The 56,061-nt window shown below is 47.4% G+C and carries 57 protein-coding genes, 10 tRNA genes, 1 riboswitch and 1 other annotated feature (1 of these 69 only partly in view); of the genes, 39 read left to right on the top strand and 28 right to left on the bottom strand.

Annotated elements, in window-relative coordinates; genetic code table 11:
- Nucleotides 1-975, bottom strand: partial view of a GGDEF domain-containing protein gene (locus KNP98_RS06945; protein WP_214802229.1) — the 5' portion only. Its footprint begins 702 nt before the window's first position; only the first 975 of its 1,677 coding nucleotides appear in the window; the start codon lies at nt 973-975; the stop codon falls past the left edge of the window.
- A gap of 129 nt (nt 976-1,104) precedes the next feature.
- Nucleotides 1,105-1,325, top strand: a binding site (T-box leader).
- 56 nt (nt 1,326-1,381) lie between these two features.
- On the opposite strand from KNP98_RS06945, the gene argS reads away from it, so the two are divergent.
- Both argS and KNP98_RS06935 read left to right on the top strand, forming a co-directional pair.
- On the top strand, nt 1,382-3,064 hold the full coding sequence (argS, locus tag KNP98_RS06940; RefSeq protein WP_088838135.1) for an arginine--tRNA ligase: 1,683 nt from the start codon (nt 1,382-1,384) through the stop codon (nt 3,062-3,064).
- 29 nt (nt 3,065-3,093) lie between these two features.
- Nucleotides 3,094-3,699: a hypothetical protein gene (locus tag KNP98_RS06935; RefSeq protein WP_088838133.1), complete on the top strand. Its 606-nt coding sequence runs from the start codon at nt 3,094-3,096 to the stop codon at nt 3,697-3,699.
- A 64-nt stretch (nt 3,700-3,763) separates the two neighbouring features.
- On the opposite strand, the gene KNP98_RS06930 is transcribed toward KNP98_RS06935, so the two are convergent.
- The 3 genes from KNP98_RS06930 to KNP98_RS06920 form a co-directional block, all read right to left on the bottom strand.
- A complete protein-coding gene (locus KNP98_RS06930) occupies nt 3,764-4,357 on the bottom strand; it encodes a metallophosphoesterase family protein (protein WP_214802226.1) in 594 nt (197 codons plus the stop codon).
- Nucleotides 4,358-4,410: 53 nt separating this feature from the next.
- Nucleotides 4,411-4,821 (bottom strand): carboxymuconolactone decarboxylase family protein, encoded by a 411-nt coding sequence (locus tag KNP98_RS06925; RefSeq protein ID WP_214802223.1) that lies wholly within the window; start codon nt 4,819-4,821, stop codon nt 4,411-4,413.
- A gap of 86 nt (nt 4,822-4,907) precedes the next feature.
- On the bottom strand, nt 4,908-5,792 hold the full coding sequence (locus KNP98_RS06920; protein WP_214810992.1) for a LysR family transcriptional regulator: 885 nt from the start codon (nt 5,790-5,792) through the stop codon (nt 4,908-4,910).
- Nucleotides 5,793-5,907: 115 nt separating this feature from the next.
- Here KNP98_RS06920 and KNP98_RS06915 point away from each other — a divergent pair, with 115 nt between their 5' ends.
- Nucleotides 5,908-6,690 carry a 3-hydroxybutyrate dehydrogenase gene (locus KNP98_RS06915; protein ID WP_214810991.1) on the top strand — a complete coding sequence of 261 codons (783 nt, stop codon included), beginning with the start codon at nt 5,908-5,910 and terminating at the stop codon, nt 6,688-6,690.
- Nucleotides 6,691-6,738: 48 nt separating this feature from the next.
- On the opposite strand, the gene KNP98_RS06910 is transcribed toward KNP98_RS06915, so the two are convergent.
- Nucleotides 6,739-7,233: a YajQ family cyclic di-GMP-binding protein gene (locus KNP98_RS06910; protein ID WP_214810989.1), complete on the bottom strand. Its 495-nt coding sequence runs from the start codon at nt 7,231-7,233 to the stop codon at nt 6,739-6,741.
- Between the two features lie 106 nt (nt 7,234-7,339).
- Here KNP98_RS06910 and pulA point away from each other — a divergent pair, with 106 nt between their 5' ends.
- Nucleotides 7,340-9,349: a type I pullulanase gene (pulA, locus tag KNP98_RS06905; RefSeq protein ID WP_214771696.1), complete on the top strand. Its 2,010-nt coding sequence runs from the start codon at nt 7,340-7,342 to the stop codon at nt 9,347-9,349.
- 137 nt (nt 9,350-9,486) lie between these two features.
- On the top strand, nt 9,487-9,969 hold the full coding sequence (locus KNP98_RS06900) for a hypothetical protein (RefSeq protein WP_029331967.1): 483 nt from the start codon (nt 9,487-9,489) through the stop codon (nt 9,967-9,969).
- Between the two features lie 63 nt (nt 9,970-10,032).
- On the opposite strand, the gene KNP98_RS06895 is transcribed toward KNP98_RS06900, so the two are convergent.
- Nucleotides 10,033-10,206, bottom strand: coding sequence for a YycC family protein (locus KNP98_RS06895; protein WP_088838124.1), 174 nt, complete (start codon nt 10,204-10,206; stop codon nt 10,033-10,035).
- Nucleotides 10,207-10,314: 108 nt separating this feature from the next.
- Between KNP98_RS06895 and KNP98_RS06890 the strand changes: the two genes are divergently transcribed.
- The 3 genes from KNP98_RS06890 (at nt 10,315) to KNP98_RS06880 (ending at nt 14,509) form a co-directional block, all read left to right on the top strand.
- Nucleotides 10,315-11,115, top strand: coding sequence for a hypothetical protein (locus KNP98_RS06890; protein WP_088838122.1), 801 nt, complete (start codon nt 10,315-10,317; stop codon nt 11,113-11,115).
- Nucleotides 11,116-11,183: 68 nt separating this feature from the next.
- On the top strand, nt 11,184-13,292 hold the full coding sequence (locus tag KNP98_RS06885; protein ID WP_214810987.1) for an MMPL family transporter: 2,109 nt from the start codon (nt 11,184-11,186) through the stop codon (nt 13,290-13,292).
- Between the two features lie 101 nt (nt 13,293-13,393).
- Nucleotides 13,394-14,509, top strand: coding sequence for an NADH-dependent flavin oxidoreductase (locus tag KNP98_RS06880; RefSeq protein WP_214810984.1), 1,116 nt, complete (start codon nt 13,394-13,396; stop codon nt 14,507-14,509).
- Between the two features lie 160 nt (nt 14,510-14,669).
- Here KNP98_RS06880 and KNP98_RS06875 read toward each other — a convergent pair whose 3' ends face one another.
- The 6 genes from KNP98_RS06875 to KNP98_RS06850 form a co-directional block, all read right to left on the bottom strand.
- Nucleotides 14,670-15,245, bottom strand: coding sequence for a 3'-5' exonuclease (locus KNP98_RS06875; RefSeq protein ID WP_214766410.1), 576 nt, complete (start codon nt 15,243-15,245; stop codon nt 14,670-14,672).
- Between the two features lie 128 nt (nt 15,246-15,373).
- Complete coding sequence (locus tag KNP98_RS06870) at nt 15,374-16,762, bottom strand: MATE family efflux transporter (RefSeq protein WP_214810982.1); 1,389 nt, start codon at nt 16,760-16,762, stop codon at nt 15,374-15,376.
- A 180-nt stretch (nt 16,763-16,942) separates the two neighbouring features.
- On the bottom strand, nt 16,943-18,028 hold the full coding sequence (locus KNP98_RS06865; RefSeq protein ID WP_088838115.1) for a site-2 protease family protein: 1,086 nt from the start codon (nt 18,026-18,028) through the stop codon (nt 16,943-16,945).
- Between the two features lie 99 nt (nt 18,029-18,127).
- Nucleotides 18,128-18,679 carry a maltose acetyltransferase domain-containing protein gene (locus tag KNP98_RS06860; protein WP_483298137.1) on the bottom strand — a complete coding sequence of 184 codons (552 nt, stop codon included), beginning with the start codon at nt 18,677-18,679 and terminating at the stop codon, nt 18,128-18,130.
- A gap of 123 nt (nt 18,680-18,802) precedes the next feature.
- Nucleotides 18,803-19,687 carry an SDR family oxidoreductase gene (locus KNP98_RS06855; RefSeq protein ID WP_088838112.1) on the bottom strand — a complete coding sequence of 295 codons (885 nt, stop codon included), beginning with the start codon at nt 19,685-19,687 and terminating at the stop codon, nt 18,803-18,805.
- A 227-nt stretch (nt 19,688-19,914) separates the two neighbouring features.
- Nucleotides 19,915-21,267, bottom strand: coding sequence for an FAD-dependent oxidoreductase (locus KNP98_RS06850; protein ID WP_214810977.1), 1,353 nt, complete (start codon nt 21,265-21,267; stop codon nt 19,915-19,917).
- Between the two features lie 421 nt (nt 21,268-21,688).
- On the opposite strand from KNP98_RS06850, the gene KNP98_RS06845 reads away from it, so the two are divergent.
- Nucleotides 21,689-22,306 carry a YitT family protein gene (locus tag KNP98_RS06845; RefSeq protein ID WP_088838108.1) on the top strand — a complete coding sequence of 206 codons (618 nt, stop codon included), beginning with the start codon at nt 21,689-21,691 and terminating at the stop codon, nt 22,304-22,306.
- A gap of 72 nt (nt 22,307-22,378) precedes the next feature.
- On the top strand, nt 22,379-22,939 hold the full coding sequence (locus KNP98_RS06840) for a GNAT family N-acetyltransferase (RefSeq protein WP_214810975.1): 561 nt from the start codon (nt 22,379-22,381) through the stop codon (nt 22,937-22,939).
- A 439-nt stretch (nt 22,940-23,378) separates the two neighbouring features.
- Here the strand turns inward: KNP98_RS06840 and KNP98_RS06835 are convergent, their stop codons facing one another.
- The 9 genes from KNP98_RS06835 to KNP98_RS06795 form a co-directional block, all read right to left on the bottom strand.
- Nucleotides 23,379-24,770 carry a hypothetical protein gene (locus KNP98_RS06835; RefSeq protein ID WP_214802211.1) on the bottom strand — a complete coding sequence of 464 codons (1,392 nt, stop codon included), beginning with the start codon at nt 24,768-24,770 and terminating at the stop codon, nt 23,379-23,381.
- A complete protein-coding gene (locus tag KNP98_RS06830) occupies nt 24,767-25,684 on the bottom strand; it encodes an FTR1 family iron permease (RefSeq protein WP_214802207.1) in 918 nt (305 codons plus the stop codon). Before KNP98_RS06830 ends, KNP98_RS06835 begins: the two co-directional genes overlap by 4 nt.
- A gap of 16 nt (nt 25,685-25,700) precedes the next feature.
- On the bottom strand, nt 25,701-26,441 hold the full coding sequence (locus KNP98_RS06825) for a hypothetical protein (protein WP_088838098.1): 741 nt from the start codon (nt 26,439-26,441) through the stop codon (nt 25,701-25,703).
- Nucleotides 26,438-27,169, bottom strand: a complete 732-nt coding sequence (locus KNP98_RS06820) for a glycosyltransferase family 2 protein (RefSeq protein WP_088838097.1) — start codon at nt 27,167-27,169, stop codon at nt 26,438-26,440. The genes KNP98_RS06825 and KNP98_RS06820 overlap by 4 nt, the downstream gene beginning before the upstream one ends.
- Nucleotides 27,166-28,599 (bottom strand): alkaline phosphatase family protein, encoded by a 1,434-nt coding sequence (locus KNP98_RS06815; protein ID WP_214810973.1) that lies wholly within the window; start codon nt 28,597-28,599, stop codon nt 27,166-27,168. The genes KNP98_RS06820 and KNP98_RS06815 overlap by 4 nt, the downstream gene beginning before the upstream one ends.
- Complete coding sequence (locus tag KNP98_RS06810; protein WP_088838094.1) at nt 28,596-29,459, bottom strand: lysylphosphatidylglycerol synthase domain-containing protein; 864 nt, start codon at nt 29,457-29,459, stop codon at nt 28,596-28,598. The genes KNP98_RS06815 and KNP98_RS06810 overlap by 4 nt, the downstream gene beginning before the upstream one ends.
- Nucleotides 29,438-30,358, bottom strand: a complete 921-nt coding sequence (locus tag KNP98_RS06805) for an NAD-dependent epimerase/dehydratase family protein (RefSeq protein WP_214766422.1) — start codon at nt 30,356-30,358, stop codon at nt 29,438-29,440. The genes KNP98_RS06810 and KNP98_RS06805 overlap by 22 nt, the downstream gene beginning before the upstream one ends.
- A gap of 24 nt (nt 30,359-30,382) precedes the next feature.
- Nucleotides 30,383-31,567, bottom strand: coding sequence for a hypothetical protein (locus KNP98_RS06800; protein ID WP_214810970.1), 1,185 nt, complete (start codon nt 31,565-31,567; stop codon nt 30,383-30,385).
- Between the two features lie 154 nt (nt 31,568-31,721).
- Entirely contained in the window at nt 31,722-32,255 is a 534-nt protein-coding gene (locus KNP98_RS06795; protein WP_088838088.1) for a type III secretion system chaperone family protein, read from the bottom strand.
- A gap of 205 nt (nt 32,256-32,460) precedes the next feature.
- Between KNP98_RS06795 and KNP98_RS06790 the strand changes: the two genes are divergently transcribed.
- The 3 genes from KNP98_RS06790 to KNP98_RS06780 all read left to right on the top strand — a co-directional run bounded on the left by KNP98_RS06790 (nt 32,461) and on the right by KNP98_RS06780 (nt 37,577).
- Nucleotides 32,461-34,917 (top strand): CoA-disulfide reductase, encoded by a 2,457-nt coding sequence (locus KNP98_RS06790; protein WP_214810967.1) that lies wholly within the window; start codon nt 32,461-32,463, stop codon nt 34,915-34,917.
- A gap of 584 nt (nt 34,918-35,501) precedes the next feature.
- Nucleotides 35,502-36,947, top strand: coding sequence for an alanine/glycine:cation symporter family protein (locus KNP98_RS06785; protein ID WP_088838085.1), 1,446 nt, complete (start codon nt 35,502-35,504; stop codon nt 36,945-36,947).
- Nucleotides 36,948-37,115: 168 nt separating this feature from the next.
- A complete protein-coding gene (locus KNP98_RS06780; protein WP_088838083.1) occupies nt 37,116-37,577 on the top strand; it encodes a hypothetical protein in 462 nt (153 codons plus the stop codon).
- A gap of 57 nt (nt 37,578-37,634) precedes the next feature.
- Here the strand turns inward: KNP98_RS06780 and KNP98_RS06775 are convergent, their stop codons facing one another.
- Nucleotides 37,635-38,447 carry an aldo/keto reductase gene (locus KNP98_RS06775; protein ID WP_088838082.1) on the bottom strand — a complete coding sequence of 271 codons (813 nt, stop codon included), beginning with the start codon at nt 38,445-38,447 and terminating at the stop codon, nt 37,635-37,637.
- 158 nt (nt 38,448-38,605) lie between these two features.
- On the opposite strand from KNP98_RS06775, the gene KNP98_RS06770 reads away from it, so the two are divergent.
- A complete protein-coding gene (locus tag KNP98_RS06770) occupies nt 38,606-38,806 on the top strand; it encodes a hypothetical protein (protein WP_088838080.1) in 201 nt (66 codons plus the stop codon).
- 42 nt (nt 38,807-38,848) lie between these two features.
- Here KNP98_RS06770 and KNP98_RS06765 read toward each other — a convergent pair whose 3' ends face one another.
- Nucleotides 38,849-40,156, bottom strand: a complete 1,308-nt coding sequence (locus tag KNP98_RS06765) for a Na+/H+ antiporter NhaC family protein (protein WP_214771674.1) — start codon at nt 40,154-40,156, stop codon at nt 38,849-38,851.
- A gap of 80 nt (nt 40,157-40,236) precedes the next feature.
- Nucleotides 40,237-40,340: riboswitch (SAM riboswitch) on the bottom strand.
- Nucleotides 40,341-40,419: 79 nt separating this feature from the next.
- Entirely contained in the window at nt 40,420-41,388 is a 969-nt protein-coding gene (locus KNP98_RS06760) for a metal ABC transporter solute-binding protein, Zn/Mn family (RefSeq protein ID WP_088838076.1), read from the bottom strand.
- A 169-nt stretch (nt 41,389-41,557) separates the two neighbouring features.
- On the opposite strand from KNP98_RS06760, the gene KNP98_RS06755 reads away from it, so the two are divergent.
- Together KNP98_RS06755 and KNP98_RS06750 are read left to right on the top strand one after the other, a co-directional pair.
- A complete protein-coding gene (locus KNP98_RS06755; protein ID WP_214810965.1) occupies nt 41,558-42,517 on the top strand; it encodes an alpha/beta hydrolase fold domain-containing protein in 960 nt (319 codons plus the stop codon).
- Nucleotides 42,518-42,563: 46 nt separating this feature from the next.
- Nucleotides 42,564-43,139, top strand: coding sequence for a histidine phosphatase family protein (locus KNP98_RS06750; protein ID WP_088838073.1), 576 nt, complete (start codon nt 42,564-42,566; stop codon nt 43,137-43,139).
- Nucleotides 43,140-43,142: 3 nt separating this feature from the next.
- Here the strand turns inward: KNP98_RS06750 and KNP98_RS06745 are convergent, their stop codons facing one another.
- Complete coding sequence (locus tag KNP98_RS06745; RefSeq protein ID WP_088838072.1) at nt 43,143-43,634, bottom strand: YwpF family protein; 492 nt, start codon at nt 43,632-43,634, stop codon at nt 43,143-43,145.
- Between the two features lie 143 nt (nt 43,635-43,777).
- Here KNP98_RS06745 and KNP98_RS06740 point away from each other — a divergent pair, with 143 nt between their 5' ends.
- The gene (locus KNP98_RS06740) at nt 43,778-44,107 is read left to right on the top strand and encodes a hypothetical protein (RefSeq protein WP_088838070.1); all 330 of its coding nucleotides are present in this window, start codon (nt 43,778-43,780) and stop codon (nt 44,105-44,107) included.
- A gap of 100 nt (nt 44,108-44,207) precedes the next feature.
- Here the strand turns inward: KNP98_RS06740 and KNP98_RS06735 are convergent, their stop codons facing one another.
- Together KNP98_RS06735 and KNP98_RS06730 are read right to left on the bottom strand one after the other, a co-directional pair.
- On the bottom strand, nt 44,208-45,659 hold the full coding sequence (locus tag KNP98_RS06735) for a nicotinate phosphoribosyltransferase (RefSeq protein WP_088838068.1): 1,452 nt from the start codon (nt 45,657-45,659) through the stop codon (nt 44,208-44,210).
- A 16-nt stretch (nt 45,660-45,675) separates the two neighbouring features.
- Nucleotides 45,676-46,209, bottom strand: a complete 534-nt coding sequence (locus tag KNP98_RS06730; protein WP_029331926.1) for a cysteine hydrolase family protein — start codon at nt 46,207-46,209, stop codon at nt 45,676-45,678.
- Nucleotides 46,210-46,373: 164 nt separating this feature from the next.
- Here KNP98_RS06730 and KNP98_RS06725 point away from each other — a divergent pair, with 164 nt between their 5' ends.
- From KNP98_RS06725 to KNP98_RS06715, 3 genes are read left to right on the top strand one after another with little or no spacing between them, the layout of a single operon-like run.
- Nucleotides 46,374-46,649 (top strand): 4a-hydroxytetrahydrobiopterin dehydratase, encoded by a 276-nt coding sequence (locus tag KNP98_RS06725; protein ID WP_029331924.1) that lies wholly within the window; start codon nt 46,374-46,376, stop codon nt 46,647-46,649.
- Nucleotides 46,639-47,136 (top strand): hypothetical protein, encoded by a 498-nt coding sequence (locus KNP98_RS06720; protein ID WP_214766433.1) that lies wholly within the window; start codon nt 46,639-46,641, stop codon nt 47,134-47,136. Before KNP98_RS06725 ends, KNP98_RS06720 begins: the two co-directional genes overlap by 11 nt.
- A gap of 23 nt (nt 47,137-47,159) precedes the next feature.
- Nucleotides 47,160-47,423: a hypothetical protein gene (locus KNP98_RS06715; RefSeq protein ID WP_088838065.1), complete on the top strand. Its 264-nt coding sequence runs from the start codon at nt 47,160-47,162 to the stop codon at nt 47,421-47,423.
- A 68-nt stretch (nt 47,424-47,491) separates the two neighbouring features.
- On the opposite strand, the gene KNP98_RS06710 is transcribed toward KNP98_RS06715, so the two are convergent.
- Nucleotides 47,492-48,238, bottom strand: coding sequence for a rhomboid family intramembrane serine protease (locus tag KNP98_RS06710; protein ID WP_159172340.1), 747 nt, complete (start codon nt 48,236-48,238; stop codon nt 47,492-47,494).
- 68 nt (nt 48,239-48,306) lie between these two features.
- Here KNP98_RS06710 and acpS point away from each other — a divergent pair, with 68 nt between their 5' ends.
- The 19 genes from acpS to KNP98_RS06615 all read left to right on the top strand — a co-directional run bounded on the left by acpS (nt 48,307) and on the right by KNP98_RS06615 (nt 55,925).
- Nucleotides 48,307-48,687, top strand: coding sequence for a holo-ACP synthase (gene acpS / locus KNP98_RS06705; protein WP_088838061.1), 381 nt, complete (start codon nt 48,307-48,309; stop codon nt 48,685-48,687).
- Entirely contained in the window at nt 48,665-49,741 is a 1,077-nt protein-coding gene (alr, locus tag KNP98_RS06700; RefSeq protein WP_214810963.1) for an alanine racemase, read from the top strand. Before acpS ends, alr begins: the two co-directional genes overlap by 23 nt.
- Before the next feature lie 139 nt (nt 49,742-49,880).
- Nucleotides 49,881-50,105: a hypothetical protein gene (locus tag KNP98_RS06695; protein ID WP_012371670.1), complete on the top strand. Its 225-nt coding sequence runs from the start codon at nt 49,881-49,883 to the stop codon at nt 50,103-50,105.
- A 3-nt stretch (nt 50,106-50,108) separates the two neighbouring features.
- The gene (locus tag KNP98_RS06690; RefSeq protein WP_029331914.1) at nt 50,109-50,459 is read left to right on the top strand and encodes a type II toxin-antitoxin system PemK/MazF family toxin; all 351 of its coding nucleotides are present in this window, start codon (nt 50,109-50,111) and stop codon (nt 50,457-50,459) included.
- 199 nt (nt 50,460-50,658) lie between these two features.
- On the top strand, nt 50,659-50,985 hold the full coding sequence (locus tag KNP98_RS06685; protein ID WP_088838058.1) for an STAS domain-containing protein: 327 nt from the start codon (nt 50,659-50,661) through the stop codon (nt 50,983-50,985).
- Entirely contained in the window at nt 50,982-51,464 is a 483-nt protein-coding gene (gene rsbW, locus KNP98_RS06680; protein ID WP_029331912.1) for an anti-sigma B factor RsbW, read from the top strand. Before KNP98_RS06685 ends, rsbW begins: the two co-directional genes overlap by 4 nt.
- The gene (gene sigB, locus KNP98_RS06675) at nt 51,430-52,227 is read left to right on the top strand and encodes an RNA polymerase sigma factor SigB (RefSeq protein WP_012371666.1); all 798 of its coding nucleotides are present in this window, start codon (nt 51,430-51,432) and stop codon (nt 52,225-52,227) included. The genes rsbW and sigB overlap by 35 nt, the downstream gene beginning before the upstream one ends.
- A 63-nt stretch (nt 52,228-52,290) precedes the next feature.
- Entirely contained in the window at nt 52,291-54,411 is a 2,121-nt protein-coding gene (locus KNP98_RS06670; protein WP_214810961.1) for a Tex family protein, read from the top strand.
- Nucleotides 54,408-54,848, top strand: a complete 441-nt coding sequence (locus KNP98_RS06665; RefSeq protein ID WP_088838056.1) for a SprT family protein — start codon at nt 54,408-54,410, stop codon at nt 54,846-54,848. The genes KNP98_RS06670 and KNP98_RS06665 overlap by 4 nt, the downstream gene beginning before the upstream one ends.
- 149 nt (nt 54,849-54,997) lie before the next feature.
- Nucleotides 54,998-55,072, top strand: a tRNA-Asn gene (locus KNP98_RS06660).
- 9 nt (nt 55,073-55,081) lie between these two features.
- A tRNA-Ser gene (locus KNP98_RS06655) sits at nt 55,082-55,173 on the top strand.
- Nucleotides 55,174-55,222: 49 nt separating this feature from the next.
- Nucleotides 55,223-55,297, top strand: a tRNA-Glu gene (locus KNP98_RS06650).
- Nucleotides 55,298-55,301: 4 nt separating this feature from the next.
- Nucleotides 55,302-55,377 (top strand) — tRNA-Val (locus KNP98_RS06645).
- Between the two features lie 33 nt (nt 55,378-55,410).
- A tRNA-Asp gene (locus tag KNP98_RS06640) sits at nt 55,411-55,486 on the top strand.
- Between the two features lie 4 nt (nt 55,487-55,490).
- Nucleotides 55,491-55,562, top strand: a tRNA-Gln gene (locus KNP98_RS06635).
- 7 nt (nt 55,563-55,569) lie between these two features.
- Nucleotides 55,570-55,645: transfer RNA gene (locus KNP98_RS06630), tRNA-Lys, on the top strand.
- 17 nt (nt 55,646-55,662) lie between these two features.
- Nucleotides 55,663-55,748: transfer RNA gene (locus KNP98_RS06625), tRNA-Leu, on the top strand.
- 4 nt (nt 55,749-55,752) lie between these two features.
- Nucleotides 55,753-55,829 (top strand) — tRNA-Arg (locus KNP98_RS06620).
- Nucleotides 55,830-55,848: 19 nt separating this feature from the next.
- Nucleotides 55,849-55,925 (top strand) — tRNA-Ile (locus tag KNP98_RS06615).
- Nucleotides 55,926-56,061 lie beyond the last annotated feature (136 nt).

The raw sequence follows: 56,061 nt of genomic DNA, 5'->3' as shown, positions 1-56,061 counted from the left end.
GACATCATTTCCCCAGTCGAACCGAAGGCCATAGAGAATCGGAGTCCGCAGATCATTCGCTGATAACGTATGAAATAAAGGTAAGACATCAACTGTCTTTTTTGTCCGAATGTCATAGATGATTTGTTTTCGTTGCTGCTGAATAGAAAGCCAGCCGTCGGAGAAATCAATCAGATGAGGTAAATCAATCAGTAAGGATTCAATCGCTTCCCGTTCAAAGCGTGAAACGAGCAACCGTTCCTTCGCATCGTCGAACCGTTTAGCGTTGTGTGTAGCTTGTAAGGATGCGCCACGCTGTTGTAGGAGTTGCTTGAATAAGAATAAAATTAAAGTCGAGACAGTCGCAGCAACTAACGGGTTTTCATCATAAAACCAAATCCCGAGAAGCGCGCTTAAAATACTAATTCCGTAAACGAGTGTCTGAAGTCGGATGAGGCGGGTCCAGTCATACTTTAAGTTTAAGAAACGATTGACGAATCGGCATTGAAGATAGGAAATAAGAAAGACACCCACCAGATAACCGACAAACGGGATAAGTGATTCGGTATAAGTAAAGCCCGGGCCGGTCGGACCTCCAAGTAGCAAGTAAGCGGAGGCGGGAACTGAGATATAGACGATGTCGAATAAGACGTTGACGGGGTACAGGTAGATGAATCGTTTTATCCGAATTTCTTTTTTATGCGAAAATAATTGGAAAATCAGGACACCGAGTTGACTCAAAATGACGGCAATCAATAAACCGTAATTAAGAAAAATGAATAAAATAATACCTTCTTGAAATGTATAATAAATCCCACCACGGCGGATGTTATCGAATTGGAAGAGGAGGACTAAAATGAGAAGATAACTTGCATTTCCAAGCGATATCGCTGGGTTCATATGGACGGGAAAGGCAAGCGATGCAAGAAACAGCAAAACAACAGTAAGTGCTAAAGTGATCCAGCTCATACGTGCTACTTTTCGATAGTAAACCATAGCGGAATAGACCCCTCTCTGTGGCGATCCTTCTGTATCTATACCCGATTTGTGGAAATTATGATAAGTGATTTACAAAAAAATAAGGTTGAGAGAAATCGAGTCATTGCGTATAATGTGAAAGATATCAAATCGTCGATGACGAAGAAAGTAACGGTTTTATCTTGTCAGCCAGCGAATCAGGAAACGGTGGAAGCCTGAATGGACAAAGAAATCGTGAAACGCACTTCAGAGACGCTATCCGAATCGTAACGATCAGGCGTAGCCGGGGGAACCCCGTTATCCCCAATTAAGGTGGGTGTCGAAAACGACACCAAGAAGAGTGGTACCGCGGTCATTCCGTCTCTTTGCGAGTTGCGCAAAGGGCGTTTTTTATTGGAAAAAATAAACTGTTGGAGGTAATACAATGAGCTACAAACAACAATATGCTGAAGTTTTACAAGGAGTCATCGGAGACGCATTGACACTTGAACAAATTGAGCAACTGATTGAACAACCGAAACATGAAGACCACGGAGATCTCGCATTCCCTTGCTTCTTGTTGGCGAAAGCATTCCGCAAAGCACCCAACATGATTGCAGTAGATGTCGCTGAAAAAATCGATAATCCACTCTTTGCGAACGTTCAACCAGTCGGACCATATGTCAACGTCTTCTTGAACCGTGAGGTCGTCTCGCAAGAAATCGTCAATCGTGTCTTAAACGAAAAAGCGGACTACGGATCAAGTGAGTCGAATGGGAAGACGATTGTCACTGACTTCTCTTCACCAAACATCGCGAAGCCGTTCTCGATGGGACATTTGCGTTCGACGGTCATTGGAAATGCATTAAACCAAATTTCACGTAAAAAAGGATATGAGGTCGTTGGGATCAACCACTTAGGCGACTGGGGCACGCAGTTTGGTAAATTGATGGTGGCTTACAACATGTGGGGTAAAGAAGAAGATGTCCGGGCTGAGCCAATCAAAGAACTATTGAAACTCTATGTCCGGTTCCATGAAGAAGCAGAAAGTAAGCCGGAACTTGAAGATGAAGGTCGGGCCTGGTTCAAAAAACTCGAGCAAGGTGACGAACAGGCAACCGTTCTTTGGAAATGGTTCCGTGAAGTTTCACTCGTCGAATTCAGCCGTGTTTACGACATGCTTGGTGTACAGTTCGACAGCCTGAACGGAGAAGCCTTCTATAATGACAAAATGCAGCATGTCATTGACTTATTAGAAGAAAAAGAACTGCTCGTCGAGTCTGAAGGCGCGATGGTCGTTGATCTTGAAGCAGAAGGTATGCCACCTGCGCTAATCAAGAAAAAAGATGGCGCGACGCTTTACGCGACACGCGACTTGGCAGCTGCGGTCTATCGTCTCGAGACGTACCGTTTCGAACAAGCATTTTATGTTGTCGGCGGAGAACAAGCGCTCCATTTCAAACAGTTGTTTGCGGTTTTGAAAAAGCTTGGTTTTGATAATGTTGACGGCATGCACCATGTACCATTCGGTCTGATCATGAAAGATGGCAAAAAGATGTCGACGCGTAAAGGGCGGATCGTCTTGCTTGAGGAAGTCCTTCAAGATGCAATCAACGTCGCAAAACAAAATATCGCCGAGAAAAATCCGAACCTTGCGAATGCCGACCAAACAGCACAACAAGTCGGCGTCGGCGCAGTCATCTTCCATGACCTTAAAAACGAACGCATGAACAATATCGAGTTCGATCTCGAGCAGATGTTGAAATTCGAAGGGGAGACGGGTCCATACGTTCAGTACACAAATGCCCGTGCCAACTCGTTACTCCGTAAAGGCGGCTATGATGGTGCAGCCTTCGACGGAAGTGCTGACGATTATGCCTGGGGGGTCGTCTCGATGCTTAACCAATTCTCGGCAGTCATTGACCGGGCGTTCGTGCGTCGTGAACCATCCATCATCAGCCGTTATGTCCTTGATCTCGCACAAAGCTTTAACAAATATTATGGTCAAGTACGTGTCCTTGAAGAGGATGCGGCAAAACAATCTCGCCTTGCACTCGTGAAATCGGTTACGATTGTATTGACGGAAGGTCTACGCCTCCTCGGTGTCGGCGCTCCAGAAGAAATGTAATAAAATTAAATTAAAGATGGGGTTAGCATATGAATAAAGAAACAAACGAACGGTTGCAGCAGGCAGCAGAACGAATCAAGAACGAAGACATGAAAGAAGCGATTGCGTTCATCGCTGATTTTCACGGGAGAGTGGCAACGTGGTTGCCTGGAGAGTCTGTCGACTTCATCTTTGATGTCGTGACCGCACCAGGTGCCGATTTAATCGCACCCGTTAGTGGAGATGCACTCGAAACGAAAGTGAACTTCGAATTTTTCATGGGTAAAAAACAAACGCGTAAAAAATTAGGTGAACTTTTAGCGCTTTGGAAAGCACCACGTTCGAAGGAAACACTCAGTGAAATCGATGCGATTGGTCTTAAAAAATGGTTGGCCCGGAATGAATTCCGGTCGGAAGACAAGCCATGGGACTATCTCAACCGTCTCCACGTCTTATTGTTCCTCGATTCGATGACAACCGTCATCGATGATCATCAATTGACGACGTTATACGAACAACTTGTCGGCAAAACACCGGTCCCGACAAGCTTCGTCCGTCGTCAAGGAGAAGTACGTCGTGTCGTCGATAAATTCGTCGAGAAACATGAATTAACGCAGGTCGATTTAGTGAAAGCTTCACTCGTCCGTTACCTGTAATCAGAAAAGACCCTCGGATGAAAGCATGGAGATGACTCCAGCTTTTAACCCGAGGGTCTTTTTATCATGCTTGGCGGTAGACGATGGATTCTTCCTGTGTGTCGTAGAGCAACCATTCTCGCTCGACGAGAACAGGACCGACATTGACAGCATATCGTTCTTTTTTGATGGAAATCGGAACGTCCAGTTGCGTCGACAACCGGCGTCCGTCGCGAAACAAACCACGTTGATGACTATGACCGAAAAACAATAGTCGTTGTTCGAATTGGGAGGTGTTCGGTACTAACGTATAACTCCACTCGAACTGATCACCGTGTAAAAACAGGACATCGTCACCCACTTGCTTTGTCCGGGGGACCGACCGGAGTCGGTCAAGCAGTCCGGATACGCCGGTTGGGACGATTGAAAAAATTCGTTCTTCTTGATTGCCGAGTAACGTCTCGAAATCAAGTAACTGGAGATACTCTGAATTGAGCGTTACGACATGGGCAATCGATTCATACGTGTAACGACGCGCTCTTTTTTTCCCGACATGACACTCGTGCAAATCACCGAGTGAAAAAATCGTTGCCGCGGGAGCGCGTTTACGAATGTCTTGTAGCACAGCACGTGTATCCGAAAATGAACTGTGCAAGTCTGCAATCAATGCGTACTGCATGCGGCATCTCCCCCTTATACAAGGCTATACCCTGGGTGATACCGCATTTATCCTTATTCTGTTTCGACCGTGATACCACGTTCTGCGAAAACAGTTTTTGCGACTTCAAGGGCATTTAAGACACGCGGAAAACCTGTATAGGGCACGAGGTGCATGATGGCTTCGACGATTTCATTTCCTGAGAGACCGGCTGTTAACCCCGTGTTGATGTGTAAGGCAAGTTGCGGTTCTGTTCCTTGTGTGACGAGCGTCGAGATTGTGACGAGTGCACGGTCACGGTTCCCGAGTCCAGTGCGACTATACACTTCACCGTAAGCAAAATCTGTAATCCATTCGCCGACGGCAGGTGCGATGTCTTTTAATGACTCTGAGATTTTATCATGTGTGGATTGAGCTGAATTCGCATCTGTGAACTCACTTAATTTTTTGAGACCGACTTCGTGACGTGTTTCATGCGTTGACATAGTAAATAACTTCCTTTCTGAAGTAACGATACATCCCATCATAACGAAAGAAAAACCATGCTACAAATACATGGTTTTTATACATATCATTCTTTTTGTGAATAAGAATCTTGGACGAAACGAATCCACTCCCGTGTGACATACGACTGATAACGTCCGGTCGGGACAGCGACACCTAATTGCCAGGGTACGCGAGTTTCTAACGGAACTGTTTTGACCCCGTTGACTTGAATCCGGTTTGCGAGCGAACGGGGGAGAAGTGTCACGGCATTTTCTTCTGCGACGAGCAGACAAAGGAAATCCCACTGCGAACTGACATGTGTGACAGTCGGTTCAAAACCAGCCGTTCGGCAGGCGTTTAAAACGACGTTATGGAGAGAGAAGGTTTCATTAAACAAAACGAACGGCATCTGTGAAACTTCTTCTAACGCGATGGAAGCGCGTGAAGCGAGCGGATGGTGTTCCGGTAAAAAAAGGTGCAGCTCTTCTTCCATAAAGGGGTAAACGGTTAAGTTTTCATCTGCAGGAAAGACGGTCGCAATTAAATCGACGTCACCCGCGACGATGGCTTTCTCTAAGGCGTGACCGCCGGCCTCGACGATGTCGATTGTTACCATCGGGTACTGTTCTGAAAATTTATGCAGCAGACGGGGGAAAAAGAGTGAACCGATTAACGGAGGAAGTCCGATCCGGATGGTTCCTTTTGTTAAGTGCATTACGTCATAGAGATGAGAGGGGAGATCAGAAAGTTGACGTAAGATTTTTTCACCTTCAAGAAGGAGTGTTTCACCAGCGTCTGTCAACACGATTTGCCGTTTACTGCGATCAAATAGTGCAATATCGAGTTCTTCTTCAAGGCTGCGGACCATCTTACTTAAAGTCGGTTGCGTGACATGAAGATAATCGGCAGCACGCGTGAAACTTTTAAACCGGGCGACTTCAGTAAAATATTCGAGTTGTCGAAAATCCATCGTATTTCCTCCTATTCCTAATGGTTATACATAGCATAATAAGGATTCATTTTTATTATTGTTTTTGCAAGCGTACAGTAAAAGAAGTGAAACCGTAAAGAAGGAGTAGATAACAATGAAACAACTTGAAGGAAAAGTAGCGTTAATTACTGGAGCAGCAAGTGGAATCGGTCTTGAAATCGCTGAAGAATTTGCGCAAGAAGGCGCTAAGGTCGTGATTGTCGACTTGCAGGAGCAGGCAGCAAAAAGTGCAGCAGAAGCACTGACGGATAAAGGTTTTGACGCTTTTGCGGTCGCGGGTGACGTAACGAGTGAAGCGGCGATTAAATCGAGTATCGAACAGACGATGGCGCATTACGGAAAAATTGATATCGTCATCAATAACGCCGGCATGCAACACGTCTCACCCATCGAAGACTTCTCGACAGAGACGTTTGATTTGATGCAAAGTATCATGTTACGGGCACCATTCCTCTATACGAAATACGTGTTCCCGATCATGAAAAAACAAGGATTCGGACGGATTCTTAACATGTCATCCATTAATGGTTTGATTGGCTTCGCCGGGAAAGCTGCATACAACAGTGCGAAACATGGCGTGATTGGCTTAACGAAAGTAGCAGCACTTGAAGGTGCGACATCCGGTATTACGGTCAATGCGATTTGCCCGGGTTACGTCGATACACCACTCGTCCAAAAACAATTGTCTTCACTCGCTGAAACACGGAACGTACCACTTGAGTCTGTCTTAGAAGAAGTCATCTACCCGCTCGTCCCACAACAGCGTTTGTTGCAAGTGAAAGAAATCGCAGATTATGCAATTTTCTTATCAAGTGATAAAGCAGCTGGCGTGACAGGTCAAGCCGTCGTCCTTGATGGTGGATATACAGCGCAATGAGCATAAGTAAATCCCTTCCTCCGACTTGGAGAAAGGGATTTTTGCTGCTTAACGGAAATTGATGAACTGGACGTCGACAGATAATGGTAACTCACGGACGATCTGCATGACTTGTTGCAAGTCATCACGCGATTTAGCCGTGACACGGATTTGGTCATCTTGAATTTGCGCTTTGACTTTTAATTTGGATTCTTTGACGGCATTGTTGATTTTTTTCGCATCATCACGGTCGATTCCGCTCTTTAGGATGACACGTTGACGGACTGTGTTCCCGGCTGCCTGTTCGACTTTTTCATACTGTAAGTTCTTTGTCGGGACTTCACGTTTAATCAACTTCGTCGTCAAGACGTCTTTGACTTGATCGAGTTTAAAGTCGTCATCCGAGATGAGGATTAAATCCTCTTTCTCAAGTTTCATGTCACTCTTCGAACCTTTAAAATCAAAGCGGTTCGTAATTTCCTTCAGTGCGACTTGCATCGCGTTTTTGACTTCCTCGATGTTGATTTGTGACACGATATCAAATGAATTATCTTTTGCTGCCATATGGCATCTCCCCTTTCGTTCTATTCTCTATTTTAGAGAGGAACAGCGGAAGCGTCCACCACTTTGAAATTTTGTTATAATGAATACCATGAAATGAAAGGGGTGCATGGCTTTGAAACAAACAGCAGATATGTTGACGCTCACGCCAAAGGAGATGGATGAGCGTTATGCCTATAGAGGAATGGACTTGGGTGCGACTTTTGAAGAGACGACGATTCGTGTTCGATTGTGGGCACCGACGGCGGAACGTGTGGTCATCCGTCTGTACCGGACGCTGCGTGCAAGAAAAGTAGAGGAAGTCGAACTGTCAGCCGCTGAACGGGGGACATTCGTCGCAGAACTCGATCGTGCTGTGTATGAAGGTTATTTTTATACATTTCAAGCCATCGTCGACGGTCAGAAAGTCGAAGCGGTCGACCCTTATGCAAAAGCAGTCGGAACGAACGGAAAGCGTGGTGCATTAATCGATCCGTCCAACGTACAACCGGACCGTTGGATTGAGGAGCGACCGATGTTCCATTCGTCACAAGATGCTGTCATTTATGAGTTGCACGTTCGCGACGCGACAAGTCATCCGGCGAGTGGTGTGGTCGAACGAGGTACGTTCCGCGGATTGACGGAAGCAGGTACGCGGACGAAAAATGGTGGATTGACGGGACTCGACTACTTAGCTGATTTAGGTGTGACGCACGTCCAATTACTTCCTATCTATGATTTCGGTTCGGTCAACGAAGCAGCACCAAACGATCCGGATAATTACAATTGGGGATACGATCCGGTCAATTTCTTTGCACCGGAAGGTTCCTATTCATCAAACGCAGATGATCCGAAAGCACGCATCCGTGAGCTCAAAGAATTGGTCCAGGCACTGCATGACCGTGGAATCCGAGTCATCATGGATGTCGTCTTCAACCATACCTATGAAGCAGAAAAGGTTCCGCTTGGTCAGTTCGTTCCGGGTTACTTTTACCGTCAAGCGGCAGACGGAACGCTTTCGAATGGTAGTTTCTGTGGCAATGACACAGCTTCTGAGCGTTTCATGATGCGGAAATTCATCATCGATTGCGTGACGTACTGGGCAAAAGAGTATCATCTCGACGGATTCCGGTTCGACTTGATGGGACTCCACGATATCGAAACGATGAACCAAGTTCGTCATGCACTCGATCGAATCGACCCGTCGATTTTAATCATCGGTGAAGGCTGGGATCTTGATACACCGTTACCGCTCGACCAAAAAGCGAACTATTTCAATGCCCCGCAGATGCCGGGGATTGCACACTTTAATAACGGCTTGCGTGACGGGTTAAAAGGAGATGTCCAAACACCGGAGAACCGCGGCTTTATCAGTGGGGCGTTCGATCGGACGAATGAAGTCAAGCGCGGGATTGCCGGGAACGTTTCATCGCAAGGCTTTGCGGATGAGCCGAACCAAGTCGTCTCCTATGTCGAAGCGCATGACGACTTAACAGTTTGGGACAAGCTCTCTGTCTCACGCCCGGAGGATACGGATGAAGTACGACGTAAGCGTCAAATGCTTGCCAATGCGATCATTTTGACGGGACAAGGGATTCCGTTCCTCCACGCGGGTCAAGAGTTCTTCCGGACGAAGGATGGGATTCGTGATAGTTTCAATGCGGGAGAAGTCGTGAATCGGCTTGATTATGAACGGGCAGAGACATTCAGTTCTTCCGTTGAATATGTCAAAGGGTTGATAGCGATGCGTCGTCAATATCCGATGTTCCGCCTTGAAAATACAGCGATGATTCGCAAACATCTCCGCTTCCTAGAAGAAGGGGAAGGCATCATTGCATATGAGCTGAAGCGGACGTATGAAGGTTACGTCGAGCGGCAACGCGTCTATCATAATGCGACAGATGAAGACGTAACGATTGAATTGCCAAGTGGTGAGTTCGAAGTGCTTGTCGAAAACGGGGCAGTCAAAATTCATGCGCCTCGTCTGCACGAGGAACGGGAATTATTGATTCCGGCACTGACAACGACCGTAGTGGCCGAGCGAAAAGCAGACTATAAAAAGTATGCGGTCGCGGGTGGCGCGGCATTGACGATCATCGGTCTCTTATATGCAGCAAACAAACGTCGAAAAAAAGAGTAACCTAGTATGGCAGTCGCGTTGCGGCTGTCATCTTTTCGTATTAATTCTTTTTAGATAATCCAGTTTTAATTCATCTGATGCGGGAAAATAGATTAAGTAGTATTTAGAGGATTAGTTTTCTGAAAGGGAGCGTCAGCATGTTTGGATTTGATGATATCTGGAAATTTTTCTTATCGTTTTTTCTGTTATTACCGATTGTGACATTAATTCATGAAATGGGGCATTATTTCTTCGCACGATTGTTCGGAGGAAATATGGAAATCAATATTGGGTCAGGCAAGTCATTGGTACGTGTCGGACCGATTCGTTTGAATCGAATTTACTTTTGGGATGGCTGGTGCCAGTATGAGGCACTCCGGCATGAAAATAAATTTACGAACATCATGGTGTACTTGGGTGGTTCGTTAGCGAACGTTGCAGGTATTTTAATCGTCAACGGATTGATTTATGCCGGAGTGTTCGAAGCATCGATCTTTACGTATCAATTCGCTTATTTCTCCTTCTACTTTGTTTTCTTTTCACTCTTTCCGATCGATCATCCGAATGGATATCCGAGTGATGGGAAAGCAATTGTCAATGTCTTTCGGTACGGCAAGTCGGAGTATAATCCGCAAGCGTAAAAAAAGAGGCCTAGCGCCTCTTTTTTTCGTACGGATTGGAGTGCTGCTTGTCAGAAGTGGAGCTCAGTTTGTCTCCTCATCACTTGATTCAGTTGCAGCATCCGCTTGTTCGCTCTCGAGTTCGACTAACTTTTGGATTAAGATGTGACGCGGCATATGCATCAATTGTTCGAGTGGTACATTCAGACGCTTCGCGAGCTCGACTGCCGTATCAGCAGAAAGTTGTAATGGTTTCATGAAAGATCCTCCTTTTGATGATTGGTTCTAGTATACAAGACATACAACGCGAGCGCATCGACAGTAGCTAGAAATCAAGAAGGTTGATACCGTAGGAGGTAGGAAGTGATGTATATGTATAAACCAGCGGCTGAGCTGTTGCTCCATGAATCGGTATCGTTATTTGAACGAGTAGGAGAGGAATTCGTCTTGTTTCGAGAGCAAGGAGGATTTACGAAATGCGATGCGGATTTAAAAATAGTTTGGGAAACAGCCTGTGCTTATGTTCCATTCACGTGGTACCTCGAACCGAATGGAAGTCGTGCGTTCATCGTCTTCGAAGAAACGATTGTCTTCGGATTACTTGATTTAAAGAATGGTCAGATAACATATATGAATCGCCCGGATATCTGGGCGGATGCTTGGTTTAGTAACCTGTATGAGTGGAGTGGCAATCAACTGTTCTTATACGCAGCGGAAACGGATATCGTCCGCTTTGATTTGATGACGGAAGCAGGAACTTTTTCAGACTATGAAGAAGCCCCTTTATTAGGGCGCATCGTCGAGCGTGGATACAATGAACAATTGACGTTCGAACGATTTATTGCGCCGGCGACGATTATCTCGTACGATCCCGATCAGACGCGATACGTCATTTGGGATGCGGTCAAGCAAGAAGAACAAGTCATCCCGTTCTCGGACTATGAAGAATATTCACTCGTCGATAGTCAGAAACAATTGTTTTCTGTCACAGATGCGACACGATTTTACCTCTATGAGGATAAACAATTAAAGTTTAAATTTGAAGGGTGTCAGTCGTCCGTATTGTTAAAAAGTCTGTTGCTTGACGAACAGGCAAGACGACTAGCAATCGTTTCGACGTCACCGAATTTCGGAAACACGTGGGTTCAAATTTTTCACAAGACGTAAACACATCCTTTGTCGGTCGTACGAAGGATGTTTTTGCTGTCTAAGTAGAAAAAAGGAGGAGTCGACAGATGGAACGTCTTGGTCAGAAGATTGTTCGTTTTCGAAAAAGCATCAGTCTCGTCTGGTTGATTGCACTGATTGTCCTTGGGTATTTCGCCCTTCAGTTACCCGATCAATTGAAAGGGAACGGCTTCACCCGTGATGGGGAATTTCAACAAGTGGAGCAGGTGTTAGAACAAGAATTTAAGCAAGACCCCCATCAAATCATCGTCTTGTTTGAAGGGGATGAACAAACGATTCGCAAAGAAATGACGCGGCATGTCACGTTGTTTCGTGACATCAAAGGAGTCGGACAGGTCGTTGGACCAACCGAAAATCCACAAGCGATTCGGGACGGCAAAGGATATCTTACGGTCGGGACACCGGACATCGAACGGACATGGGCAAAAGCCATCGAAAACAAGCTGGATGTTCCGAGTGATGTAACTGTCCGTCTAACTGGAGAACCACTGATCGTCGACGACTTGAACACGGCCTCGAAAAACGATTTGGTTCGTGCTGAATTGATTGGTGTTCCAGCGGCTTTACTTGTCTTACTTATCGTCTTCGGGACACCCTTGGCAGCTGTCTTACCGCTCATCATGGGACTCGTTACGTTCATCTTCGGTGCCGGGATTCTCTATTTTGTCGCGGGACAACAAGAGTTATCGATTTTCGTTCTAAACGCCGTCGCGATGATCTCACTCGCGCTCGGAATCGATTTTTCACTGCTTTACGTCAATCGTTTTCGAGAGGAACAGGGCAAAGGGTATTCGATTGCGCGGGCAGCAGAAGTCTCTGTCGCGACAGCCGGTCGTTCGATTTTATTTTCTGGGATTTGCGTCTTTGTCGGGCTCGCTGGTCTGTTAGTCATCGATGTCGACGTCTTTCAAGCGGTCGCAATCGGGACACTCGTCTCGGTACTTGGCGCGGTCATTAGTGCCATCACGTTATTACCCGCCTTGCTCGCACTGTTCGGTGCAGGATTAGAAAAAGGACGGATTTTTAAGTCGGGCTCGGATCGTGGTGAACGACGCTGGCGGAATCTGGCGCGCTTCGTCATGAAGCGTCCTGTGGCGATTACGGTATTTTCATTGATATTACTCGTCCCGTGCTTGATTCCATTGCGTGATATTGAGTTGAACATTCCGCAAGCGAGTGCCCTGCCGGAAGATTATGCATCAAGGCTTGCTTTTGAGTCATGGGAAAAAACGTTTGGGGATGACGGGACCGACGCAGTCGTGTTAGTCGAGGGAGACTTTTCGTCTGAAGCAGGACTCAGTCGTCTCGAGGACGCGACACGACAGTTTCAAACAGATAGCGGTGTGAAAGAAGTAATTTCCGGCGCGACCTTAGCCGAGCAGAACGGACTCGATTTGCAGCAAGCCGTTCAAATCGAGCAGGCGAAACAACAGTTGACCCCTTGGATTGCGTTTGACGCGGACGTCGCCCGGGTGAACGTCAATTTAGCCGGTGACCCCGGTGATCAAGCCTCGCAGGACTGGGTCAGGAAAGTCCGGGAAATGGGCTTTACGATTGGTGGTCCTGCCGCATTCAATCAAGAAATCTACGATGAGATTTATGACAAGATGCCGCTTGCGCTCAGTGTCGTGTTACTCGCGACGTTCTTGATTTTATTGATTGCGTTTCGCTCGATCTTAATTCCGATTAAAGCGATTTTGATGAACTTACTCAGTCTCGGTGCGACATTCGGATTGCTCGTCATTTTATTTGAATCAGGACTCGTTTTTCCGGCAGAAACGATTGGCATTTTGACGCCGGTCTTTATCTTCTCGCTCGTATTCGGTTTATCGATGGACTATGAAGTGTTTTTAGTTTCACGGATGGAAGAATACTATGACGAGACGGGTGACAATGACGTGGCGACGGAAATGGGGCTTGCGAAAACAAGTAAAATCATCACATCGGCTGCCTTGATCATGATTGTCGTCACGGGAGCGTTTGCCTTCACGGGTGTCAGCCCGATTAAGCAACTCGGTGTCGGGATTGCGCTCGCGATCTTCATCGATGCGACGATTGTTCGGATGCTGTTAGTTCCAGCCTTGATGAAGTTATTCGGACACTGGAACTGGTGGTGGCCGGGCGGTCGACGGAAACGCCAAATGAAGCTCCACTAAACAAGCGAGCAGATTGGCTAGGCACATCATTAGGTATTTTGAAAAGTCCGAGCGTATACTGACGATATTCAAGTTAAGATTTCAGAGGAGGATATGTTTCAATGGCTAATGAAAAGATGTTTGATACGTTTACACTTCCAAACGGAGTGACATTGAAAAACCGCGTCATGATGGCGCCGATGACCAACTATGCGGCAGAAGAGAATGGTGAAGTTTCGGAAGCGGAACTCGCTTATTATGCAGCACGTTCAGGCGGCGTCGGTGCAGTCATCACAGCTTGTGCCAACGTCACAGCGGATGGACAAGGTTTCCCGAATGAATTCGGCGCAGAGCGTGATGAACTCATTCCAAGCTTAAAACGTCTTGCAACAACAATCCAAGACAAAGGCGCAAAAGCGATTCTTCAAATTTTCCATGCAGGCCGGATGGCACCACCAGAACTCGTCGGCGGACAGACAGTCAGCGCGAGTGCTGTAGCGCCAGAACGTGAAGGTGCCATGACACCACGTGCACTCGAAGCAGAAGAAGTCGAAGCCATCATCGAAGCATTCGGTCAAGCGACGCGTCGTGCGATGGAAGCTGGATTTGATGGTGTTGAAATTCATGGTGCAAATACGTACCTGATTCAACAATTCGTCTCACCACACTCAAACCGTCGTGATGACAAATGGGGTGGCAGCCTTGAAAAACGTTTGGCATTCCCACTTGCTGTCGTCGATGCAGTCGAAGCGGTCGCAAAACAAGACCCATCGTTCATCGTCGGATATCGCTTCTCACCAGAAGAAATCGAAAACCCGGGGATTACACTAGAAGACACAATGCAGCTCGTTGATGTACTCGCTAAAAAAGACTTAGACTACCTGCACGTCTCCGTCATGGACTTCTTTGCTGGTTCGATTCGTGATGAAAACGAAACACGTTCACCAATCACACTCGTTCAAGAGCGTGTGGGACAACAAGTTCCAGTCATCGGTGTCGGATCACTCCACACACCAGAAGAAGTCGAGCGTGCCTTGACAGAAGTGCCACTCGTCGCACTCGGTCGTGAATTAATCATGGAACCGAACTGGGTCGAAAAAGTCGAAGCAGGAGACGTCGCGTCGATTCGGACAGAACTTGATCCAACAACACAAGCAGAACTCGTGATGCCGGATGCACTGTGGCAAGGAATTATTAGCCGTCCAGGCTGGTTCCCGATTAAACAAACAACAAACTAAACAACGCGCTTAAAAAAAGGAGGCTTCGACGATGTAGTCGAGTCCTCCTTTTAGCATGCAGACGTTTTAAAGCGCGTTCCGTCGTGGATTGCTTCCAAAGGGAAAAGCAACCATGAGCGTCATCTTATTTTATCCGAACAAATCGCCTATGAAACAAGAATTAATAAGCGACTTGTCCCATTCGTACACCACAAAATTCGTGGAGGGTGACGGGATGGTCAAGATTTGTCCGGTCGAGCATATCGTTTAGCAACAATGCGCAAATGTAGGCATCTTCCTTTGCATCGTGGTGTTTAAACGATACACCTAAAAACTCGGCCATCGTGTTCAATTTATGATTCGGCAGCCACGGATAAAGTTTACGGGATAGCTTGACGGTGCAGCCATATCGAAATGCGGGGATTTGATACAAGTCATACTTTTGAATTGCTTTTTGCAGAGCACCCATGTCAAATGCTGCATTGTGTGCAACAATCAGTTCGGCACCGGCAATCAAATCATATAAGCCGTGTTGTTCCATCGCTTCCGGTAAAGCAGGTTCGTTCCAAACGTCACTCGGACGGATGCCATGGACCCGAATATTTCCGGCATCGAACTCTTCTTCTGGATTGATCAAGACTTGATTACTCGTAACGACCTGACCGTTCGCGAGGACAGACCAACCGAATGCACAAATACTGCGACTGTTTCGATTCGCTGTTTCAAAGTCGATGGCTAATGTATAGGGTTGTACCATAATCATCACTCCTTTTCTTAGAGCATACCGTATTCAGACTTAGAATGCATGTTCGTATTTCGGCCCAAGCATCTTTTTTTCTTCAAGAAACCCGCTCACATGACATGTGAACGGGACGGCGATGATAATTATTTAGCTTGAACGGCTTCAGGTGCTGGTTCTGTATATTCTTGGGGTTTAAAGAGCATGACCCGGTCGCGATAAGCAAAGACACTCGCAGTCAGGACTGCCATCAAGTCAGCAATCGGAAAGGCGAACCAGACACCGCTGACGCCGAAGAACATCGGTAAAATCAACACGAGTGGAATCGTGTAAAGTGTTTGACGTGATAAAGAAAGGAAAAGCGCGACACGGGCTTTCGCGAGTGATTGATACATGCCGTTAATGATCATCTGAATCCCATAGACAAACGAGACGGCGAAAAGAATCCGCATCGCGGTCGAACCATCATCGAGCAGTGCGGTATCATTCGTGAACATTCCGACCCAGAAGCGTGGGAAGAGTTGAATCAATAACCAAAGTGTAATCGATAATGACAGACCGTACCGCATCGCAAGTTTGATGGCGAGCGACATGCGGTCGAATTGTTTCGAACCAAAGTTGTAGCCGACGATTGGTTGCATCCCTTGGACGATTCCCATGATCGGCATCCCGACGAGCGCCATGAATTTGTTGATGACGGCGAAGGTCGCAAGTTCCGTCGTCCCCCCGTATCGGACGAGCATATGGTTGACGGTGATGAACAAAATCGATTGGGAAACTTGCATGATGAAGGACGACGAACCGATTTGCGACATCCGGACAACAAGCTTTGGTTCAAAACGGAAGGCTTCACGGTCTAATAGGAGACTTGTCTTTTTCTGTTTCGTAAAGAAGAACCGGAAAATCAAAATGGAACCGACGATTTGAGCGACGACGGTCCCGAGTGCCGCTCCTTTAATGCCCCAATCGAATCCGAAGATGAACAAAGGGGTCAAAATCGTATTAATCGCGACAGTTGTCAACATGACACGCATTTGATAGTTGGCGCGTCCTTCTGCCCGTAACATCGCACTTGATGCCATCGTCAACATGAAGAATGGGGAACCGAACAGCAAAACACGCAAGAAATCGATGCTGTATGGCATGATTTCATCGGTTGCCCCGAAGACACGCAACAATGGCTCGACGAAGATGAAGGCGGAGACGATGGCGAGCATACTGACGACGAACACGACCATCAAGACATTCGCATATGCGCGACTGGCTCCGATTAAATTTTTTTGACCGAGTCGTTGGGAGGCAATCGCGGCACCGCCGATTCCAAGTGAATTAGCAATCGCCATCAAAACGAGTTGGACGGGAAACGCGATTCCGACGGCAGCGACAGCAATCGTCCCAATTCCTTGGGCGACAAAAATCGTATCGACGATGTTATAGAGCGCAGTGACGAGCATACCAATCATCGCCGGGAGCGATAATCCAATCAATAATTTATTGATGGGTGCATCTCCCAGTTGGGCAGTATTCTTATTCATCGGTAGGAGAGCCTCCTTTAAGGTAAGTACGTTGACTTTTACTCAGACTAGTCGCTTGGGTCGGCAGATGCAAGAAATCACTCCAGGCAATGTGCAAAGAGGAACTGTTCTGTCCTTGTGACGAATCGGTATGAAAACAAAAACACTCCGACAAAAGTACAGTGACGGAGTGTTTGCGCGTTAAGAGGGTAACGGTAAATAGCCTTTTGAGTATTCGAAAGCGAGGAAGAGAATCGCTCCGAGTGCCAAATAGGCAACTAACGTAATCGCTTGTTGTTTTTTCGGCATCTGGTGGTACTCAACCGATTTTTCCGCTTCAAGCAACGGTTCGATGCGTTGGTCGAGTCGACGCAGCAAGGCATCGTAATCATTCGCCGAATCATATTGATAGCGTAAGAGTTCGTCAGCAGCTGGTTTTGCTTCTTCCGGACTTGCACTCCGCAGACTTTGCAAGTCATGGCGTAAAGTCCATGCAATCGGATCATAGCTCGATGTAGCGGAGACTGTAGTCTCACCTGAGTCGAGTTGATCGCTCTCAGCCGGTTCAGCGATTGGCTGTTGTTCCTGTTCCGCTTTTGCTTGTAAAACACGGTTGCGGGCTGCCCGGTACAACATCAGGACGGATTGATTGTCTTCGTATTGTTTCGCAAAACGGTACCGTTTCCAGACGGCACTGCCGCCGAGGAAAGCGATCAACAATAAGATGATGCTGAAATGGGTGAGACCGTAGGCAATCAGGGCAGCGAGTCCTGCAATCCAGACGACGATCGGCAGACCAGCTAAAATCCGTCCGCCATCGAGCGGACTGACCGGGAGTAAATTGAATAGATTGAGCAGGGCACCTAAGTGGAAGATAACGAGCCAAAAATCATTTCCTGTCACGGCATATCCAATCAAAAGCGGGATAAGGGAGAGCAGTCCGGCGAGCGGACCCCCGTAGGCTAAGATTGCTTCTTGTTTCGGCGTTCGGAATGTATCTTTGATCCCGATGACGGCCCCCATGAACGGAACGAAAATCGCTGGTCCCGTCTTAAAACCCAGGCGTTTTGCAGCAGCTAAATGTCCCATCTCATGAATGAACAATAGGTAAAGCAAACCAACACCAAACCAAACACCAAAAATTTGGGCATAAAAGAGAAGCGAAATACCGAACGAAATCAGCGTTCCTCCGAACTTCGAAAATTTTAAGAGTGCAAGGACGACCTTTCCTTTCGAGAGCAAAAATGCTCCGGCGACGGCAAGGCCTCCCCAACGTTTTTTATCCATCATGAATTCCTTCTTCCATAAATATGACGTTCTGTCTCTAGTGTACGCCAAATTAAGAAAAAAAGTTTCATTTGCCGCCGGTTCAGTCTGTTTCCCATATCAAATCGTTTTGAGGATCTTAGCAGGGTTTCCACCCACGACCGTATTCGCAGGGACATCTTTAACGACGACGCTCCCGGAAGCGATGACCGCATTATCGCCAATCGTCACACCGGGATTAATGACAGCTCGTCCGCCGATCCAGACGTTATCCCCGATGACGACGGGTTTGCCGAATTCATACCCACTATTTCGTTCGACAGGATCTAACGGATGCGTCGCTGTATAGATATGGATGCCCGGAGCAAGCATACAGTTGTCACCGATCGTAATCGGGCAAATGTCGAGCAGCACACAATCGTAATTGGCATAAAACCGGGCACCAAGCGTGATGTTGTAGCCATAATCACATTTAAAAGACGGTTCGATGTAAAAATCCGTTTGTTCCGTCCGGAAAAGTTGTTGCAGGAGAGATTTTCGGTTGGGCAGCTCTTCGATGCTCAGTTGGTTGAATTGATGACAAAGCATCTGCGCCCGTTTCCGGTCCGCCACGAGCTCCGCATCCCCGGCCAAGTACAACTGACCTTGAATCATCTTTTCTTTTTCTGTCACATGAATCATCTCCTAACGGTATGTATATCTTCATTAGACTAAATCGGACGGGGAGAAGCAACTGATACCAAAAAAAGCGGTTTTGATGTCGCCATCAAAACCGCTTTTTACTCTGGCATTCAATTAAGCAAGTTCAATTCCGCCTGTCACACCATAAATTTGTGCCGTGACATAACTGGCATCGTCAGACGCGAGGAAGACATAGACGCTCGAAAGTTCGACCGGTTGACCACTTCGTTTGAGTGGTGTTTCTTGTCCGAATTCCGGAATGTTTTCGCTCGGTTGACCACCCGAGATTTGAAGTGGTGTCCAAATTGGACCCGGTGCGACCGAATTAACGCGGATGCCTTTTGGCGCAATTTGTTTCGCGAGGCCGCGTGTGAATCCATTGATGGCAAATTTTGTTGAGGCGTAATCAAGTAAGTTCTCACTCGGATTGTATCCTTGAACAGAAGTTGTCGTGATGATCGAAGCGCCTTCTTTTAGAAGTGGGAGAGCGGCTTTAACGACCCAAAACAGCGAGAAGACATTAATTTCATATGTTTTCCGGAGTTGTTCTGTTGACAGATCCATGATGTCCTCGACAGCTTGTTGTTTTCCGGCGACGAGTGCAAGGATGTCGAGTCCGCCAAGTGAATCATGTGCCTCTTTGACAAGTTGCTGACAGAACGATTCGTCACTTAAATCACCTGCGAGTAAGTACGCTTTTTGACCAGCTGCTTCGACAAGTGCTTTTACTTCTTCTGCATCTTGTTGTTCTTCCGGGAGATAGTTCAGGAAGACATCTGCTCCTTCACGGGCATAAGCAATCGCAGCAGCACGTCCGATTCCTGAATCACCGCCTGTAATCAACGCTTTCTTACCTTTTAGTTTACCTGAACCTTTGTAGCTTTCTTCTCCACAATCCGGAAGGGGTTCCATTTTTGCCTGGACAGCCGGTGGCTCCTGATACTGTTTTGGGAAATCATCGTTGAAGTGTTGTGTAAGTGGATTTTTAGACTGTGACATGAACTGATTCCTCCTAGGTAGTGGTTTGATTTGCATAAGAAGTATGTTCCCTGTCATTTCACGTTTAAACGTCAACTTATTAACCAAGTGAAGTTTTTATTAGAGCGAAAAGGCTGCTCGATAAGGCTATAGCAACAAATAACTGAATGCGAACGAAGGGCGAATAAAAAAATCGGAGTCCACAGGTGTGAACTCCGATTTTTACTAAAGATAAGGTGGATGAGCGATCAGACGCGTTCTGCTGTCAGCTCTTTCATCCCTTGTAGAGCTGCTTGATTCAGTAAGTTCCACGGTTTGTTGTAGTGCGGTTGGAAGAAGAAGTCGACGAAGGCCAATTCTTCAAGCGTCATTTCATTTTGAATCGCGACCGATAACGTATTCATCGCTTGCGTCAAATCGACCTTCGAAATAATTTGGGCACCGACGACGCGATGAGAGTTTTGTTCAAAAACAAGTTTGAGTTGGACGTCTTCTGCAGTCGGCATAAATTCAGGTCGATACGCATCTGTGACGGTTGTACTCATGACTTCTAGTCCAAAGAATGGAGCAGCATCTTCCGTGACGCCGGTCGACGCGATATTTAAGTCATATAACCGGAGACCGGACGTCCCTTGCGTCCCTTGGTAACGAATCGTCGGGGCAAGTAAGTTTTTCCCGACGAGCGTTCCCATACGGACGGCGTTCGTCGCGAGTGGAATATAGGCATGTGTCCGGGCCGGATTGTAGTAGACGGCACAGCTGTCACCGGCAGCAAAGATATTCGGATTACTCGTCCGCATATAGTCGTCGACGATGATGGCACCGTTCGGTAACATATCGATTTGTCCTTTTAAAAGCTCCGTACTCGGACGGAAACCGACACAGAGAATGACGAGATCGGTCTCGAACGTTCCTTTGTCCGTGACGACTTGTGTGACGTTTCCGTCTACGCCGGTAAAGCTTTGAACAGTCTGGTTCAACTCGAGCTGAATGCCGCGATCTGTCAATTCACTTTCAATGATATCCGTGAATGAACGATCGAGGTATTTATTTAAAATCCGGTCGGCACTGTCGATGAACGTCACTTCTTTTCCGTATGCTTCAAACGCTTCAACGAGTTCAGCACCGATGTAGCCGGCACCGACAACTGTAATCCGCCCGGCATCCGTTGCTTTTTTGATGATGGTTTGAGCATGGTGGTAGTTTTTACAAAGTTCGATTTGATTCAGTTCAATGCCCGGTAACATCGGAATGATTGGCCATGAACCTGTTGTCATGATTAATTTGTCGTACGTATCGTGAACGGTTTCACCCGTCAGAAGATTTTTCGCAAGAATCGTTTGGTTCGTACTATCGATTTCAAGGACATCATGTTTCAAGCGCATCGTTGCTCCGAGGTCAGCCAGCTCGTCAGGTGAAGAGTAGAAGAGTGACTCGGCATGCTCAACGACACCACCGACGTGAAGGGCAATCCCGCAAGAGAGAAATGAGATGTTATCGTTTCGTTCATAGACTGTGATTTCAAGGTTTTCGTTCGTTGCCGTAAGCTCTTTGACTGCTGCTGTTCCTGCATGTGTACAACCGATGACTGCTACTTTCATGAGTAAAGTCCCCTTTTTGTTTAATTGTGATATTAATCACATTCGATTTGATAACCTTAGTGTAATACTTCACAATGTCGGTTTCAAGTAGTTTGTTCATAATTGAGCATAGTTTTGTCTGAATTGTGAATTTGTGAACAAAAAGGTAATGACTTATAACGTTTTTGTTAAAAGTCCGTAAAAATGTTTTAGTTTCTGAAGTTCGGGTTATAATAAGATGGAGAACTAAATGAAAGGGTGGAAACCGATGGATACCGAGAGGACCGATCATCTATTTAGCTTACCTGATTTTTAGCATCGCTGGTCTTACGTAAACAAGACAGTAATGGTTAAAAAAATCAGGGAGAGCGAAAATAGATGAATACCCAAACGGCAACAATAAAACCTCTCCCATGGAAGATACGGGAGAGGACAATAAAACATGAAACGAATCGCAACCATCTTAGCAGGAACGTTACTTATGGCGTTCGGCTACTATACTTTGAATGAACAGTTTGGATTAGCAGAAGGCGGATTTATCGGGTTATCTTTATTAGGACGGTATTTCTTTGACATCAATCCATCGATTTCGATGATCGTGCTCGACATTCCATTCTTTATTGGAGCACTTTATTTTAAAGGAAAACGCTTTGTCAGTGAGGCACTTGTCTCAGCAGGTGCACTATCGCTCTTTTATGAGATGTGGCATCAGCTCGATTTGTTCCATTTCCCGGAACAGGCCTGGCCGGCAACGTTAATCGCCGCCATTGCGAGTGGGATCATCACGGGATACGGACTTGGTCTTGTGTTGAAGAGTGGTGCTGCGACCGGTGGTGACGACCTTTTATCAATGGGCCTTAGCAAAGTGACAGGTTTATCGATCGGGACGATTTTATTTAGTCTCGATGCAATTGTTCTTGTCATTTCACTCGTCTACTTGCCAGTCAGTTTGACGCTTTATACGTTACTTGCAGTTGCCATCGCGGGACGCGTCGTCTCAGTCATGACACGCGAACCGGTTACTGTACCAGTAGTTAGACCAGCGCCACAACTGAAATAAATAAAATCCTTCCTGACATCAGGAGGGATTTTGTTTTAGGATAAAAAGAGATAACGAGAAGGGGGCTACCCAATGATTAGACAAGCGACTGCGGAAGACGCCGATCAAATCGCACCATTGATTGAACAGGCGATTCATGAAATTGCCGAGACACTGACCGGAACGCAGGAGAAGGAATTGATTTTGGAACGGCTTGCGCTGTTTGTGACGCAAACGGGAAACCGGTTAAGTCACGAGAACATTCTCGTCAAGGAGCTCGATGGGCGCGTCGTCGGCATCGTCATCGCATATGCGGGAGTGGATGCAGCGCAGTTGGATGAACCGATTAAACGTCAGCTCCTCGCGTGGACAGGTCAAGAGATACAAATTGATCAAGAGACGGAAGGAAACGTCTTTTATCTCGATACATTGTCGGTCGATCTGGCATATGGCGGAAGAGGAATCGGGTCTGAGCTGTTGCAGGCAGCAGCGGACGAAGGGGAGAAGCGTGGATTACGCGCGTTTACGTTAAATGCCGATCAGACGAATGCTGGGGCGCAACGTCTCTATCGACGTCTTGGATTCGTCCCGGTCAAGACGATTGAAATCAGTGGCGGACAATTTGATTACATGGAACGACCGTATGCAACTTGAATGATGAGTGAAGTACTTTGAATTCATTTCAAGATTCGTTGATACGCAGACAAGACTTCGCTTTCCGCGGGCGAAACGTGAGCCTCCGCGTCGCCTGCGCGACTTACGGGGTCTCACCTGTTCCGCTTTTCCCGCAGGAGTCTTCGTCTTGTCTGCTTCTCAACGACGTTTTGTTAAGCTGTTAAAATCCATCCATCAAGAATCTGAAATCAAAAAATCACTCGCTTCACGCGACTCCTACAGGAAAAAGCGCAAGACGACTTGCGCTGTCAGAGACAAACAAGACCCGATTTTCTGCCTCATGGAGGCAGGAAAACTGGCTTGTGTCTCGCCTGAGGAAAGCGCGTGGAAAAGAGTGATTTTTTACGTTTACTTCAACTAATAGGTTAAGAAGCAATCATTTTCTAATCATCTGAAAAAAATAATGAAAAAAGAATTTTTATCTCGGAGCTTCTTCATTCAAGTTTAACCGGTACAACCGCGCCTCCGCATCCTCCGGTTCAAACCGGGGGTCACTCGTGAAGCGGAAAACCTCCGTCACTTCAATCGATACATCTGCCACCCGCAACTGTTTGAGTAATCGTCCGGTCAGGTAAACTTCCGCTGATTTAGGCTCCGCCCGCCATTTGCTGACAGATCCAATCGGAACGATCGTAGCGTCAGGACGTGTCATCAAAAACTGGCGGTCTTCTTCATCCGTAAAGATGGTCGCTGACGCCGGTAAACCGGTAATGGCATCCGCCAACTGGATAGTTGCCGGTTCAATTGTCGCTTGGCGGTACAAGGCGATACTTCCCATCACCAATTGAATACATAAAAATGGGACGAGCCAACGCACTGACAGATGGCGAACAAGCAGGAAGACGAGCAGTAAGACGAGAGGTAAAACATGGCGTGGTTTATCAATGTTTTGGGCCAACCAGACCCAAAGGAAATAACCAGTACCGGTGACGCTCCACCAAAGAGGAAGCGGACGGATTCGTTGGCAGAATAAGAATAGCCCTGAAGCAAGACCGAGCCAACTTGTAAATCCTAAACCATGCCAAACGATTTGTTTGAGTGTCAATCCAAGTCGTTCAATCAACGAGGCTTCGTCCGTTTGTGCCGTACCGCCCCAGTCCGAAAAGTGACCCGTCACGAAACTGAGTGACAATTGAGCGAAGGACGCGGGTCCCCCGACCGAGAAGGCGACCGGTAACAGCCAGGCAAGTTGTGCCAGGAGTAACGTCGCCAGTTCGGACAGGAGTTGCCAGTAGTCTTTTCGGGTTTGCCAAAGTAAAAAGAGTAACACGATTCCGAACGGCGCATAGGATAATCGTGTTGCCATCAACAGTCCGAATAAGAGGTACGGCAAAAGACGGAAATGACCGTGCCGAGCACGTTCGACACTCCACATGAACCAACAGAGGACACCAAGTGCAAGACCGTCCGACATCCCGGTCGCAGAGATGACGACGAGTGAAGCAACCGAGATGACAGTGAAAGCAGCTAGTAAACGTGCCGTATCAAACGACTGACGTTTTAACAGCAAATATAACGGAATCAGTCCGCTCGTGAAGCCAAGCGTCGAGACGATGCCAAGCGCACGGACGGGTTCAAGCCCGAGTCGTGTGAGACCTGTCGCGAGTAAGATGAAAAACGGGTACCCCGGAAAATGTGGCTGCAAATTCGCCAAATCATACTGTCCAACCGCTAACGTAAAGTTGGCGATGTCGTAGCTTGCGACAAACGGGCTGACCAGATAAAGATGAACACCCAGCAATAGTGAGATGGCGAAACAGAGCGTGAAAAAAAGCGATCGTCCAAGTAGACGATCGCTCCGAACGGTCAAGAAACCTCCTGAAGGTTTTTGGCTGCTTTTGGTGTTCGATTTTGACGCATCAGCATGAAACCGGCAAACGCGAAGTAGCCCCACCAGGCGATCACTTGCTCAAGTGATGGATTATGGCTGTAGCCGAACATCGCACCCATAAACGTACCGATTTGTCCGCTGATTAATGTCGGATTGCCTGTATCGCGCAAATATTGAATTTGGTCGATGTAGTGTTCCGGCATAAACCCGACGATGTTATACAAGGCTGCCGGTGTTCCATCGGCGTTCGTCAACAGGCTTCCGAGCAGTCCAAGGTCTTGGAAACGTCCAATCGTTTGGACGAGCATGCCGGCAGCAATAAACAGAATCAGGATGCCTGTCACTTGGAAGAAACGTTTGACTGGAATCTTCATCGTTCCGGAAACGAACAGGTAACCGAAAATGAGTGCGAGCAAGAGACCAGACACGGCACCATAACTCGTCAAGACTTTCTCGATTTCACCGCCGGAAATGGCAGCGAAGAAGAAAACCGTCTCGATGCCTTCTCGGACGATGACGAGGAACGAATGGATGATCATCGTGATGGCACTGCCTGTCGAGACCGCCGCCGCGACTTTTGCCTGCGAGGCCTGTTGGTTTTCTTTCGCCTCTTTCCCCATCCAGAGCACCATGTGTGTCAGTAAGATGACGGAGATCATCATAATACCAAGACGCAAGTACGTGTCGCTACCGAAGCTTGCGAAACTCGTAAAGACGACTTGGAATAAAAAGGCGACACCGAGGCTCGCGAGCAGCGCAAGTCCGACTCCGGCATAGACCCATTTTTTATATTGCGGTGCGTTGAGTCGATCGAGATAGCCGAGAATCAAACCGACGATCAAGACAGCTTCGAGACATTCACGAAGCGTAATTAAAAACGCTTGAAAATCCATCGTCCTTCCTCCCTAATCAGTGATGTTGACGTTTCTTTTTTCGTTGACCGATGATGACGATGACGATTAGAACGATGACAAGACCAATCGCAATCGTTTTCCAAATCTCATCTGTTCCGAAGGATTGTCCGAAAATCGAATCCTCTTCTTCAAATAAACCGGTTTTTTCTTCTCCGGGTAAAACGAATAGTGGTGTAATTGTATCTTCGATTAATGCAATGTTTTGATCAAATGTTTCTTTATCACTCGCTTTTTTCCCGACTCCGAACAGTCCGGGGTTCCCGAGCGCAGTAAGTGCATCGTCAAACGCAGTATACAATGCATCGGACGTTTTTGCATCTGTGCTTTCTTTGACATAAGGAGCAAGTACATCATATGTGCCGCGTGCTTTCGCAAGTAACAGCTTCGCCTGTCCGAAGTCTTCGAACTGCTCATCCGCAAAATGAAGACGACGTTCGATGTTTTGACGTAAGGCAACGCGATACGCCTGTTTGGCATTCTCTGCGTCTTCTTCCGCTAACGCAGCATCAATTTTTTCCTTCGCTTCAGGGAAGTAAAGTTTAAATTCTTTATCATACGCGTCAATCGTTTCCTTCGCAAGTGCATAATCTTTTTGATCGAGCTGTTCCTCAAATTGTTTGTAAGCTTCCGCAAAAGCTTCTTTGCCCGGGTCACCATAGCTGTAAGCAAACGCCGATAAAGGAGTCGCGAGGAGACAGAAGAAAACAACGACCGGAAGGACTAAACGTTTTATCATCCGAGATGCTCCTTTCGTTCAAAACGTTCTTCAATCGGTAGTGCAACGATTGGTCGACGCCACTCTTTGTAAATGGCAGGGACCACACGTTGAATATAGTTCAAGCGGATAAAAGATTTTCCTGATTCACGTACCCGGTAACGAATCGGTACTTCTTTCAGACGGAATCCTTTACGAACGAGGTTCAACGTCAAGACTTGCGCGTAGTTGTAATCGTGGATGATTTCCGCGTGTTTGCAAGCAGCGCGTGAGAAAGCACGCATCCCGCTTTGTCCGTCATGAATTTTTCGTTTCAGTAAAACACATTGAAGCCACGTAAAGACGTGATTCCCAATATAGCGATAGAGGCGCATTCCGTCAATCGTCCCGAGGAATCGTGATCCGAAGACATAATCCGCATCGTTCGCTAAGATCGGTCGAACGACGTCCGGAATTTGATCGGCCGGGTACTCGTTGTCCGCATCAATCATCACGGCGACGGTCGCATCATGGTCATAAGCGCGATACAATCCTTCGCGGACCGCAGCGCCAAGACCACGATTTTGTTCGAACCGGTAGACTTGAGCACCGTTCAGGGTTGCGACGGTCGATGTAGCATCGGTCGATCCATCATCGATGACAATCGTTTCGACGGGGATTCCGTCAATCTCATCCGGGATTCGTTTTAAGACGAGTGGGAGAGAGGTTTCTTCATTGTGAGCCGGAAGGAAGACGACGATTTTCTTCATGAGCGTTCCTCCTTAAAAGCTTCCGTCAACAATACGCCACGACTGTCGTGCGGGATATCGGCACCAAGCAACTTCGTAATCGTTGGTCCAAGCGACAGGATATGCCGGTGTGTATCGACCTTGCGACCAGCATGAATGTGTTTGCCATACATCCAAAATGGGACGAAACGTTCTCCTTCGTCGAGGTGACCATGCCCGCCGATCCCGTCGGCTTGACCATGATCGGCCATGACGATCAGTGTCGCATCGTCTAACTTACCGAGACGATCGAGTTCTTCACAAAACTCTGCGAGTAGCGCATCGGCTTCCTCGATTTTTTGAATATATTCCGAGTAGAGCGTCCCGCGACTATGACCGGTTTGATCCGTTCCGATTAATTGGATTGCAAGCAAATCCGGATCTTCTTCGTGAACGATTTGCTTGGCCCGTTCGATGATGTTGCGGTCGGCGACATCATTATGCATGACGGCTGTCACGGTACTGACGTCGGTCGAACCGAACGCATCGACGAGGTGGGCAATCCCGAGAATCTTGCCGGATTTATTGACGGCACGCAACCGGTCGAAGACGGTATCCGTTTTGACACCGGTCGTATTCCAGACCATGTTGGAACGAATTCCGTGATCTTCCGGACGTGCTCCCGTGAACATCGAGCTGAAGCAGACGACTGTCCGGGCCGGGTAGACGGTTTCCATATTCGTATATTCCGTTCCTTCTTGACGCAATCGCTCGAGAAACGGAGTGTTCGCAGCCATGTATCGGTCTTTTCGCATCCCGTCGACAATCAAGACGTAGACTTTGTCTGAAGTCGGCAAGCTGACGTCTTTTGTCGGCTCAGTCGGAAGTTTCGGTTTCCAGTCGAAGAGATAATGGTGGAGAATCCAAGCAAATAGTAACAATCCGGCAGGGAACAAGACGTACGACCAGTCAAAGGTCGGATTGATTGACGCTGTTTGCCAGTAGGCAAGTAAGAGTGCGACTTTCGGTAGTTGTTCTTGCGCGTTACCACTCGTCGAGTCACTGTTCTTGAGGACGAGTTTCCAAAAACGCGTGAAGTTGAGCCAGTCCGTTCCAATCCGTAAATGGTAATAAATCGTTCCCCAGAAGAAAATCGTGAAGAAGAAATAAAGACCTGCTCCGTAAGCGAATAGTGGCAGGAGCCGTGTATCCGTTCCTTCAAGGAATAACCAGACGATGACGGGCATCCATAAATAATTACGAAGGAACAGCGGGAAATCAAATTTCCAGTACAGTACGAATAAAGGCAACGTCACTAAAAATCCGAAGCCGGCACCGCTCAGTGTCTGTTGGAACAAAAGGCAGTAGCTGAGGAAGACACCGATTGTAAAAATCGGGGTGAATGGTTTTCCTTCATTCAACAGATTCCACATACGGGCTGCGACTTTTTCAAAACGTGAAGCACTTTTCATGAAGATCCTCCTTTCTGTTGATTCTTGAATTGGCGAAACAGTAATGTGACACTACGGTGATGTCTGACCAAAAAATACAAAGGTGCGATGAAGGCGAACGCATATTTGAACGTGTGCGTCATCAAGGCAAGTTCATAAGGATGGTCGACGCCTGCCGTCTGTAGAACCGTTCCCATGGCGAGCTCATACGTGCCGAGACCACCGGGGGTGAATTGAGCAATTCCGGACAAGACACCGGCACTCATCGCGATTAAGACGAGGGGGAAGGGAAGGACAGCGTTCACGCCTAAGAATAAGCAGTAAACGGCGCCCGCTTCCAAACACCAAGCGAGTGTGCCATACCCGATTAATGCGTACATCGTCCGTAAAAAAGGGCGGACGACGACTAAGGCGAGTACACCGAGCACAATCGCGATACCTGCAGGAAGAGCTGTTTTCGTCGCGAGCAAGCCGAGCGAGACGAAGAGTCCGAGGACGACCAAATCAATGCCGCGCTGTGCGACAAGGATTGCCGTTGTCCGTTTTAAGGGACTAGCGATGGCACGTGCCGTCAGCAGGCGAACACCTTCGCCGAGTTTGACGGGTGACAAGTGATTGACGGCAAGGCCGAGATAGAGGCTCGTCAAATAGATTGGCAAGGGTGCCTGCCGCTGATCAGCCACGCGCCAGGCGACAGCGCGGACATAAAAAGCACCTGCATACAACAAGCTTGCGAGTAGCGTCCAGTAAGAGCGTGAAAGGGTGCGCAAGTAATCATAGAGGACAGGTAACTCGAGCACGAACCGAATTAATAAAAAAACAACCGCAAGCGTCAAGAGGACGCTTGCGGTTGTACGGATTACATGCGCCCGAGATGCCATGTAATCATCCGCTCGAGTCCTTCATTCAAGGTAACGGAGGGCGTGTAGTCGAATGCTTGTCGTGCAGCTTCCGTATTACTCCATGTCATCGAGACATCTCCTTCTCTTTGCTCGGTGAACGTTACCGGAACACCGTATCGCTCACTGAGGGACCTGGCAATCGTTCGGACCGACTCCGGTCGATTCGCCCCTAAATTATAAGTCCCGATTGCGCGCGCTTGAAGTGCTTGTTCCATCCCGCGTGTAATGTCATCGATGTACGTGAAGTCGCGTACCGGGTCACCGAACACGACAAGTTCTTGACCACGAAGCGCTTGTTCGATGAAGCGGTAAAGCGCCATATCCGGGCGCCCGGATGGTCCGTAGACCGTAAAGAAGCGGAAGATCGTAACCTGTAATCCATATAGGTTTTGATAGGCATTACAGAACGTCTCGGCACTATACTTTGCCGCGGCGTATGGACTGACGACTTGACCGGTCGCCTGCTGTTCGCTCAACGCACCTGTCTGCTCCCCGTAAACCGAAGAAGAAGAGGCAAACAAGACTTGCTGAATCTGATGTTGTTTTGCCGCTTCAAGGACGGTCACCGTCATATCGATATCTTCTTTGATGTAGCGATGCGGCTCACGTAAAGATCCGGGAACGCCAGGTAAAGCAGCAAGATGGAACAGGGCATCGAATTGACCGGATGAACACCAGGCATCGAGTTCGACGTGGACATCTGCTTCACAGATGTTTACGCCAAGTCGTGTCAGCTCCGCTGCCCGTTCGCGTTTCAAGTCGCTTGCATAATAATCGGTGAAGGCATCGATGATCGATACGGTATGACCACTAGTACGCAAACGAGTTGCAAGTGCAGCACCGATGAAGCCAGCGCCACCCGTAATTCCGATGTTCAAAGGAAGTTCCTCCAATCGTCTTGCTTAGTTGAACGTATCGAGCGCATCGACGATTTTTTTGCTCACCGTTTCCGCTTCTGCGTCATTTTTTTCGATGAGATCGTACCATGTGTTAGCGTCAGCAAGAACAGCGTCTGCCTCTTCTTTACCGAGACGATTTTCGAGGGTCGGCTTCATCGCGATGACGAACATGTTTGCTTCCATCGCTTCGACACGTGCTGTATCGACATCTTTCGCTTCGAGTGCTTCCATTGCTTCTTCATGGTAACCGACGACTTTCTTCGTCAATGCTTTGGCGAAGAGTCCTTCGATCTCTTCATAAGAGACGTCTGCTGGTTTTGTTTTTGAGAAGTCGTATTGTTCTTTTAGTTTTGCAACGGCGGCTTCATCGCCACCGGCAAGTGATTCCTCGATTGCGAGTAAGAATCCGTAGCCTTCTGCTTGTTCCATTTGTAACTCTTGTTCGTCGGCACCGGATTTAGCGCCATCCTCGATTTTTTGTGCATAACCGAGTGCTGCGAGATAGAATGAACGGTAAATCGACTTATCCGTCAACTGTTTTGCGACTTTAAAGTCAGCGACGTTTTCAGCCGAGATGGCGTCTTCTTGTGCTGCGAGACCGGACGTGATCGCTTGTGCGATGGCTTCTTCGTTTTTGAAGTCATAACTCGCATCGCGCTTTTCGGCTGTCGGGATGAAGACAGTTTCCGCCATGTTTTTGATATTTCCTAACGTCGCCATGGCGTCATCCGTTTTTCCGGCCACGACTGCTTCTTCTGCTGTTGCTTGCATTGATTTTTGGAGTTTATAGAAGTAAGACTGAAGTCCTTTATCGACAAGCTGACGGGCAATGTTCTCATCCAAATCCTTTGATTCGACGCCTGCGAGGGCAGAAGTGACGACTTGTTCGATTTCAGGAGCGGCAGTTGCGACGCCACCTTTTAACTTCGATTCATAACTCGTCTGGACCATCTTCCAGTCGATGGCTTGTCCTTCTTTCGCTTTATCGAGTTCTGTCTTGATTGAGCTGAAGATTGTCAATTCATCCGTTAATGTCGTTGCGGCGATTCCGGCATTCGTATTTTTATCAGACGTTTGCTCCGTTTTGTCTTCTTTTGGAGCTGTCGTTGTTTCTTTTTCATCCGTTCCGCAAGCTGCGAGTAATCCGGCTACCATAAAGAGTGACGCTACTTTAAATCGTTTTTTCATCTGTCTCATTCCCCCAGGAAAAATAAAATTATCTACAAAATGATGTCGTTTTCACAATTCTCACTATAACGAGAATAATTCTCATTGTCAATTGAACTTAAAATAAAAAAATGGCTCCAGAGAGAACTCCGGAGCCATTTTTTAAAAATATAAATTATTGAATTTGGTCATACAATTTCGTTAAATACGCGTACACTTCGTCAGAAGCTTGGAACATCATGACCGAGTGGCCGAAGATGGCAGCCGGGTTGAAGCCGTGATCTAAGTCGATTGTTGAAGCAATCGTTACGTCGCGATCGCTATCGAGGACGACGCGGAAGTACTTGAACTCTTGGTTGAAGTCATTGATTGCGTTTAAGATAGGAAGATCTTCGACACCGTCTGGAACGTGCGTAACGGTACGAGCGAATAACTCAACGTCCGTCGTCGTTTTACTGAAGACGATCATCATCATCGGCTCAGCGCCAGCTGGTGTTTTTTCTTGTGTCATAAAGAAAACGTGTGTTTCATTTTCACGTGCTTCCATTGGAATGCCTTTTTCGACTAAGAACGCTTGGAATGCTTCCAAGTGTTGTTGTTGAACTTCCGTTACCCCGTTTTCGTTTGTTCCTTCTTGATTACGTTCTGGGTGAAGCGGTGTGACCTTGTTGTCCTCATTCGTTTCGTTCGAGTTACGGTCCTGGTCCATTTTAAATCCCCCTTATAGATACTGTAATCTCAGTTTCAAGCATTTTAAGAGGAATTGCAACTAATGTCCGTTATCATTTAAAGAAGAAACAGTTTGAAAATAAGACAAGTATGTGAAATGTAGAGCAAACTACTTGAAACCACATACCTTAATGGGTATATTGTAAAGCATAGAGAGTACGATTCGATTTAGGAGGAAAACAGACATGAAAACAATCATTGTTGGTGGAGTAGCAGGTGGAGCGACCGCTGCAGCACGATTACGCCGGTTGGATGAAACGGCGGAAATCATTTTGTTAGAACGTGGAAAAGAGATTTCGTTCGCGAACTGTGGATTACCGTACTATATCGGGGATGTCATCAAAGACCGGAACAAGCTACTCGTCCAAACACCTGAGGGGATGCATGCCCGGTTTAACTTGGATGTTCGGAATCTGTCGGAAGCGATTCAAATCAATCGTGAACAAAAAACGGTCACAATCCGTAAAGTCGATACAGGTGAAGAATATGAGGAGTCATATGACAACTTAATTCTTTCACCAGGAGCAAAACCGATGCGTCCATCAATTCCTGGTATCGAAGAAGCGACGAACATCTTTACGTTACGTAACATTCCGGATACGGACCGGATGCGTCAATATGTCGATGAGAACCGTCCCGCACGTGCCGTCGTCATCGGTGGGGGGTTCATTGGACTCGAAATGGCAGAAAACTTGGTCGAACGTGGTGCGAAAGTCACATTGGTTGAAATGATGGATCAAGTCATGGCACCGGTCGATCCGGAAATGGCAGCCATCGTCCATGAACATCTACGCGCAAAAGGGGTCGAGTTGATTTTATCGGATGGTGTCGCCCGCTTTGAAGAGGCAGGGAGACGTGTTGTCTTGACGAGCGGCAAGACGATTGAAACGGAAATGAACATCTTGTCGATTGGTGTCATGCCGGAAAGTAACCTTGCGGCGGAAGCAAAACTTGAGTTGGGAATCAAGAATACAATCAAAGTCGATGACACGTTACGGACATCTGATCCATCGATCTTTGCGATTGGTGACGCCATCGAAGTGAAAGATTACGTGACAGGAGAGGCGATGCACGTTCCACTCGCGTGGCCGGCGAATCGTCAAGGGCGTCTCGTTGCAGACATCATCGCCGGACGCGACGTTAAATATACAGGTGCGCTCGGTACAGCCGTCGCAAAAGTATTCGATATGACGGTCGCTTCGACCGGAAATAACGAAAAACGGTTGAAACAGTCTGGTCGCCGCTATGAAGCGGTTCATCTCCATCCGGGTTCGCACGCCGGTTATTATCCGGGTGCCAGTCCAATCTCAATGAAACTCTTGTTTGATCCGATTGACGGAACGATTTACGGCGCGCAAGCGATTGGGATGACGGGTGTCGAAAAACGGATTGATGTCTTAGCGACGGCAATCAAAGGTGGATTAACGGTCCTCGACTTGCCAGACCTTGAATTATCATACGCACCACCGTATAGCTCGGCGAAAGATCCCGTCAACATGGCAGGATACATCGCTTCGAATATCGTGTTAGGGGACAGCGAAAACGTCCATTGGCATGAAATTGATCAAATCGTCGCAGCCGGCGGATTGTTACTCGATGTCCGTGAACCGTCTGAAAATGAACTCGGTTCGATTCCGGGCTCGGTCAATATCTCATTACCGACGCTTCGCACGTCCCTCGACGAGCTACCGAAGGATCAGCCGATCTACGTGACATGCCAAGTCGGATTACGGGGATATGTCGCAAGTCAGCTCCTCAAACAAAACGGCTTCGACGTGAAGAATTTGAGTGGCGGATATAAAACATGGGCGACGGTCAATCGCGATCAAGAAGCGCGAAACCAAGCACGGGAGGAAACAGCAGTGACGACGATTAAAAGTGAGCCGAAACAAGCCGTGAAAGCAGAGCAAATCACGCTGCTCGATACATGTGGATTACAGTGCCCGGGACCAATCGTTGAATTAAAAACAAAGATTGATCAACTGCAGGACGGAGACCAAGTCTTCATTAAAGCATCGGATCCTGGTTTCTTACCGGACGTCCAGGCATGGGCAACAAAGCTCGGACATACCGTCCATACGGCAGAAATGAATCAGGGAATTGTCGAAGTTTTACTTGAAAAAGGGCAAGGACAAACGGAGCAACACGTGACAACGGCACCTGTCGCAAAAGCAGATGACGCGACGATGGTCGTCTTCAGTGGTGATCTTGATAAAGCACTTGCGTCATTCGTCATCGCACAAGGTGCACAAGCGATGGGCAAACAAGTCACGATGTTCTTCACGTTCTGGGGACTGAATGTCATTCGTAAGCCGGATGCACCAGCCGTCGACAAAGCACCGATGGAACGCATGATGGGGATGATGATGCCGAAACATGCCGGTGATCTTCCATTATCCAACATGAACATGGCAGGCGCCGGTCAAAAAATGATGAAAAAAGTCATGAAGGACAAACAAGTCGATGCGCTAGAGACGATGATGGCAAAAGCGCAAGCAGCAGGCGTCCGGATGATTGCGTGTACGATGTCGATGGACATCATGGGGATTAAAAAAGAAGAATTGTTAGATGATATCGATTATGGTGGGGTCGCAAGTTATCTTGGTGCGACAGACGATGCCAACTTAAATCTATTCATCTAAAGAATCGAAAAGAGCCCTTCCGCGAAAAGTGGAGGGGCTCTAAGTGTTTGTCTAAAGATGGAGGGGGTGACTAATTCAGATGAACATCCATCCTTGTGACGGACGTTTCCGCCATCCTCACTTTCCTTGGGCGGAAGGTAAGCCGCGGCAGCCCGCATTTCATGCGGTCATGCCGGGTCTTACCTCTTCCTGACGGAAACGCGAATCACGTTTCCTTTTCCCATAGGAGTTGAGGATAAACGTTTCCGTCCTCCGTTAATCGAAATGGCCGATGATTCCACTTCCACGGAATCATCGGCCATTTCGATGTAAATGCTTCTTTTTCACGATGGCTTAGTGTGTATTTGGGACACGCATGAAAAAGTCCTGATTCCGTTTAATTGGTAGCCGTCCCTCCTTTTGAGTGAGGCCGTTCTTTTTTTGTTCGTAAACAAAAAACCTCACATCTAATGTGAGGAAATGGATAGAAATGCCTCGTAATCAGAAGTTGACTGATACAACTGTATTTGATTTTTCAAAAAAACTTTCGTATTATAGAACACATGTGAAGAAATGTTACATAAGAGAGAAGTGGGGGAGCCTGTATGGAGAAACAACTGATGGATATCGTAACGAATATTAGTGATGTATTATGGTCGAGCGTCCTGATCATCTTACTTGTTGGCTTAGGCATTTATTTTACGATTCGCATGGGATTCGTCCAATTCCGGATGTTACCTGAAATGTTACGGTTACTGTTCCAGGGAACAGATAAAGGAAAGGATGGCGTCTCACCATTCCAAGCGTTCGCGATCAGTACGGCTGCACGTGTCGGGACCGGGAACATTGCCGGTGTTGCGACAGCCATCGCACTAGGTGGACCCGGTGCCGTCTTTTGGATGTGGCTGATTGCCTTGATCGGTTCAGCGTCAGCATTCGTCGAAAGTACACTTGCTCAAATTTATAAAGTCCGTGATGAGAAGGCATGGCGTGGGGGCCCTGCCTACTACATGGAAAAAGCGCTTGGCCAACGGTGGCTCGGAATCGTCTTCAGTATCTTGATTACAATCTCGTTCGGGTTTGTCTTTAACTCGGTTCAATCGAATACGATTTCATTGTCACTTCAAAGTCAGTATGGCATCGATAAGATGTGGATCACGATTGCACTCGTTTTATTAACATCACTCGTGATTTTCGGTGGAGTACGTAGTATTGCAACGGTCTCTGCATTCCTTGTTCCGATCATGGCGGGCGGATACATTTTAATCGCCCTCTTCATTATGATTACGAATCTTGAATTGTTGCCGAACGTCTTCGGCTTGATTTTCCAAGAGGGACTTTTAGAGTTCAAGACGCTTGCTGGCGGAGCAATTGGTGCTGCAGTTCTTAACGGAATTCGTCGTGGTCTGTTCTCGAATGAAGCCGGTATGGGTTCTGCTCCGAATGCTGCTGCGACGGCTGAAGTGTCACACCCCGTCAAGCAAGGTTTGATTCAATCATTCGGTGTATTTGTTGATACGTTACTCATTTGTTCGTCAACAGCGATGATCATCCTCGTTAGTGATGTCGCGACGAAAGACGCGAACGGAAAAGCAGTTGCCGGGATCGAACTCGCGCAAAACGCACTCTCGACTCAGGTCGGAGTGTTTGCGACGACGTTCATGGCACTTGCGATCTTCTTGTTCGCATTTAGTTCAATCATCGGAAACTATTATTACGGTGAATCGAACATCAGCTTCATTAATGACAATAAAACACTGATGATGGCTTACCGTGTCATCGTACTCGGGATGATTGTCTTCGGTTCAGTCGTACAGACGGCAGGTCTTGTCTGGGCGCTTGCTGATATTTTCATGGGCTTGATGGCAGTCGTCAACTTGTATGCGATTTTCCGCTTATCTAAAATCGCGAAACTCGCACTTGATGATTACCTCGAACAACGAAAATCCGGAAAAGATCCGCGCTTTTATGCGAATTCGATTCCGAACTTACCAGGTAAAGAATCTCTTGAGGCGTGGGAAACGGACGAATCAAAAGAAAAAGCGATTTAATCAAAAAGAACCGGCATTTTGCTGGTTCTTTTTGCATGTAGACAACGTGCTATCAGAAGGTGAGAGCGTTTTTTTTCGTTGCTTTTTAGTACGCAGATTCTAAAAAAATTACTAAAGCATCGAAAAAATGGGAATAGCTATTAAAGAAACGAAGAAAGGAGAGGGAGGATGGAAAACGTACATTACGTTCGTGTCGCGGATGCCGTTTGGGATTCGTTTGGTGACGACCCGCATATCATCATGGACTGGATTCTTTTTATCCATGAGACGCAGCCGGATTATGAACAGCTATTTGCTCTGGAAGACACGGCAGCCCTCTATCACTTGATGAATCAAATCGATATCTATATCGATCAAGAGACCCATTACAACTTAGGTCGAGCGATTGTCGGTGAAGAGTTGATTGTCAACGAAACACAAGCAGCAATTGTCGGGATTCTCCCTCTTCCGTTAATCATCATCTCAGCAGAAGTCATGCGAAATTTTGATCGTCGGTCACTTGAGACGATTTATGATGAAGCGGGGCAACATGGAGAATTCGACGACGTGTGGGAACAGTTTGCTGATTTACGCGCATACTTCAGCAAGGCTGAAACGACAGAAGAGACGATTCTTATTTATTACGCTTAAAAAAAGACTGCTACGGGATAGGTCCCGTCAGCAGTCTTTCGTGTATCGGTCAGTGGATTAAAAGTCAATTTCGTCAGGGTCCGGTCCGAGGCGGACTTCTGTCGCGAGACGATCGATTTGTTCGAGGTCGTCTGCATCGAGTTGGAAATCAAACACATCGAAGTTTTCAGCAATCCGTTCTGGTGTGACTGATTTCGGAAGCGCAACGATTCCGTTATCGAGGTGCCAACGTAGAACGACTTGTGATGGGCTCTTACCATGTTTTTCAGCAATCTCTTTGAAATCATTGATTTCAAGGAACTTACCTTGCATGAGTGGGCTCCATGCTTCGACTTGAATGCTGTGATCTTGCAAGTACTCATGCAATTCATGCTGTGGAAGTTGTGGATGAAGCTCGACTTGGTTGATCATCGGCGTCATGAGTCCTTCTTCAGCAAGTGTATCGAGATGATGTTCTTTAAAGTTCGATACACCAATCGCCTTGATTTTACCTGCTTCGTAAAGCTCGACCATGGCTTTCCATGCTTCGACATAACCTTCGACCGGCCAGTGAATGAGATAAAGATCGAGATAATCGGTTTCTAGTCGCTCAAGTGACTCAGCGAAAGCCTCTTTCGTCCGTCCGGCACGAATGTCATCGTTCCAAACTTTAGACGTCAAGAAGAGTTCTTCACGTTTCACGCCGCTTTCTTTGATTCCTTTTGCGACACCACGTTCGTTTTTGTAGACGGCAGCCGTATCGATATGACGGTAACCGACGCGAAGTGCTTCTGCGACGGCAGCCGGTGCTTCCGTCTCTTCATCGACTTGCCAGACACCGAACCCGATCTGTGGAATCGTGATACCATTTGAAAGTTTTGCGTATTGCATGTATATACTCCTCCTTCAATGAAACTAGAATATGGATTTGCCTGTTCAGTTTAGCATGAACTTAGCGGAACATCTGTTTTGATGCTCATAAGCAGGGAATATAGAATGGGAAAGAGAAGAAAGTCTACTGATGCATAAACGAAGAGAGGTGTAATATCATGGTGAAATCGATTAAAAAAGTACCAAAAGGAGTTTGGACAAGCATTGCAGCACTATTAGGTGCTCAAGCCACGTTCCTCTTCCTTGGTGCCCGCAAGACAGGACGCAATCCGTGGGTATGGGGGGGAGCAGGACTCGTTCAATTTCCGCTTCCGGCGATTGCCTATTTCATTTTGAATCGTCAAGAAAAACAGAAATAAAGTGAACCCCCGTCGCAGACGAAGCGACGGGGGTTGTTTGTTTTACGACATGTTGTTTTTCTGTGCGGCATCACTCTTCCGGCGTGGGAAGCCGAAGAAGATTGCCAGTGATCCACAAACGAACAGTAAAAATGGATAGAACAAATAAGGAATCAGTTCGGGTGACGCCGTTTTCGTCAATTCAGCGGCAATCAAAAGTTGCGCTCCGTACGGGATGATTCCTTGAACACCACAGGAAAAGAGGTCGAGGATACTGGCTGACTTCTTCCGGTCGATGTCATACGTATCCGCGATTTCAGCAGCGAGCGGACCGGCGACAAGAATCGAAATCGTATTATTTGCTGTTGCGAGATTCGTTGCACTGACGAGGGCAGCCATACTGAACTCAGCTCCCCGGCGTTTCGAAATCTTTCGTGTCAGCGTTTCTTTGAGATAAGCAATTCCACCGTTATAGGTGATCAGGCTGACGAGTCCACCCATCAGCAACGTCAAGATTGAGATTTCTGCCATCCCCATCAATCCGTCAGACATCGCGAGGACAAATCCACTTACTCCGAAACTACCGTCGATCATTCCGATGATGCCTGTCAATAACGTCCCGCCGAGTAAGACGAGAATGACGTTGACACCAAAGAGTGCGAGCGCGATGACGGAAAGATACGGAATCAGCTTATAAAATTCAAATGCTTTCGCTTCGACGACATCTCCGGAACCTGACACGAAAGCGAGTAAGATGACAGTGATGACGGCAGCAGGCAAGACGATTAAAAAGTTCGTTCTGAATTTATCACGCATGTTCGTTTTTTGTGTCCGGACAGCGGCGATTGTCGTATCTGAGATAAACGATAAGTTATCACCGAACATTGCTCCACCGACGACGGCAGCAGCGGCGAGTGCGACATTGACACCCGTCGCGTCATGAATCCCGAGTGCGATCGGTGCAAGGGCAGCGATTGTGCCGGTCGAAGTTCCCATCGCCATCGAGATGAAAGCGGCAATGATGAACAATCCACTCATTAAAAGAGACTGGGGTAGGAAACTGAGTGCAGCGTTGACGGTCGCATCAATGGCTCCGATTGCATTCGCTGTTCCAGAAAATGTGCCAGCGAGTAAAAAGATGAAGACCATGATCATGATGTCCGGATTTCCGGCACCGCGGGCAATCCGCTCGACGGTCTGGTTGATGTCTCCCTTAGATGTCGCAGCAGCAAAAATCAAGGCGATTAAAGCTGCAATCAAGATGGGGAATTTGTAAAAGTCGTTATAGAAGATTCCTGCACCGATGAATAATACAAGGAAAACGAACAAGGGGAACAACGCCCATTTGTTCGGCGTAACCGTTTCGTTCATGTGAATCACTCCATTTCTTCAGCATACAAAAAAAGACCCCTTCGCAAGAAAGAAGGAGGTCTTTACTGAAAAAGACGCTCTTCTTATCTCTCAAGCCATAGCTTGCTGGATTTGGCACAGTACGAATCAATCGTCCGCTGCCGAAACATCATTGGGCCAGTCCCTCCGTTTCTCGCGATAAAAAGAAGTCATTTAGTTGTTTAGTCGTTGTTTAAAACACGTTTATTACCCTAACGTATCTTTTAATGCTTGTCAACTGTACCTTACTGCAGTGCTTGTTTGAGCGTCGTCACGTTTTCGTTCATCAAATCAAAGTACGATTGATCTTGTTGATCTTTTGCGACGGACTCGAGGTTATGAATCGTAATCGATTCGGCACCGATTTCTTTTTGGATGACACGGGCGACCTTTGGCGACACCGTCTCTTCGAAGGCGATATAGTTTAAGTCATGCATCTCTGCTTCCTTGACGATGGCAGCCAGCTGTTTTTGGGACGGTTCGTCAGACGGTGAAATACCGGCAATCGGCAGTTGCGTGAAACCGTAACGTTCCGCCAAGTACCCGTATGCGGCATGCGTGACGAGAAGCTCCTTTTTCGAACCGGAGTCAACAGCTTTTTGTAAATTTTGGTCGAGTTCATCTGCTTGTTTGTTAAAGAGTGCGAGGTTTTTATCAAACGTTTCCTTCCGGTCAGGTGCTTCCTTTGCTAACGCGGTCGTAATCGAGTCAGCCATTTTCTTGGCGTTGTTCGGGTCGAGCCAAACATGCGGATCGTATTGTCCATGATCGTGCGACTCTTCTTCAGCCTCGTGATCATCATGGTCATCGTGTGCGTCTTCTTCGTGCGTATGAAGCGAAGCGGAAGCTTCGAGTAAGTCGATATTTTTACTTGTCTCGACAAAACGAATGGAATTACCGGCTAAACTTTCCTTAATCTTTTCAGAGTACGGCTCAAGGGTTGTGCCGGTAAGTAAAAATAGATCGCCTTTCGCAATCGTCGTCAGTTGCTTCGGAGTCGGCTCATACGAATGCGGGTCGGCGCCAGGGGGAACGATTAATTCGACCTGGACGTCCTTTCCGCCGATTTCTTTGGCGATGGCTGCCGTGGCGAACGTCGACGTATAAATTTGCAATTTACCGTCTTCGTCTGAATTTGAAGTCGATGAGCCGCATGCGGCGAGCAGACTGGCAGTTACTGTCGCGATGGTTAACGCTGGAATGATTTTTTTCATATATGAACCCTCCAAGATAATTAAAACGTAATTGTTCCGATTTGGACTTTCTAACTATATCCGACGGAAATTAAAGCGTCAAGTCGGAATGTTGTGAAGTTCTAGTTCAAAATAAATCGGGTAAGAGAAGAGTAGAAGTGAAATCGGAATGAGCCTTGGAGGTGATGAGGTGAAACGTGAAACAGCATGGTTGATGGGTGGCGCCGCTATTTTGACGACGGCTGCTGCTGGTGCGAGTATTTGGAATAATTATGGAGCCTTACTCAGATGGACGGAGCCGGTCTTGCCGCTTACCGAAAAGCAATTAGCACCACGAAATCTTTTATACAAGACGGTCAATCAGCAGGACTTGACGTTAGATATCTATTATCCGCCGGGAGAAGGGCCGTTTCCGGTCGCGATTTATGCTCATGGCGGCGCATTCGTTCGTGGAAACCGTGATGATGTGTTTAGTTTTGCTCCAATCATCGACCGGTTTTTAGAACTCGGGATTGCCGTTTGCAGCATCGACTATCGTTTATTTGAGGATGGCAGCTACTTTCCGGACAACCTGGAAGATGTTCGAGATGCCTTATGTTTTTTAAATCAACAAGCGGATGAATTACGCATCGCGCGCGGTCGCATGCTTTTATGGGGTGATTCAGCAGGTGGAGCCCTAATGTTGACGACGGCGCTTGCCCCGACTGAATTTATCGGCGAACAGGCGGAGGCGCATCTTCCTTTAATCAGTGGAGTCATCGCCTTGTATCCGCCGACGAATTTTCTGTTGTTTAAATTCATTCAAACCTGGATTGCCCATATCAAGTTTTATGGGGGTGGACGTGAAGAATGGCGACAGTTGATGATGCGTGTCTCCCCGGCGACACATTTAAGTTCCGACTCGCTGCCGATCATGTTGCTGCACGGAAAAAAGGATCCGATTGTCCCGTTTGCTCAAGCACTCCACTTTGTTGAGAAGGGGGCGGATGTCGGGGCGGATGTTCGATTATTCTCTTTCCCGAATGGCACACATTCGCTGGCGAGCTTTGCCCAAACTGAAAATCCACTCAAAATTGAACGTTTGCTCGAACGAATCGAAGCCTTCAGTTGTCAAGTGCTTGTCTTACCGAAACGAGAGGCGCTTCATTAGGAAACATGATACAATCAGTCATATTTCTTTAGAAGGAGACTGCAATATGACGGAAATTTGTTTAGTACGACACGGTCAAACGGACTGGAACTTAAACGAGCGGATTCAAGGACGTGAAGATATACCGCTTAACGAGACCGGTAGAAAACAGGCGGCTCTCAGTGCTGCCTACCTGGCAGAAGAACAGTGGGACGTCTTGATTTCAAGTCCGCTATCGCGAGCTGTCGAAACTGCTGAAATCATTGGTCAATCGATCGGTCTAAGCTTGACGGAAACGGATGAACGGCTTGTCGAGCGCGAATTTGGAACGGCTTCCGGTGAACCGGTCGCCGGAATTTACGAAGCAGTGCAGGCAAATGATGCAGAGCGCGTCCCGGGGCTTGAAACGGAAGCGGAAATTCAACAGCGTGTCTTCAGTGCGGTTGAAGAACTGACAGAAAAATATCGAGGAAAACGCCTCTTAGTCGTCTGCCATTCGCATACGATTAAAGCGGCACTCTCCTCGATTGATGAGACATTCAGTTACCGGACGCCGTTAAAAAATGCATGTGCGAATTACATTCGTTTTTCCGACCGTTATGAGATTGAGCGGATTAATGTAGCGGACCATATCACAATTTGAACATCATCCTTCGACGGTTGCCGGATGTTCTTGTAAGTACTGTTTAAACGTTTCTTTCGCGATGCTCGTGATATGAGCACCACGTTTAGAGCGTCGGTCTTTATATTCTTGAATCAGCTCTTCGCCAGTAAAGTTGTCTTCGACGACTTCACGCAAAATCGATTCGGATAAATCATTTTTCATCATGACCATCTTACCGGTAAAGAGATAAGAGACGCCTTCGCTCAATTGCGTACTTTCATAAGGCGTGACGATCATGGCGGCGGGGTCATTGTCCGGCCGTGAAATCGTGATTTCAATCAAGGCGCGCAGCTTTTTCTCGAACAGTTCTTTCAAAATCGGTTGATCGGTGTCGGTGACGACGATTTCAGCGACCCACTGGGCGGTTTGGTCGGTACTCACCGTCAGCCCATCTTTAATCTGAACGGGGATTGTCGTATCTCGCCCTGATTCATCCATGAGAATACGTAATGTACACAATTTAAAGGTTTTCAAAAAGAACTCCTCCTTTTGTTGTTCGTACGTGATTTTCTTCAGTATAACGTGAGTCTGTCGCCTGCGCGAAACTTTTCGTAACGTCTTCGAGTCGAACTATGTTTAAATGGAACTAGAAATCAGAAACAGGAGGACCGTTTATTATGCCGCAAGCACTTATAGGAATATTAGGAATCGTGGGGATTATCTTACTTGCCCATCACATCATCATGTATTGGCATGCTGAGCCAAAAGATCGCCCGACGCTTGCGTACCGCATAGCGCTCCTGATCGCCTGTTTGCTTCTTATCAGTGGAAGTGATCATTTAATTAGTATCTTTTACGCCGATTCTCTTGCTGAGTTCGGTCAACGGATTACCTATATCGTCTTCATCGGAGGTGCGCTTGGTTTTGCGTGGTACTTTCGTCAACAAATGGAACAAGCGACAGCCAAAATGACTGCTCACCCAAACGAAACAGCCCACTTCAGTTGAAGGGGCTGTTTTTAGCGTATAGAAAAATGAGAGGGAGATGAAAAGGTAGCCTTTCAAGACGTCCGTCAAGAAGCTTGATTCTTGAGGCTGCTTGATTTTGTTATTTGACACCACTTGCGAGGCGTGTTTTCCGAATCATGTCGAGTTTCAGTTTCCAGAGACGGTCGCTGAACGTGACGGCATAGATTTCAGGTAGACGTAGACGTTTGTACTCTTCCCACAGGCGTCCGATTTGCTGTTCGTGGAACTGACGACTTTCTTCAATCGTCGGAACGGTATACACGAGTTCACCGTCCTTAAAGATCGGTGCAAGTAACCGTTCAACCTTAAAGTTTTCAATCCGGTTCCGGAACGACGGGTCACGGACGTCAATCAAATCGACGAAGTCGAGTTGACTCGGATCTTCATCGAGTAACGTGATGTAGTCGCCTTTGAACTTGTTCGTTTCCGGGTCGACGATGCGGTACGCCTCCTTGATATGCGGTGTCGTCGTCTTCGCTTTTGAAGACGAAACTTTGATGACGGGTGCAAGTTCGCCGTCAATTTCGCGGGCGACGAGTTTATAGACCATGCCGAGCGCCGGTTGTTCGTACGCCGTGATGCCGCGTGTTCCGACGAGGAAGGTGTTTGCCTGTGCCCCTTGGATGCGAAGGTCTTGAATGACATATTCGTCTAAATCACCAGACAGGACAATTTCGACGTCGAGTAAGCCGGCTTCATCAAGCATCTTCCGGGCGCGTTTTGATAGGTAGGATAAGTCGCCGGAATCGATTCGAATCCCGCGTAACTTATGTCCGTCTGCTGCGAGTTCTTTTGCGACCGTGATCGCGTTCGGGAGTCCGCTTTTAAGCGTATCGTACGTATCGACGAGCAGTGTCGCCTGATCCGGATAATGCGATGCGAACGTCCGGAAAGCCGTCAACTCATCATCATGAAACTGGATATCTGCATGCTCCATCGTTCCACCACATGGGATACCAAAGTCGCGGCCGGCCGACGCGAGGCTTGTCACGTCGAACCCGGCTAAATAAGAGGCACGTGTTCCGAAGTAAGCAGCATCGATTCCTTGGGCGCGGCGTGAACCGGCTTCGAGGAATTTCGCGCCTGGTGCCGACTGCCGGATCCGTGCGTATTTTGTCGCAATCAACGATTCGTGATTGGCGATGTTCAAGATGGCCGTTTGCAGTAACTTCGCCTCAAAAATCCGTGCTTCAATCCGGACTAATGGTTCGTTCGGGAAGACGATTTCGCCTTCTTTGACACTCGAGAGGGAGCCATTGAATTTAAAGTTACGTAACTCATCCTTGAATTCATCCGGGAACCCGATCATCGTTTGAAGATACGTAATGTCTTCTTCTGTGAAGTGGAGTGTCTGGATATATTCGATGATATTTTCAAGACCGGCGAAGACGACATAACCACCTTCGAATGGATTGCTGCGGTAATAGACGTCAAAAACAGCACGTTCATTATGGCGCCCTTCCTTCCAGTAGATATACATCCATCTCGGAAGATAGAGGTCAGTATGAAGTGCAAGATTACGTTGTAACATGAAGACAGATCCCTTCTTATTCGCCGACGACTTCTGCGCCGATCGATTGTTTAAAGTGTGTGAGTGCCCAGTCGTGGCCGGCCGCATTGAAGCTGGCGACGGCGTCAGCATGGACGACGATTTTATAGCCGAGATTGTACGCGTCGACAGCAGTGTGCAAGATGCAGATGTCTGTACAAACGCCGACGAGGTGAACTTCTGTGATATGCCGTTCACGAAGACGTAAATCTAGGTCCGTCCCAGCAAAGGCGCTATAGCGCGTCTTGTCGATGACATGATCCGCAACACGTGCCATCTCTGCGACCTGTCCGAATAAGTCCCGTCCGTGTGTTCCCCGAATATTATGAGGCGGGAAGAGGACGGTTTCCGGATGGAATGTGTCGCCTTCTTCATGAAGGTCGTTTGCAATGACGACATAATCGTTCGTCGAAAATTCATCCATGAGCGATGCGATGCGTCCTTCGATGAGTTGACCCGGTTTACCGCAAGTCAGCTTACCTTCATCGGCGACGAAATCAAACGTATAATCAATAACGATAAGAGCGCGCATGAGCGATAGCCCCTTTCCTGAATGGGATATAGTGTTCTCTTTCACATTGTACTCTATCTCACTTCGAAGGCAAAAGGAAGAAATCGAACGAGTAGAGGTATAAGAAGTAAGGAAAGTAGGGTATAAGGTATAGGACGAAAACGATGGTAGAGGAGGAGAATGGAATGGAACGGTTGAATGAGTATGAGGTAGAAGAACGTTTAGAAGGTCTGAATGACTGGAGCGTCGTCGATGACGAAATCGTACGCATCTACACATTGGATTCTTTTCCGGCGGCACTTGATTTTGTTCAAGAGGTCGGTTCTTTAGCAGAACACTTGAATCATCACCCGCGGATCATGATTGATTATAAACAGGTGACGCTCGCCGTGACGACACATGATGCCGGCGGGTTGACTGGGAAAGACTTCGAACTCGCGGAGGCCTGTGATGCCATCTAAACTATTCATTACATTCGGTAGCGGTAACTTTGTCGACCAAATTCGCTCGCGTGATGCTCAAATTCGGGCAGCGGGTGGAAGCGGAGAAGCATTACTCTGGATTGAAACGGACGGAAAGTCACCGTTTCAAAGCGGGAACAGCTATACACTCCTCGAAACGCGTGGTAATTTTGATGAGAAGGGGACGATTTTTTACTGGTCGATTCCGGCAGATCAAAATAGCGGCGATCTTTTCATCCATCAGGTCATGTCGGACCCGAAAGTACTCGGGGCAGAATATGGCAGTTTTCAAGCCTTACGGATTGCCCGCGTCGAACGGGCGACGGATCTCGTGTTATTGATTCAATTCAAGGACGAAGGAGATGCGTCACGTTACGCAAAATCAGTTGAACGCTTGACGGTTGATCAGTATGCTGAAGAGGCAGGGAAGTCGTTTGCGCCTTCTCCAATTATGAAACGTTATCAACTTGTACCACCATTACATTAAAATGACACAGGGGGAAGAACCAGATGAAAAAGAATTATTTTGTACTCGCAACAGTAGGTGGCGCACTAATCGGAGCAACACTCTCATTACTTCATAAAGATACACGCCAAGCACAAATCGAAGCGACGAAGCGTGCGTTTGGCGGAGCCGGCACACAACTTTCGGCAGTCAAACAAGATCCAAAAGGACGTTTTGAAGAAATTCGTGCCCTCTACACAGATAATCAAGAAACCATCCATAATCTGATTGACGATGTGAAGGATCTTGCGGAATCTTTCCGGAAGTAAGAATAAGAAAAAAGCGCCGAGTCTGTTTTCCGTAGTACGGAATCAGACAAGGCGCTTTTTTTTGTAGATTAGATGAATCGCGCGAGTAGACCGAAAACGGCAAAGGCAACGATGACATAAAACACGATGCGTCCCGTTTGACCGGATCCTGTCGAGTGAACGACATGACCACCGAACGTCGCCCGTTGACCCGTATTAAACGGACGTGTGAACGGAACAGCGCTTTTTCCGAAGATGAATCCAGCTAGGAATCCGAGGAGGAAACCATACAAGTGACCGAAGACGGAAACGTTCGAGCCGATCAGTGTAAAGACGGCCGTGATGGCACTAAAGATGTAGACGAGTCGTGCATCTTCGACAGAAATGATCGTCCGACGAAAACGACCGAGATAAACGTAAAAGCCAAGCAAACCTAAGATGGCTCCAGATGCTCCCGCCTGTCCATAAAATAAGTTATCGCTCAACGTGACATACGTCAACACGTTAGCGAGCGTTCCTACAAGCAAGTAAAAGATGGCAAATTTCACATGCCCGATCATCCGCTCGAGCGCAGGAGCGAAAATAATCAACGCAAACGTATTAAAGGCAATGTGCCAAAAATCGTAGTGTAAAAATGTCGCCGTGACGACACGCCACCATTCGCCATTCGCGATGAATAAATTAATCGCTGAACCATAACTGAGGGGAGAGAAACCAAAGCCGAGTAACTGATTCAACTGCTCGATGACAAACAGAGCGACTTGGATTAAAATGAACAACGAAACGACCGGATAAGAACGTGTGAACGTTTGTAGATTTTCCGTTCGACTAAACATGACAACACCTCGCTTCACTTTCATTCTATATGAAGTGGACGAAGAATAGAACTGTGGAGGCGTAGGGAATGATTTATGGTATCGGTCTTGACTTGATTGAATTAGAACGCGTTCGTCTGACACTCGAACGTCAACCCCGGATGCTGACACGTATTTTGACGGATCGTGAACAAGCGCGGTATGAAACATTGGCGAACGGACGCCGACTTGAATATCTCGCGGGACGGTTCGCTGCAAAAGAAGCGTTTGTCAAAGCACTCGGCACGGGGATTGGGCGAGAAGTGTCTTGGCGCGATCTTGAAGTACTAAATGAAACATCAGGTCGCCCTATCATGACGGGGCCGTTTGACGGTATGATTCATGTATCGATTACGCATTCGGATCATTATGCGGCAGCACAAGTCTTATTAGAAAAGAGGGATGGCGATGTACCGACCGACGTGGATTGAAATTGATCGTGCTGCGATTGCACACAATGTACGCGAGATAAAGGCAAGAATCGGCGACCAATCGATGATGGCCGTCGTCAAAGCGGATGGCTACGGGCACGGTGCGATCACTGTGGCAGAAATTGCATTGGAAAACGGGGCTGACTTACTTGGCGTCGCTCTTCTTGAAGAAGCAATCGAGCTGCGCGAAGCAGGTATCCAAGCACCGATTCTCATGCTCGAGACGTTATTGCCGGAGCATGTCTCCGTCGCTTCGAATTATGATGTGGCGGTTCCTGTATTTTCAGCCGAGTGGTTACGGCAAGCAAAACAACATCTGACGGAAATCGATTCGCTTCGGATTCATATTAAGGTCGATAGTGGGATGGGACGGCTCGGTCTGCAAACGATGCAAGAACTGGATGAACTTTTAATGGAGCTCGATTCTGATTTGCTTGAGCTCGAAGGAATTTATACACATTTCGCGACAGCGGACGAACTGTCGAGCCGTCTGTTCGAACAGCAACGGACGGCGTTTCTCGGCTTCGTCGAACGCGTACCGCACGTGCGATATATCCATGCTGCGAATTCTGCTGCTGCGATTCGACTCGCAGGTCAGGATGACCCGTTTAATATCGTCCGCATCGGGATTGCCCTTTACGGCGCGATGCCGTCTGACGAGATGATTCCATATTATGATTTCCTTCAGCCGGCATTTTCGTTGAAGAGTCAGCTGATGCAAGTCAAGTGCGTCGAACCCGGACAGACGATCAGTTATGGGGCGACGTACACGGCACCGACGGACGAATGGATCGGGACCGTCCCGATCGGCTACGCCGATGGGTGGTCGCGACGTTTTCAAGGGTACTCACTCATCGTAGATGGTCAACCGTGTGAAATCGTCGGTCGTGTCTGTATGGACCGGTTAATGATTCGTTTACCGCAGGAATACCCTGTCGGCACAGAAGTGACGTTAATTGGAACGGGCGCGCCGATTGATGAAGCAGCCCACTGGTTAGGGACGATTAACTATGAAGTCCTTTGTCAATTTTCAAAACGTGTGCCGCGAAAATAAATTTAAAAAACCATCAATATGATGGCAAAAAAATGTTATTTCTTTGAATTTTGATTGTATTTTCTGAATTCGACTGATATATTGAAGTAGAAAGTGAGTCGTTCGTTAAGGTTTCAGTGAATCTGGAGGTGCCATTATCTTGGTCCAACAACGGGAAAAGCAGTTTGTTGAGCGAAATGTAGCGAAGGAGACGATTGGGATGAAGTCGAACCATACGACCGAAGAACGCAAGCGTCAGCTACGTGAGGAATTGAAGCGTGGTTACGAAGAAATGGCAGCAATCAATTTATCAATCGTTGGTGAAATGTTCCAGATTGAAACGGAGGCGGAGTTCTCGCTCCTACGTCAAGTAAGCGGGGTGTAAGCTTTGATAGTCAAACGTGGCGACGTGTTTTATGCAAATTTGTCACCTGTGGTCGGATCGGAACAAGGAGGAGTACGTCCTGTCCTTGTCCTACAAAATGATATTGGTAACCGATTCAGCCCTACTGTTATCGTGGCTGCGATCACGGCACAGATCGACAAAGCCAAACTACCGACCCATGTGGAAGTATATCGAGAGCGACACGGATTAGAACGTGATTCGGTCATCCTACTTGAGCAGGTCCGTACGATCGATAAGCGCCGTCTGACGGATAAGGTGACACACCTGGATCCTGAGACGATGATGAAAGTGAATAGTGCCGTTGCAATCAGCTTAGGCTTGATTGATTTTTAGGCACCTACATAGAAGCACGAGAAGAGTCGATACATTTGTATGCGACTTTTTTTGACTAAATTTTTAAAAATAGGTTTAGAAGTGTTTTAATGCGGGAAATATACTTAAGTGACTTTTTTTAAGGAGCCACTTTATTTACAATCAACTGATGAAACAGAGAGAAATCATATAGCATATTTCCTTGAGGAGGAACTTGAAGATGGATTTAACAATTAGAACAGAGCAACTAGATGGTCAGACGCATCTCTATATCGTAGGAGAGATTGATACGTATACGGCACCAAAACTTCGTCAAGAACTCGTTCCCGCTGTAGAAGCAAATGATGTCGTCGTTCACTTGGATGAAATTCATTACATGGATTCGACAGGTCTCGGTGTATTCGTCGGAGCGCTTAAAGCATCGAAGAAAAACGGTACATCGTTTACGCTTGTTGGTGTTTCAGAACGTATTCGTCGTCTTTTTGAAATTACAGGTCTTTCAAGCATCATTACAATCGACAGTGGTGTACGAGGTGGTACGCAATGAAAAACGAACAACTTGAAATGACACTACCTGCAAAACCTGAATACGTGGCAATCGCGCGTTTGACGGTTTCAGGTGTCGCAAACCGCATGGGCTATACGTATGATGATATCGAAGACATCAAAATTGCTGTTTCTGAAGCATGTGCGAATGCTGTTCAACATGCTTATGAAGACCAGCAAGACGGATCAATGGGCTTAACATGTAACGTTTACCCGGACGATCGTCTTGAAATCATCGTCAAAGACAACGGTGTGACATTTGATAAAGATAGCGTCAAACGCCAAAGTGAACCAATTACGGATTCGCACGATCTAGACTCACTGCATGAGGGGGGACTAGGGATCTTGATGATTGAGGCATTGATGGATCAAGTCACGATCGAAAAAGCAAACGGCGTCACTGTCCATATGACAAAATATATGAATAGAGATGAGGTGGGTCAAAGTGCCAGCAAAGTCTCAACAACGCCATCACAGTGATGACGAAGTCCTTCGACTGATTGATCTGTATCAACAAGATGACCAAGATGAAGAAGTCCATGCCGCGCTACTCGCCCGTTACTCGGATCTCGTCGAGGCACTCGCCCGTAAATTCTCACGTGGCCGTCCGATTCATGATGATCTCGTTCAAGTCGGGATGATTGGATTGCTTGCCGCGCTTCGTCGTTTCGATAAAGAGTTTGGGCGAAGTTTCGAATCGTTCGCTGTCCCAACAATCATCGGGGAAATCAAGCGATTCATTCGCGATAAAACATGGAGCGTCCATGTTCCGCGTCGAATTAAAGAGCTAGGTCCGAAGATTAAGAAGGCTGTCGAAGAATTGACGACTGAACTACAACGTTCACCGCGAATCGACGAAATCGCTGCGCGTCTTGAAGTGTCAGAGGAGGAAGTGCTCGAAACACTCGAAATGGGTAAAAGCTATCAAGCGTTATCCGTTGATAGCTCGATTGAAGCGGATCAAGAGGGCAGCACGGTCACTTTACTTGATTTAGTCGGTAACCAGGAAAATGGTTATGACTCGGTCGACCAAAAGCTGATTCTTGAAAAAGCATTTGCTGTACTGACAGACCGTGAGCGTTCGATTCTTGAATGTGCGTATTACCGCAACATGAGCCAAAAAGAAACGGGAGAACTTCTCGGTATTTCGCAAATGCACGTTTCGCGTTTACAACGCCGGGCGTTGCAGAAATTACGAGAAGCGATCAAAGTAGAACCGAATGAAGTATTCTCGAAAGACTGATGCCATGGCGTCAGTCTTTTTTTCTGTCGATTCTTCGGTATAATGAGGGGGAGGTGAGGAAAAATGGAGAAGAGAATCGCAACAGAATTGAATTTACGACCCCAGCAAGTGAAAGCCGTCTTACAGTTGACGGAAGATGGAGGAACAATTCCATTCATCGCACGTTATCGTAAAGAGCAAACTGGTGAGCTCGACGAAGTCGAAATCAAGGCGATCCTCGATCGACATAAAAGCATCACGCAACTCGAAACTAAACGTGACGATGTCCTTCGGAAAATCGAAGAGCAGGGTGTGATGACCGAGGCATTGAATCAAGCGTTGCGTGAAGCGACGACGTTACAACAGATTGAAGACCTATACTTACCGTTCCGTCCGAAACGACGGACGAAAGCGGAAATTGCACGAGAGGCAGGGCTCGCGCCACTCGCAGAGTGGCTCCGTTCGCCGAAACCCTATGAAGAAGCGGGCTTCAAAAAATTGTTCGCAGGGCTTGAAGAAGCAGAGGCAGTCGCTGGTGCAGAAGCAATCATCACGGAAGAGTGGGGCGAACAAGCAACTGTCCGCGATTACATTCGTCAAGTGACACACCGTGCGGCAGAAATCGTGACGAAACAAAAAAAGGATGCCGTCGATGAGAAAAAGGTCTTTGCCCAGTACTATGAGTACAACGAGCGGGTCCGCCAAATCGTACCGCACCGGATTTTAGCAATCAACCGAGCAGAAGCCTTGAAAATCGTGTCCGTGAAAGTCGTGTTAGACGAGCAGCAAGTATTGCCATACTTACTTCGTCCTTTTAATCGGTTGCCCGAACAAAAGCGCCTGCTTGTTGAAGAAGCAGTCAAAACAGGATATAAAAAATCTGTTTTCCCGGCAATTGAGCGTGAAATCCGAAATGAATTGACGGAGAAGGCGGAGAACCAAGCGATTGAAGTCTTTGGTAAAAACTTGCGCCAACTCTATATGCAACCACCAATGAAAGGGAAAGTCATGTTAGGACTCGACCCGGCTTACCGGACAGGGTGTAAGTGGGCAGTCATTGATCCGACGGGTGAATTAAAAGAAGTCGGCGTTATTTACGTCACGATGTCTGAGCAAAAAGCGAAGGAAGCCCGTACTAAATTATCAGAACTGGTGAAGAAATATGGTGTCGAGCTGATAGCGATTGGCAACGGGACGGCATCCCGTGAAACCGAGTCCTTTGTAGCGGACTGGATTAAAGGGCATACGGAAGTCGCTTTTACGATCGTCGACGAAGCGGGCGCAAGTATTTACTCGGCTTCAGAAATCGCACGGACGGAGTTCCCGGACCTCCAAGTCGAGCAACGTTCAGCGATCTCGATTGCCCGTCGTCTTCAAGATCCGTTAGCTGAACTTGTTAAAGTCGATCCTCAATCAGTCGGGGTCGGTCAGTACCAGCATGACGTGACACAAGTGAAATTAAAGGAGACACTCGACTTTGTCGTTGAGACCGTCGTTAACCAAGTCGGTGTCGATGTGAATACGGCGTCTGAGTCCCTGCTCGGGTATGTAGCGGGAATCACGAAGGCGACAGCGAAAAAAATCGTCGAACGCCGTTCCGAACTCGGGGCATTTGCTTCACGAAAAGAACTGTTAAAAGTGCCGCGTCTCGGAGCGAAAGCATACGAGCAGGCAGCCGGTTTCCTTCGTATTCCTGAAGGGACGCATCCGCTGGACCGGACACCGATTCACCCGGAACAGTATAAAACTGTCGAACAACTGTTTAAGCAGCTTCAGTTAGCGCTGACGACCGTCGGGACGGAAGAACTCCGCACGAAGTTAGCGGAACTTCCAGTGAAGGATACGGCAGAACAACTCGAGATTGGTGAACCGACGCTCCGGGATATCATTGAAGCCTTGCAGCGTCCGGAGCGTGATCCGCGGGAGGCACTGGATAAACCGATTTTACGACAAGATGTGTTATCACTGGACATGATTCAAGTCGGAATGGAGTTCCAAGGGACCGTCCGGAACGTGCTCGACTTTGGAGCATTCGTCGACATCGGTGTAAAGGAAAGTGGACTCGTCCACATCTCGAAGTTAAGTAACCGACGCGTCAAACACCCGCTCGACGTAATCGCCGTCGGAGAAATCGTGACGGTCTGGGTGACGAGTGTCGAACCGGAACGTGGCAGAATCGGTTTAACGATGGTCAGTCCATCATGACGAACGAACAATTACAGCAATACGTCGAGCAGCTTTCGCTCGACGTGTTTGCTTTACCGTTTAGACACAAGGCCGTTTTTAATGAAAGACTACGCACGACAGGTGGCCGTTATTTTTTGACGGATCATCATCTTGACTTTAATCGACGCTATGTAACGGACGCCAAAACCTTTCGTGGCATCGTAGTTCATGAACTTTGTCACTATCATCTTCACCTCGCAGGACGGGGACATCGTCATCAAGACCAAGACTTTAAAGACTGGTTGATGAAGTATGGTGGCTTACGGTACAGTCCGCGATTAGACGGAGACGAAAAAAAATCGCATCAATACGAATGTCATAAATGCGGTACATTATATAGAAGGAAAAGAAAGATGAATCCGGAGAAGTACCGCTGTGGGAAGTGTCGTGGAAAGATTTTTTACAAAAGTAGTTGACGTTCATTTCGGAGCGTGATAAATTATAGAAGTCGTCAAAACGACAGCAACTAAACAACTTATCGTCACTAAAAACTTTTTTAAAAAAGCATTGACGGCAAGAAAGAAAGTTGCTACTATATAAAAGTGCTCCGAAACGAACACAACATTCCGCAATAGCTCAGTGGTAGAGCAACCGGCTGTTAACCGGTAGGTCGTAGGTTCAAATCCTACTTGCGGAGCCATTATCTTTTGGAGATGTACCCAAGTGGCTATAAGGGGCGCCCCTGCTAAGGGTGTAGGCCGGGAAACTGGTGCGAGGGTTCGAATCCCTCCATCTCCGCCAGACCTCTTATGTGAAAATGTTACTTGAGAATAATTATTGCATATTTTATGGCCCGTTGGTCAAGCGGTTAAGACACCGCCCTTTCACGGCGGTATCACGGGTTCGATTCCCGTACGGGTCACCATAATGGAGGATTAGCTCAGCTGGGAGAGCATCTGCCTTACAAGCAGAGGGTCGGCGGTTCGATCCCGTCATCCTCCACCATTTTCAATTTCATACTTAACGTAACAAAAATGTGGTCCTGTGGTGTAGCGGTTAACATGCCTGCCTGTCACGCAGGAGATCGCGGGTTCGAATCCCGTCAGGACCGCCATTTTTGGGCTGTGGCCAAGTGGTAAGGCACTGGATTTTGATTCCAGCATGCGAAGGTTCGATCCCTTCCAGCCCAGTTTTCTCGTGTCATTAGCTCAGTTGGTAGAGCATCTGACTTTTAATCAGAGGGTCGCAGGTTCGAATCCTGCATGACACACCATTTTAAATTTTAATATTGCGGTCGTGGCGGAATGGTAGACGCGCTAGGTTGAGGGCCTAGTGGTGGCAACACTGTGGAGGTTCAAGTCCTCTCGACCGCACCATATCGCACCCTTAGCTCAGCTGGATAGAGTACTTGACTACGAATCAAGGGGTCGGGAGTTCGAATCTCTCAGGGTGCACCATATTTTGTTTGCTTTTGACGGGCCTATAGCTCAGCTGGTTAGAGCGCACGCCTGATAAGCGTGAGGTCGGTGGTTCGAGTCCACTTAGGCCCACCATTTTTCAAAACAAACGATGACGAACTTTGAAAACTGAACGATGAGGCAAAAACGTATCTTCGGATACAAACAATGAATGAAGCGCAAGCTTCGTCAACGTGACTTTTAGTCACAAAAACGAGCAAGTCAAACACTT

It is taken from the genome of Exiguobacterium sp. s127, assembly GCF_018618695.1.
GTDB lineage: Bacteria > Bacillota > Bacilli > Exiguobacteriales > Exiguobacteriaceae > Exiguobacterium_A > Exiguobacterium_A oxidotolerans.
The sequence above is the reverse complement of the archived record's forward strand: the minus strand, read 5'-3'. Positions and strand labels throughout refer to the sequence as shown.

What these genes read in the sequence shown, in the direction of transcription:
- argS (WP_088838135.1), top strand. Translation starts at nt 1,382, where the DNA reads ATGAGCTACAAACAACAATATGCTGAAGTTTTACAAGGAGTCATCGGA.
- KNP98_RS06935 (WP_088838133.1), top strand. Translation starts at nt 3,094, where the DNA reads ATGAATAAAGAAACAAACGAACGGTTGCAGCAGGCAGCAGAACGAATC.
- KNP98_RS06930 (WP_214802226.1), bottom strand. Translation starts at nt 4,357, where the DNA reads ATGCAGTACGCATTGATTGCAGACTTGCACAGTTCATTTTCGGATACA.
- KNP98_RS06925 (WP_214802223.1), bottom strand. Translation starts at nt 4,821, where the DNA reads ATGTCAACGCATGAAACACGTCACGAAGTCGGTCTCAAAAAATTAAGT.
- KNP98_RS06920 (WP_214810992.1), bottom strand. Translation starts at nt 5,792, where the DNA reads ATGGATTTTCGACAACTCGAATATTTTACTGAAGTCGCCCGGTTTAAA.
- KNP98_RS06915 (WP_214810991.1), top strand. Translation starts at nt 5,908, where the DNA reads ATGAAACAACTTGAAGGAAAAGTAGCGTTAATTACTGGAGCAGCAAGT.
- KNP98_RS06910 (WP_214810989.1), bottom strand. Translation starts at nt 7,233, where the DNA reads ATGGCAGCAAAAGATAATTCATTTGATATCGTGTCACAAATCAACATC.
- pulA (WP_214771696.1), top strand. Translation starts at nt 7,340, where the DNA reads ATGGCTTTGAAACAAACAGCAGATATGTTGACGCTCACGCCAAAGGAG.
- KNP98_RS06900 (WP_029331967.1), top strand. Translation starts at nt 9,487, where the DNA reads ATGTTTGGATTTGATGATATCTGGAAATTTTTCTTATCGTTTTTTCTG.
- KNP98_RS06895 (WP_088838124.1), bottom strand. Translation starts at nt 10,206, where the DNA reads ATGAAACCATTACAACTTTCTGCTGATACGGCAGTCGAGCTCGCGAAG.
- KNP98_RS06890 (WP_088838122.1), top strand. Translation starts at nt 10,315, where the DNA reads ATGTATATGTATAAACCAGCGGCTGAGCTGTTGCTCCATGAATCGGTA.
- KNP98_RS06885 (WP_214810987.1), top strand. Translation starts at nt 11,184, where the DNA reads ATGGAACGTCTTGGTCAGAAGATTGTTCGTTTTCGAAAAAGCATCAGT.
- KNP98_RS06880 (WP_214810984.1), top strand. Translation starts at nt 13,394, where the DNA reads ATGGCTAATGAAAAGATGTTTGATACGTTTACACTTCCAAACGGAGTG.
- KNP98_RS06875 (WP_214766410.1), bottom strand. Translation starts at nt 15,245, where the DNA reads ATGGTACAACCCTATACATTAGCCATCGACTTTGAAACAGCGAATCGA.
- KNP98_RS06870 (WP_214810982.1), bottom strand. Translation starts at nt 16,762, where the DNA reads ATGAATAAGAATACTGCCCAACTGGGAGATGCACCCATCAATAAATTA.
- KNP98_RS06865 (WP_088838115.1), bottom strand. Translation starts at nt 18,028, where the DNA reads ATGGATAAAAAACGTTGGGGAGGCCTTGCCGTCGCCGGAGCATTTTTG.
- KNP98_RS06855 (WP_088838112.1), bottom strand. Translation starts at nt 19,687, where the DNA reads ATGTCACAGTCTAAAAATCCACTTACACAACACTTCAACGATGATTTC.
- KNP98_RS06850 (WP_214810977.1), bottom strand. Translation starts at nt 21,267, where the DNA reads ATGAAAGTAGCAGTCATCGGTTGTACACATGCAGGAACAGCAGCAGTC.
- KNP98_RS06845 (WP_088838108.1), top strand. Translation starts at nt 21,689, where the DNA reads ATGAAACGAATCGCAACCATCTTAGCAGGAACGTTACTTATGGCGTTC.
- KNP98_RS06840 (WP_214810975.1), top strand. Translation starts at nt 22,379, where the DNA reads ATGATTAGACAAGCGACTGCGGAAGACGCCGATCAAATCGCACCATTG.
- KNP98_RS06830 (WP_214802207.1), bottom strand. Translation starts at nt 25,684, where the DNA reads ATGGATTTTCAAGCGTTTTTAATTACGCTTCGTGAATGTCTCGAAGCT.
- KNP98_RS06825 (WP_088838098.1), bottom strand. Translation starts at nt 26,441, where the DNA reads ATGATAAAACGTTTAGTCCTTCCGGTCGTTGTTTTCTTCTGTCTCCTC.
- KNP98_RS06820 (WP_088838097.1), bottom strand. Translation starts at nt 27,169, where the DNA reads ATGAAGAAAATCGTCGTCTTCCTTCCGGCTCACAATGAAGAAACCTCT.
- KNP98_RS06815 (WP_214810973.1), bottom strand. Translation starts at nt 28,599, where the DNA reads ATGAAAAGTGCTTCACGTTTTGAAAAAGTCGCAGCCCGTATGTGGAAT.
- KNP98_RS06810 (WP_088838094.1), bottom strand. Translation starts at nt 29,459, where the DNA reads ATGGCATCTCGGGCGCATGTAATCCGTACAACCGCAAGCGTCCTCTTG.
- KNP98_RS06800 (WP_214810970.1), bottom strand. Translation starts at nt 31,567, where the DNA reads ATGAAAAAACGATTTAAAGTAGCGTCACTCTTTATGGTAGCCGGATTA.
- KNP98_RS06795 (WP_088838088.1), bottom strand. Translation starts at nt 32,255, where the DNA reads ATGGACCAGGACCGTAACTCGAACGAAACGAATGAGGACAACAAGGTC.
- KNP98_RS06790 (WP_214810967.1), top strand. Translation starts at nt 32,461, where the DNA reads ATGAAAACAATCATTGTTGGTGGAGTAGCAGGTGGAGCGACCGCTGCA.
- KNP98_RS06785 (WP_088838085.1), top strand. Translation starts at nt 35,502, where the DNA reads ATGGAGAAACAACTGATGGATATCGTAACGAATATTAGTGATGTATTA.
- KNP98_RS06780 (WP_088838083.1), top strand. Translation starts at nt 37,116, where the DNA reads ATGGAAAACGTACATTACGTTCGTGTCGCGGATGCCGTTTGGGATTCG.
- KNP98_RS06775 (WP_088838082.1), bottom strand. Translation starts at nt 38,447, where the DNA reads ATGCAATACGCAAAACTTTCAAATGGTATCACGATTCCACAGATCGGG.
- KNP98_RS06770 (WP_088838080.1), top strand. Translation starts at nt 38,606, where the DNA reads ATGGTGAAATCGATTAAAAAAGTACCAAAAGGAGTTTGGACAAGCATT.
- KNP98_RS06765 (WP_214771674.1), bottom strand. Translation starts at nt 40,156, where the DNA reads ATGAACGAAACGGTTACGCCGAACAAATGGGCGTTGTTCCCCTTGTTC.
- KNP98_RS06760 (WP_088838076.1), bottom strand. Translation starts at nt 41,388, where the DNA reads ATGAAAAAAATCATTCCAGCGTTAACCATCGCGACAGTAACTGCCAGT.
- KNP98_RS06750 (WP_088838073.1), top strand. Translation starts at nt 42,564, where the DNA reads ATGACGGAAATTTGTTTAGTACGACACGGTCAAACGGACTGGAACTTA.
- KNP98_RS06740 (WP_088838070.1), top strand. Translation starts at nt 43,778, where the DNA reads ATGCCGCAAGCACTTATAGGAATATTAGGAATCGTGGGGATTATCTTA.
- KNP98_RS06735 (WP_088838068.1), bottom strand. Translation starts at nt 45,659, where the DNA reads ATGTTACAACGTAATCTTGCACTTCATACTGACCTCTATCTTCCGAGA.
- KNP98_RS06730 (WP_029331926.1), bottom strand. Translation starts at nt 46,209, where the DNA reads ATGCGCGCTCTTATCGTTATTGATTATACGTTTGATTTCGTCGCCGAT.
- KNP98_RS06725 (WP_029331924.1), top strand. Translation starts at nt 46,374, where the DNA reads ATGGAACGGTTGAATGAGTATGAGGTAGAAGAACGTTTAGAAGGTCTG.
- KNP98_RS06720 (WP_214766433.1), top strand. Translation starts at nt 46,639, where the DNA reads ATGCCATCTAAACTATTCATTACATTCGGTAGCGGTAACTTTGTCGAC.
- KNP98_RS06715 (WP_088838065.1), top strand. Translation starts at nt 47,160, where the DNA reads ATGAAAAAGAATTATTTTGTACTCGCAACAGTAGGTGGCGCACTAATC.
- KNP98_RS06710 (WP_159172340.1), bottom strand. Translation starts at nt 48,238, where the DNA reads ATGTTTAGTCGAACGGAAAATCTACAAACGTTCACACGTTCTTATCCG.
- acpS (WP_088838061.1), top strand. Translation starts at nt 48,307, where the DNA reads ATGATTTATGGTATCGGTCTTGACTTGATTGAATTAGAACGCGTTCGT.
- alr (WP_214810963.1), top strand. Translation starts at nt 48,665, where the DNA reads ATGTACCGACCGACGTGGATTGAAATTGATCGTGCTGCGATTGCACAC.
- KNP98_RS06685 (WP_088838058.1), top strand. Translation starts at nt 50,659, where the DNA reads ATGGATTTAACAATTAGAACAGAGCAACTAGATGGTCAGACGCATCTC.
- rsbW (WP_029331912.1), top strand. Translation starts at nt 50,982, where the DNA reads ATGAAAAACGAACAACTTGAAATGACACTACCTGCAAAACCTGAATAC.
- KNP98_RS06670 (WP_214810961.1), top strand. Translation starts at nt 52,291, where the DNA reads ATGGAGAAGAGAATCGCAACAGAATTGAATTTACGACCCCAGCAAGTG.
- KNP98_RS06665 (WP_088838056.1), top strand. Translation starts at nt 54,408, where the DNA reads ATGACGAACGAACAATTACAGCAATACGTCGAGCAGCTTTCGCTCGAC.